The sequence below is a fragment of the Empedobacter sp. UBA6305 genome (assembly GCF_002440405.1).
Taxonomy (GTDB): domain Bacteria; phylum Bacteroidota; class Bacteroidia; order Flavobacteriales; family Weeksellaceae; genus Empedobacter; species Empedobacter falsenii_B.
In genome coordinates this window covers 396-52,874 of record NZ_DJTP01000004.1, presented here as the reverse complement: position 1 = coordinate 52,874, position 52,479 = coordinate 396, and the positions used below count along the sequence as shown (strand labels likewise).

Below are 52,479 nucleotides of genomic sequence, written 5' to 3'. Positions count from 1 at the left end.
CGCTATTTCAGGACGGGACAAAATAATTAAAACAAAAAATCCACTTCTCTCGAAGTGGATTTTTTTATTTCTTGTAAAAATAGTTAGCTTAAAACTCAGCGAAAAAAGCTTCTACTTTTTCTACGCCGTTTGCATCTAAAGCTTCAACCAATTCTTTTTTGATTTCAGTTAATTCTTTCTTTTTCGCTTTTTTCAAAACTGGTTTTGCAGTTTCCAAAAAGTTTTCGATTTGTTCTAAACCACGAGAACTTAAGAATTTTTCGTCTGTTTTTTTCAATTTAGCGTAAACTTGTACCAACATTCTACATTGTTCCAAAGCCAAAACGTATTCTTTTACAGTTTCTAACGTAATCATGTAATGCAACATCAATTGTACTGAAGGCATATTACGTTGATGACCAAATTTCGTGTATTTTTCTAATGCAATTCCAAAAGATTCTTTACTACGTTCGATATTTTTATTTAAAGCTGCAGAAATGACAACATTAAACCAATCGTCTGAATTATCAGAGTTTTGAGCGATATCGAAAAATGCATTATCCGCATTCTCAAAATCTTGTAAACTATAATATGATAAAGCAATTAATTTCTTAGCATCGTACATTTGTTTTGGGTCTTTTGCATCCAATAAACCTTCACAAATTTTGATACACATCTCGAAATTGCTGTTTCCAAATAAATCTCTCGCAGTGTTCAACAACGAATTAGTCGCATTCTGTTCCAACGCTTGCTCGTACATAAATTGACGCGCTCTCAAAACATCCTCGTATGTGATATAATCGTAATTGATTTTCATTTTTTTCGTCTCTTTGTTAATTCGCAACTAAATTAATTAAATCTTTAAGAAAGTACTTAATTATTTATCTTTTTTTAATAAATGTCGAATCACCGTTTCTGCCGCATGCAACCCGAATAAACCAGGCATCCACGAATTAGTTCCGTAAAACGATTTTTTATAATTTTTTCCATCCGTTAATTTAACCGAAGATTCATCAGGAACTTCTGTCGAAAAAACAGCTTTTACACCTTTATTAATTCCTTCTTTTTTTAATCGTTTTCTAACATTTTTTGCCAAAGGACAAACATCTGTTTTGCTAATATCACGCACTTGTACTTTGCTTGCCAAATATTTTCCTCCAGCGCCCATATTGCTGATTACTTTAATTTTTTTGCGTTTTGCAGCTAAAATCAAATTAATTTTTGGTGTAACAGAATCGATGCAATCTAACACATAATCAAAATCTGGTGTGACGATTTCGTGTGTACGTTCTGGACTCAAAAATTCGTTGATACGCGTTAATTCTAATTCAGGATTAATGTCCATTAAACGATCGCCAACGATGTCTACTTTGTTCATTCCAACAGTTGAGTGTAAAGCAGGTAATTGTCGATTAATATTTGTAATATCAACAGTATCACCATCAACAATTGTCATTTTTCCAACTCCTGCGCGTGCGATAAATTCTGCGGCAAAAGAGCCAACTCCACCTAAACCAACAACTAAAATGTTCGAATTTTTTAGGATTTCTAAACCTTCTTCTTTGAATAATAATTCAGCTCTTTCTTGCCAAACTGCCATTGAAATGTATTTTAATTATGATTGAACTTCGTAACCGAAAACTGCTTTCCAATTTTTCGCTTGTTGAAGTTGTAATTCCTCGATTGTAATTTTTCTCAAATCCGCTGCAAAAGTATAAATTTCTTCAATAGAAATTTCGCTTGCATCATTCTCCAAAAAGAATTGATTCGCAGAAAGATTTGCAAATATAATTTGTAAGTTTTTGTTTGATAGAAGATTTTTACCAAAAGATGCAAAACAATTTTGCGCAATAATTTGATTGAGTAACTGTTCATTCTTATTGAAACCATGAAAAATAAACGGAATCGTCAATTTCATTTGTTTTCGAATCTGTAAAATTTCTTGATAAGCACGAACCGAATGTATAATGACTGGAAGTTGATATTGCATCGCAATTTCTAACTGTTTTTTAAAAACGTTGATTTGTAATTCAAAATCTGTTTCGCACAATTTATCTAATCCAATTTCACCGATTGCTAAACAGTTTTTATTCGAAATAGTTTGATTAATAATTTCGATTTCTTCCTTTATTGATGAGGTTTTGATGTAAGCTGGATGAATCCCAATTGAAAATAATTTAGCTTCATTATTCAACTCATTTGGAAACTGATTATACAGTTCCAAAACATCTGTTTGATCGGATAAATGATGTGTATGCGCGTTGAGAAACATAGTTCAAATTTAATCTTTTTCAATGATTTTTCGAAATGTTAAAATAGGAATAGAATTTGCTATAGGAATTTGAATGAATTCAGATCATATTTTAAGTCCAAAAATGTTGAAGTTTTTGCCATGGCTTGGTGCGATGGCAATTTTTATGCAAGCTTTGGACGCTACAATTTTAAATACATCTTTACCTACAATTGCAAAAGAATTAGGAAAATCGCCTTTAGAAATTCAGTCGATTATTGTTGCGTATACGTTAACAATAGCTTTGTTAATTCCTTTGAGTGGTTGGCTTTCGGATAAATACGGAACGAAAAAAGTTTTTCAATCTGCTATACTGATTTTTACACTTGGATCCACACTTTGCGCATTTGCCACAACTTTACCTTTTTTAGTCATTTCACGCGTTATACAAGCGATTGGAGGATCGATGATGGTTCCTGTTGTACGTTTAGCAATTTTATATGCTTATCCAAAAAGTGAATTATTAAAAGTAATTAATTTTATCACCATACCAGGGTTAATAGGACCACTTTTAGGACCAACAATTGGAGGTATTTTGGTTGAAACTTTATCATGGCATTGGATTTTCATCGTGAATATTCCATTCGGAATTATTGCACTTTGGATGACAACTTTTGCGATCCCCGATTTTAAACATCCAGTTTTTAAATTTGATATCAGAGGTTTGATTCTTTTTAGTGGAGGAGTTACTGTCTTAACATTGATTATGGAATTGACATCTTCTCGTGTGATTGGCCTGCAAACTGTATTGGCATTGACTGTAGTTTCTGCCTTTTTGATTGGTTTGTATATTTATCATGCAAAACATAAACAACATCCTTTAATCGATTTGAATTTGTTTAACATTAGAACTTTGCGAATTGGTATTATAGGAAATCTTATTACACGATTAGGAATTGGAGGAATACCTTTTCTTATTCCGCTTTTATTGCAAGTTGGTTATGGATATTCGGCTACTGTAGCGGGATTAATTATGATTCCATCTGCAACAAGTAACATTATTGCAAAATCGTTTGTTGTGCCAATTGTGAATAAATTTGGTTATCGAAATATGTTGATTTCCAATACAATAACTTTAGGATTAATCATTTGTATGTTTTTCTTTTTAGAATCGAAATCACCAATTTATTATATCATTCCGTTAATGGTTTTGAATGGATTTTTTAGTTCAATTCAATTTACGGCGATGAATACCTTGTCTTTAGCAGATTTGGACGAAAATACATCCAGCGAAGGGAATAGTTTATTATCGGTTACACAACAATTATCACTAACATTTGGAATTTCTGTAGCTGCATTAATTTTAGGTGTTTTTAGACAAGCAGGATTTGTAAATGGAGTGGAAGTACAAGCTTTTCGTTATTCATTTTTGACGATGGGCGTGATGACAATTTTATCAACTTACATCTTTTTCAAATTAAGAGAATCTGATGGCGCTTCAATGTCGGGGAAGAAATAAAATTTAGAACATAAAAAAATCTCTACCAAGTAGAGATTTTTTTCGTTTTATATTATTTTGATTTAATCATTGTAAAAATGATGGCGAAGTTCACCTTTCAAGTTTGCTTCGTATTGCGTTTTGAATTCTTCTTTCGAAAGGTTTTGACCTAATAAATAAATGGCTTTGGTAATTGCAGCTTCCATTGTCAAATCATAACTCGAAATTGCGCCCATATTTAGTAACGCATCACTTGTAGCATAACGTCCAAGTTCTACCATTCCGCCAGAACATTGCGTGTTGATGATAAGATGAACTCCTTTATTCGTTACTTCTTCCAGCAATTCAATAAACCAACTATCGGTAAAAATATTTCCTGTTCCGAAAGCCTCAATAATAAAAGCTTTCATGTTCGGAGCGTTTAAAACACTTTCGATAAAAGAACGATTCATTCCAGGGAAAATCTTCAAGACACCAACATCAGCATTTAGATTTTTGTTGATCGAAAGTTTATCCGTAACAACATTTTTTAACAATAAATCTTCTTTCACTTCCAGATGAACACCGGAAACTCCAATTACTGGATAATTCGGCGACTCGAAAGCATCAAAGTTTTCTGCATTAATCTTAGTTGTTCTATTCGCACGAAACAATTTATATTCAAAATACACACAAACTTCCTTGATAATTGGTTTGTCATTTTTACGTAACGAAGCCAATTGAATCGAAGTAATTAAGTTTTCTTTCGCATCTGTGCGCAAATCTCCAATTGGTAATTGCGAACCAGTGAAAATGACAGGTTTCTCGAGGTTATCAATCATAAAACTCATTGCAGAAGCTGTATACGCCATTGTATCTGTTCCGTGCAAAACAACAAAACCATCATAGTTTTCGTAGTTTTGTTGAATGGTTTCGGCAATTTCTATCCAATATTTAGGTTTCATATCAGACGAATCTATAGGCGTATCGAAACTATGATAATCGAAAGAACAATCTAACAGACCCAATTCCGGAATTTGTTTCAACAAATTATCAAAATTGAAAGGTTTCAAGGATTGGTCACCATAATCTTTCGCCATTCCAATTGTTCCTCCTGTGTAAATTAATAAAATTTTTGTTTGCATGCGGTTTGATTAATTTCTGGTTAAAATTAACCATTATAAAAAATCTGTACAACATCTTTTCTTAAACTCCGATATTTTGTAAATTGGATAAATAATTGTGAACATAAATTTAAACTATCAACTTGATGAAACTATTACTTTTAGCCATTACAACTTTGTTAACATCAGCTTATGTTAATGCACAATCTGATGAAGGATTGTTTGAAGTTGAGTACGAAATGAACGGACAAGAACTGAAATCTTTTGCTTTTTCTACGGATAATTGTGCGCAGAATTTGATTGTGAAATCGTGGGAAAATTGGGTAACGAACAAAGAAGGTTCTTCTGCTTTTTTGAAAAGACATGAAGCGAGTAATATCAAGTTCAAAAATTCGCAAGATGTGTATAAATCTGTGATTAGTTTGGTTGATGAAGAAAATGGAAAAACGACTGTGATTAATACATTAACGGATCAAAATGGAATGACATTTAATAGTAATTCGGCAGAGTTTGATAAAATTTATGCTCAATTGCAAGATTTAGCAACAAAAACGAAGCAAGGTTGTGTACGAAATGAGTTGAGGTTAGCGAACGAAAATATGATTCGATTGACAAAAGAAAACGCTGATGCACAATTGAAAAAAGGAAACTCGATCAAATCATATCTAAAAGATAATAACACCTTATTGAAATTAGAAAGTAAAAAGCAAGCTTTGGGCGATAAGTTAGATTTGGTGGTGAATCAATTGGAAAGAGAATCGAATGATAAAGTAACTGATGGTTTGATGAAGAAAAAGATAAAAACAGAAAATTCTTTGCGATCGATAGAAGATCAAGTAGTAACATTGAGCGGAAAAATACAAATTGCCGAAGAGAACGATAAAGTTTTGGATGCAAAAATTAATCAATTAACAAGTCAAATTCAACAACAACTCTCGATTACCGAAAATTTAAAAAAGAAATATTCATCAATTGCACGATAATTGTTAGAGAAATTATATATTTACTAAATATCAACAAATAAATATTATTAAAATCAACTCGTTATGGGATTATTTTCATTTATCAAAAATGCCGGAGAGAAAGTCTTCGGAGGTGCAGAAACACCAGAAGAAAAAGCAGGTAAAGTACAAGAACAAGTTGCAAAGCAAGGATTTGATTTGTCAGGAGTAACTTTTTCTACTGATGGAGATAAAATTGTAGTAGCTGGACAAGCGTTGGACATCAACGAGAAACAAAAAATTTTAGCAACAGCAGGTAACATTGATGGAGTGGAAGGAGTAGAAGATCAATTAACATTGAAAACACCTTTGAGAATTGAGATTCCAGATTTATCTAAGACAATGTATACTGTAAAAAGTGGAGATTCTTTATCTAAAATTGCAAAAGAAGTTTATGGAGATCCAATGCAGTATCCAAAAATTTTCGAAGCAAACAAACCAATGTTAAAACACGAAGATAAGATTTATCCAGGTCAGGTTTTATATATTCCTCAGGATTAATACAATAGAAATAAAATATTAAGGTTAAAACTCCTACAACCAAATGATTGTAGGAGTTTTATATTTTTACAGCATGGTTTTTGCAGAATATATACTCGCAATAAAAAATAATAACATATATTCGTATAACTGAAATAAAAAAAATAATTATGAAAGTTTCAATTTTGCCAGTAGCGGTTATCGCTGCTTCAACTTTATTTAGTTGTGTTAGTCAGAAAAAGTATGATGAATTACAAAATAAATTCAATTCTGCTTATTCTGAGAACCAAGGATGTCAAACAGAATTGGCTGTAGCGAAAGCTAAATTAGCTAATTTTGAATCTAACCAAGGTCAGTATGAAAACACAGTTCAGAGTGAAAGAAATCAAATTAAACAATTACAAGAACAATTGAAAAATTGTATTAATGGTGGTTCTAAAAACGTTTCTGAATTAGTGAACGAAATCAATCAGTCTAACAAATACATCAAACATTTGATCGATGCGAAAAGCAAATCGGATAGTTTGAATATGGTTTTAACAAACAACTTAACGCGTTCTTTATCTAGCAATGAAGCAAAAGATGTTGATGTTAAAGTATTAAAAGGTGTTGTTTACATCTCGTTAGCTGATAACATGTTGTACAAATCTGGTAGCTACGAAATTTCACCTGCTGCAGGAGAAACTTTAAGTAAAATTGCGAAAATCATCAACGATTATAAAGATTACGATGTATTGATTGAAGGTAACACAGATAATGTGCCAATTTCTAAACCAAACATCCGTAACAACTGGGATTTATCTGCTTTACGTGCATCTTCTGTTGTACAAGCATTACAAAACCAATACGGTGTTGATGGTAAACGTTTAACAGCTGGTGGACGTGGAGAATATAACCCATTAACTACAAATGCTACTGCGGAAGGAAAATCTAAAAACCGTCGTACACAAATTATTATCTTACCTAAGTTAGATCAATTTATGGATTTAATTGGGCAAGCTCCAAAAAACTAATTTTGATAAAAAAATCAAATTAATATAGAAAGAGCCACTTTATAGTGGCTCTTTTTTTGTAACTTTTTCCAAATTTTAATCAATCAATACCAATGGAACTATATTATTCTTTTTCGGTTCTAATTGTTCTTGCTGCATTATTTTCTTATGCAAACCTTCGATTCCTAAAATTACCTGGAACAATTGGAATTATGATTATCGCCATGTTAGTATCTATCGCTATCCGTTTATTGGGAGATAGCTATTTTCCTGATGCTACAAAAGACATGTTTCAACTCTTTAATAGTTTAGACTTCAATGAAATATTGATGGGCGCAATGCTTAATTTTCTGCTTTTTGCAGGCGCAATGCACGTTAATATTCTCGATTTGAAAAACTTGAGATGGACAATTGCTACTTATGCTACAATATCAGTAGTATTATCAGCATTTATTATATCAGTAATTTTATATTACATTGCGCCATATTTTGGTATTCAAATTCCGTATATCTATTGTTTATTGTTCGGAACATTAATTTCTCCAACTGATCCAATCGTTGTATTAGGAATTTTGAAACAAGCAAAAGTTCCTAAAATTATTGAGACAAAAATTACAGGAGAGTCACTGTTTAATGATGGTGTGGCCGTTGTAATGTTCGCAGTAGTTTTACAAATAGCAACTAATCCAAGCTTTGATGCTGATTTTGCAAGTGTTTCAAAATTATTCTTGATGGAAGCTGGTGGCGGAATCTTACTTGGATTATTACTTGGATTTACAGCGTCTAATTCGATGAAAAAAATTGATGATTATAAAGTTTCAGCTTTAATTACATTGTCGATTGTAATGGGAGGATTTTTGATTGCAAAAGAACTTCATATTTCTAGTCCTTTAGCTATGGTTATCGCAGGTTTAATAATCGGAAATTATGGAAAGAAATTCGCAATGAGTAAAACAACTCAAGATTATTTAAACAAATTTTGGGAGCTTATTGATGAAATAATGAACGCCATTTTATTCCTTTTTATAGGTTTCGAATTGTTGTTAATAGAAGATTTAATGGATCAAATTCTATTAGGAATTGCCACAATTTTTATAGTCCTATTATCTCGAACATTATCAATTGTTATTCCAGCTCGTACTATTTTAAGAAAAAACACTTTTTCTAAAGGTTCACTTATTGTCTTGGTTTGGGGAGGAATTCGTGGAGGAGTTTCAATTGCATTAGTTCTTTCGATGCCAAATTCGGAATGGAAAGATTTGTTATTAGAGATTACATACATCGTTGTTTTATTTTCAATCGTTATTCAAGGTTTAACTGTAGGTAAAGTGGCTCATCGTGTTCTAAAAGACGAATCTGATGAAGCAAATAAAGAAGAAATGGAAGATTATCTTAATTCATCTAAATTGTAAATAATTTTAAAATATACAATTAAAAGGAGCAAGCGCATCTATAGATGCGCTTGCTCCTTTAACAGAAGTTTAGAACTTAAAATGGTTTAGTTCACGAATTAATCTTTATTTTTAATAGAAATTAGAACAAGCCAACAGAATGAAATTAAAGGATTTATCTAATCAACTCGAAATATCTTTAGGAAGTTTACAGAATTTTATCAATGATTTTAATATTGATTTGAGTTTTTGTATTGACGAAAATTTTAATGTAACACAACAATTTATAACATTTTCGGAAGAGAATAAAGATTTCTTAAAAAGATATGCCGAAGATTATTCCAAAGAAAAAACAATAGAAGAAATCGCTAAAACAATTGGAGCGAAAGAAGAAGAAGTACTTCATTTTTTTGTGACAAATGGAATTCCTGCCGAGGTTGCAAAGCAGATGAAAACGGGAGTGTCAAGTTATTTGATTCATTCTTACATTGGGGGAAAATATCCGTTTATAGAAAAAGCATTTCCGCAATGCGAAGATTTTTCTGGTAAAAGTTTAGTTGGTTATACTGATTTGTATTTTTATATGACTGATATGTTAGATCCATTTATCAGCAAAGATCAAGGAGAAAGTTGGGGAATCTCAAAACCTGCTGGCTTGATTTTGTATGGACCTCCAGGTAGTGGGAAAATATATTGGGCAAAGAAAATAGCGGATATGATTGGTTACGAATTTGTACATATTTTCAATGATTATTTAGTTGGGAATTTTGATAACAAAAAGAATAAATTCTCCGATTTTCTTTCAAAAAAGATGAATCAACCTAAAACATTATTGTTTATTGATTCGTTCGACGAAATATTACATTCTACTTCTGTAAATACCATTTATCCCGAAATGGTCGATTTGTTTTATTCCGTTCTTAGACATATTCAGAAAAATGATACGAAAGAACTTTTGATTGTTGGAGCTGTTGAATCTTTAGCAAATTTGAATGATGAAATCGTTGCACCTGGTCGTTTTGATTTACATATTCCGATTTTTCCTCCAACTTTTGACGAGCGCAAACAATTACTTCTACATCACATGACTACGAATTTGGCGCAAGATTCTCCGTTATTATCAATTTTGAAAAATCAAAATGCGTTGAACAAAGATTTCTGGACGCCTTATGCGGCTGAAATGAAAATTTTCTCAAATACAATGATGATTGATTTTACACAATCGCTTAAAAAACGTTTATATGCATTATACAGAAAAGATGAAACGAAAAATATTGTGATGACAGAAAAGGTATTGTTTTCTGCATTTCAAGAAGCAAAATCGAAATTAACGCCTGATTATTTAAAACATTGCGCAATTTTCTTAACAGAAGCCAAGCAAAATGTTGGTCAAGATTTTCCGCATCGTCTGATCGAATTAAATGCTGATTTAGAGTTTTATTTATCATCAAAAGAAATTCCGATTACTAAAATTGGTTTCAAGCAAAGTGATGATACTGTTGAGATAAAATCGGTAGAAGAAAATAAAGAAACATAAAAAAAGCTCCTTGTAAGGAGCTTTTTTATTATAAAAACTAAATTGTTTTGAATTTTAATAATAAAATATTGCTTTTGTAAAGATGTAATTCTTTTCCTGAAACTTCGTAACGATTTACACTTTTCAACATCGATAAAAATGCTTTTTCTTCTTGCAAATTAGGACAAGCCATTTTAGTTTCAGAAAAATTAACAAAGCTTGTAACGCCGCTAACTTTTGTAAAAGTAGCATTGAAATTGTTGCAACCCGCAAAACCACTTACAGTCGAATTCGCTTCGTCAATAACCAACATTACGTCCTTATCGTACAAACCTTTTACTACATTGTTATCGTTGATCAAATACCAATTTTGATTTGAAATCGAAACTTCCGATTTAGGTTTAATTTTAGCAGTAGTTGCACTTGTAGAACAAGAAGTTGCTATAAAACTCATCAAAATAGTTGCTGAAAATAAAGTTACAATCTTTTTCATTTTTCGGAATATTTTATCTCAACTCAGCGTTGAATTTTTCTTGATACAATTTGATTAATTTATTCATTAAACCATCAATTTCTTGATCACTTAATGTTTTATTTTCGTCTTGAATCATAAAACTTAAAGCATACGATTTTTTACCAGCTGGCAATTTATCTCCTTCGTAAACGTCAAATAAATTCACAGCTTTCAATAAATTCGTTTTCACTTCTTTTGTAGCTTTGTACAACTCTTCATATTTCACAGAAGAGTCAAGCAATAAAGCTAAATCTCTACGAGAACCTGGGAATTTAGAGATTTCTTTGTATTTCAAGTCGTGTTTGTTTGCTAAAGCAACCATTGCATCCCAATTTAATTGAGCAAAGAAAACATCTTGATTAACGCCTAATTTTTTTGCTAATTTTTTGCTGATGATTCCAAGTTTTCCTAATGATTTTTGACCAGAAACAAATTCAATTCCATCTAAGAAATTATCATCTTTTGCAGGTAACTCATCTGTAATTTGAATATCTAATCGAACAAAAATTTGTTTAATCAAACCTTTCAAATCAGCAAATGAAGCTTTACGTAAATTTCCTGTCCACGATTCGCTATTAAAGTTTCCTGAAAGAACGATTCCTAAACATTTATTTTCTTCGTAAATACCATCAATTTTGCGATAAACTTTCCCAAATTCAAATAATTTAACATCCGAATTACGACGGTTGATATTGAACGCAACATTTTCTAATAAACCATTCAATAAAATGCGACGCATTACAGCTAAATCAGCAGAAAGCGGATTTAACATTGCAACACTTTCACCTTCTGGATAAAAGAAAATTTCTTCGTATTCTCTTTTCGTTAACGAGTTATTCATCGCTTCATTGAATCCGAAAGAAATCAATTGACGCGCAATAAAATCTTCGATTTTATCTGGACTAACTTTTTGATTTGGAACATAAGAAAACGAGAATTTTGAAGGAATTTCGATATTATCGTATCCATAAATCCTCAAAATATCTTCAATCAAATCTACATCACGTTGTACATCTACACGATAAGCTGGAACTTCTAAATCTAAAATTCCATCATTTTCTGACAAAATTTTAATTTCTAAATTTTCTAAAATCGATTTGATTTTATGTTCTGGAATTTCAACTCCTAATAATTCAACCACTTTATGTAAACGTAATTTTACATTAAAGTTTTGAATAGGATTTGCATAAATATCATCAATATTAGATGCAATTTCAGCACCAGCAATTTCAACTAACATCATCGCAGCTTTCTTCAACGCGTCGATAGTTATGTTAGGATCAATTCCACGTTCAAAGCGGAAAGAAGCATCCGTATTTAATGCATGTGCTTTCGCTCCTTTACGAATTGTTACTGGCTCGAAATATGCTGATTCTAAGAAAATAGTTGTCGTTGCATCCGAAACTCCAGAATCTTTTCCTCCGAAAACTCCAGCAATACACATTGGATTATTCTCGTTGCAAATCATCAATTCATGTCCTTTTAATGTACGTTCAACGCCATCTAAAGTTGTGAATTTTGTTCCTTCTGCTAATTTCTGAACGATTACTTTATTTCCTTCAATTTTAGCTGCATCAAAAGCATGTAAAGGTTGTCCTAAATCGTGTAAAATGTAATTGGTAATATCAACCACATTATTAATTGGCGATAATCCTATAACTTTTAAACGATTTTTTAACCAATCTGGCGACTCAGCAACTTTTACATTTTTTAAGTAAACACCTGCATAACGAGGCGCTGCTTCTGTATCTTTAACCTCGATAGAAATAGGATTTTTTCCGAAATCTGTCGTAGGATAATTTGATACATCATATGTTTTGAATGTTGACGCGATATCACGAATTTTAAGGGCCGCATGTAAATCACGCGCTACACCAAAATGTGACATTGCATCCGCACGATTTGGCGTTAAACCAATTTCGATTTCGTGGTCAACTTCATCATTTTTTCCGAATAGGTCGAACGTAGAAGTTCCAGGTTTTAAATCTTCTGGTAAAACTAAAATACCAGAATGATCTGTACCAATTCCTAATTCTACTTCAGAACAAATCATTCCGAAAGATTCTTCACCACGAATTTTTGCCTTCTTGATTTTAAATTCACCATCTGGTGAAGGTAAAACCGTTCCGACAGTTGCAACAGGAACATTTTGACCTTCTGCAACATTAGGAGCTCCACAAACAATTTGCGTTTCTTTTCCGTCTCCTAAATCTATTTTAGTAACTCTTAATTTATCTGCGTTTGGATGTGGCACAGCTGATAAAACTTTACCAACTAATACGGTTTCCAAATAATTTTTAGCTCCACCTACTTGTTCTACACCTTCAACTTCTAGACCCGTACTTGTAAGTGTTGAAGACACTTCATCAAGTGTGATATCTGTATCAATGTAGGTTTTTAGCCAATTGTATGAAATTTTCATTGTATTGTATAAATGAATTTTATGTATTCTTTTTGATTATGCGTTTAACATAACTGGCATAACTAGCATTAAGATTTCTTCGCCATCTTCTAGTCCATCAACTGGTTTGATGATTCCTGCACGATTCGGTTCAGACATTTCTAATGTTATTTCTTCTGATTGTAAATTGTTCAACATTTCGATTAAGAAACGAGAATTGAAACCGATTTGTAAATCAGTTCCGTTGTAATCACAAGGAAGTCTTTCTTCTGCTTTGTTTGCAAAATCGATATCTTCAGCAGAAATTGTCAATGAATTTCCAACTAATTTTAATCGAACTTGGTTTGTTGTTTTGTTAGAGAAAATTGCCACACGTTTCAAAGATGTCAAGAATAAGTTTCTGTTAATCGTTAATACATTTGGATTTTCTTTTGGAATTACCGCTTCATAATTAGGATATTTACCATCAATCAAACGACAAGTTAACACGATGTTTTGGAATGAAAAACGTGTATTTGTATTGTTATATTCGATTGTTACATCGTCATTATTTCCTCCTAAAATATTTTTCAATAAGTTAAGTGGTTTTTTCGGCATAATATATTCAGCAGCTTGTAAATTGTCTAAGCCATTGCGAGTATATTTTACCAAACGATGCGCATCTGTAGCAACAAAACGGAAAATATCTGCATTTGCTTGGAAGAAGACTCCTGTCATAATTGGACGTAATTCGTCGTTTCCTGTCGCAAAAATAGTTTTGATAATTGCTTCTGATAAAATGCTTGCACTAAGTGTTGTAGAGCTTGCGTCTTCGATATCTGGCGTTTGAGGATATTCGTTTGCGTCTTCGAATGCTAACTGATAATTTCCTTGTTCTGAAACAATTTCCAACGTATTTCCTTCTTTTTGGATAAAAGTAAGCGGTTGCGCAGGGAAAGTTTTCAACGTGTCAGTTAAGATTTTTGATGGAATTGCAATTTTTCCATTATCATTAGACTCAACTTCTAAAGTTGTTGAAATTGTTGTTTCTAAATCAGAACCAGTGATAGTTAATTGGCTACCATCCAATTCGAATAAAAAATTATCAAGGATTGGTAAAGTATTATTAGAGTTAATAACCCCTCCGATTAAGTTAACATTTTTTAATAACGTGTTGCTCGATACAATAAATTTCATATGAAGAATATTTCCTTAAAATATCTAACAAATGTAATAAATAATCAAGTAAAAAACTCAAACCTATACATTAAATATTATATAGAATGGCTTGTTGTTGATTATCAAATAGAAAGATGATTGTAAATTGATTGTTATTATTTGTTTAAATTTTCTTTGAATTAAAAACTTTTCACCCGTAAATTTGTCTTGTATATCGAGACTTTTAACAAATCTTTTTGACCAAATCTCATCCAAAAAGATTAATTTGAATTTAAAATACTATTCTATGAAAATTGAATTGAATTTAGAAGGAAAAAATGGAGTTTTTATACTTCTTGATGAGAATAATAAAGAAGTTGGTGAATTAACTTTTATGCTGAAAGAAAAACAAATGTTGATTAATCATACAGGTGTTAATCCCGAATTGAGAGGACAAGGTTTGGCCGAAAAATTAGTGTTAGAAGCTGTAGATTACGCAAGAAAAAATCAGTTGAAAATCATTCCATTTTGTAGTTATGTGAGCGTTTATGTTGGTAAACATCCAGAAGTACAAGATGTAATTTAGAAAATTATGAATTTAGAAAAAGTTTTTGAACACAACCAAGAGTGGGTAAATAAACGTTTAGGACAAGACGAGCAATATTTTGATAAGCTTTCGGCTGGTCAAAATCCAGAAGTGCTTTACATTGGTTGTTCGGATAGTCGTGTGACGGCAGAAGAGTTGTTGGGAGCGGAGCCAGGTGAGGTTTTTGTACACCGCAATATTGCTAATATGGTAATTAGTTTGGATATGAATACCACTTCTGTTTTAGACTATGCGGTAGAACACCTAAAAGTGAAACATATTATAGTTTGTGGACATTATAATTGTGGAGGGATTAAATCTGCAATGATTCCGAAAGATTTAGGAATGATGAATCCTTGGTTGCGTAATATTCGAGATGTTTATCGTTTACATTCAGAAGAATTAAATGCAATCGAAAACGAAGGAATGCGCTATAATCGTTTGGTAGAGTTAAATGTACAAGAACAATGTGTAAATGTGGTAAAAAATCCTTTCGTGCAACGTGCTATGGAAAATGGATTGGAAGTACACGGTTGGGTGTTCGATTTGTTTACTGGGAAATTAATTGATTTGAATTTAAACTTCGATAAAATCTTAGAAAATATCAAAGAAATCTACGATATCAACGAATAAATTTAACATTTTGTTATATCTGGTATAATAATTGTTCTTAAGACTGTTAACCAAACTATATCAATGATTAAAAACCGTTGGATAAAAAAAATAGGTATCGCTTTAATTTCTATTATTGCGGTACTTTTTATTTTAAGTTTTTACATCTCCTATTTTCTGAATGATCGACTTCCAAAAATCATTGCAGAAAAAAACGATACGGCTTATAATCTGACTTACGAAGATTTGAGCTTTTCTATTTTTAATTCGTCTTTATCACTAAAAAATGTTGAAGTTTCTCCAAAAGATTCTTTGTTGATAAAGGATTCGATTGATGCAACAGGAAAAGTGAAAGAAATAAATGTTGTCGGTATCAATTTTATAAAATTAATTACCAAAAAAGAAGTTACAGCATATTCAATCAACATCAATAATCCCTCTGTAAATTATTATCTTAAAGAGAAAAAAGATTCGGTCAAAAAAGATACAGCGCAATCCAAAGTTGGTCAAAGTATTGATGTTTCCAATGTAAATATAAACAACGGCGAATTCAATTTGTATTCTCAATCAGGGAAAAAACATATTGCAAATGTTTCTAATTTTTCGATTGATTTTGACGGTGTTCGTTTCAATGAGCGAACAGCGGACAAAAAAATTCCGTTCAGATATTCTGCTTTTGATATTAAATTAGATTCGATGTTTTTTGTGGTTAAAGATCAACAATTGATTAGAGCACGAAAAGTTCGTTTTAATGAAACTGATTTTGAGTTGGATAATTTCTTGATGAAACCACTTAAAATGAACGGAAAAATGTACGTTCAAAACGATTCTGAAAATGATTTATTAGATATTGAATCGCCACTTCTTTCGCTTTCTAAGATGGATTGGGGATTTACTTCAGAAGATAAATTATATTTTAAAACAGATTTAATTAAATTCAAAAAGCCAAAAATTACCATTATTTCTGCTAAACCAGAGAATAAAGTTGAGAAAGAATCAATCAAAAAAGTAAGCATAAAAACGGAAGATGCGGAGTTAATTAATATCAAAAAGTTGCAAATAGAAAACGGTAAAATTCGTTCACTCTACTCGAATGCAAAAACGGTAAAATATGCAATAAATAATGTGGCGTTAAATATCGAAGGAATAAAAATGAATGCGTTGACACGCACAAATGATATTCCGATTGATTATAAAACTTTTCGTATTAAGTTGGATTCGATGTATTATCGATTGAATGAAATGCATACCTTAACAGCATCTAATTTTGATTTAACTGAAAAGAAATTGATTCTGAAAAATTTCAAAATGAAACCATTAATTTCAAAAAATCAATTTAATCAAAATTATACTAAATCAAATACATTATTAGATGTCGAAGCGCCAATTTTGACGTTGAATAATAACAGTTGGGGAATAAAAAATGGTGATTTTTATTTTCATACCAATTCAATCAAATTGGATGAAGTAAATGTAAAAATCATCGATCAAAAGAATGAAAAAGTTATTGCAAAAAAAGCGGAAAAAGCAACGCAAAAATTCTTGATTAATTTTAATCTTGGAATTGATACGATTCAAATCAAGCAATCGCGTTTTATTGCTTCACAAAAATTTGATTTCAATAATGTTAATTTGACGGTTTTAGGATTAAAAAATGATTATGGGAAAGAACTTCATGTTAATCATGTTATTTTCAAAAATCCAAAATTTACGATTTATGGACAGCCAAGACGAGTGGCACAGCGCGAAGGAAAAACGTCGAAAGAGTTTAATGATATTATAAAAGTTGATAAAATTTCGTTGGTAAATGGACATTTAGATGTGATTCCTTATCAACAAAAAACGCCGAATTTAACGCTGAAGCAAATTCAGTTAACGTTTAATCAAATCAATGTTGATCCAAAAACAATTCAAGAAGCGATTCCATTTTCGTATAAATCTGTGTTGTTAAAATCTTCTGGAATTGATTTCGATTTAGGAAAAACGTATAAAATGAATACTAGCGCTTTGCAATTTCAGAACGGAAATTTGATGTTGAATCAATTAAAATTAACGCCAAAACTTTCTCGAAAAGCATATACAGCTTCGTTGAAAAAACAAGCCGATTTATATACAGTTTCTGTCAAGCAATTACAAGGAAATGGAATTCAGTGGGGAATTTCTCCGTCAAAAGATTTCTTTTTAAAAGCGAATCAAATAAAATTGAATCAACTTTATGCAAATATTTATAGAAGTTTGGTTCCACCTGATGACACAAAACGTAAAACAATGTTTTCACAAAAATTACGTGAAATGAAATTCGATTTAGGGGTGAAACAGTTGCAATTGGTCAACTCTAAATTAGAATATGAAGAGGAAACGGCTAAAAGTATTGGAACAGGAAAATTGACGTTTTCGTCGATAAATGCAAGGGTTAAAAATGTCAATTCGGGTTATCGTAAAATATCTTTACCAAACGTTGATGTTGATTGGCATTCAGAATTTATGAATGGAGATTTGCGTGCAAATTGGACATTTAATCCAATGAATCGTTCAGAGAAATTTAATATCAATGGTTCAATTTCAAAACTTCCTGCAAAAAATCTCGATCCTTTTGTGAAACCATATCTTAAGGTTTCTGTTGATGGATTTTTCAATCAAATAAAATTTAATTTTGATGGAAATGATAAAGTTGCTGGAGGAAATTTTGGAATAGATTATCAAAATTTGAAAGTGAATGTTTTGCGTGATGATGGTTCGAAAAGGAAATTATTATCAGCAGTTGGAAATGCAGCGGTAAAGAATGATTCTCGTGGAAAAATGAAAGAAGAAAAAGTAGAAAATATCGAACGAAAACAGGATAAATCATTTTTTAATTTCTTTTTAGCTTGTATCTTAGACGGTCTTAAAAAAGCACTTTTAATTATTTAAGAAAATGAAAAGAACAGTCTTCATAACCGGAGCAACATCTGGCATAGGAATGGCGACAGCAAAGAAATTAGCACCAAATTATCGTTTAATTTTGTGTGGGCGTCGTCAAGAACGATTAGATGAAATTCAGGCAGAATTGAGTCAAATTACGGAAGTAAAAACCATTCAATTTGATGTTCGAGACAAGGAAGCTGTTTTTAATGCAGTAGAAAGTTTAGAAAATGAGTGGAAAAATATTGATGTTTTAATCAATAATGCGGGAAATGCGCACGGATTAGCACCTTTTGATACAGCTGATTTGGAGGATTTGGAAGCAATGATTGATATCAATGTAAAAGGATTAATTTACGTTTCGAAAGCAATTATTCCAATTCTTAAACAATCATCAAATGCGCATATCATCAACCTTTCTTCGATTGCGGGAAAAGAAGTTTATCCAAATGGAGGAACATATTGTGCGTCGAAAGCGGCGGTAGAATCGTTAAGCAAAGGAATGCGTTATGATTTGTTACCTTACGGAATCAAAGTTTCCAATATTGCGCCAGGAGCGGTAGAAACAGAATTTTCTTTGGTTCGTTTCAAAGGAAATCAAGAACTTTCGGATAATGTATACAAAGGTTTTGAACCATTGGCTGGAGAGGATATTGCAAATGCAATAGAGTATTTGTTGCAACAACCAGAACATGTACAAATTGCTGATGTTACAATTTTTCCAAAAGCGCAAGCTGGTGGAACTGTTTTCTTGAAAAAATAATCTATTTCGAAAAATTGATGTCGATAAATAAGGACGGAAGTAAAATTCGCTTTTTAACGGAAAATGCAAATGCGAAAGTTTTTAAAAATGTGTTGATGAGTATTAACAGCGATGATCAACAAATGTACATGATTATGGATGGTGAAATTACGGCATCCGAAATGAACAAAATGGTAAAAGAATCTAATAAATAATAAAAAAGCTGAGCATCGCTCAGCTTTTTTATTTCAATATTTTTTCATAACAAACACTTTCTTCGATGTCTTTGTATTGATCGTAATTTTCGATTCTTGTGTAATCACATCGTTCATACAACGCGATTGCTTCGGGTTGTTTCAATCCGGTTTCCAAAATACATCGTTCATAATTTAATTCGATTGCCCAATTTTCTAACTCATTCAGAACTTTAGCTGCAATTCTATTTCCTCTAAAATCAGGATTTACATACATTCTTTTCACTTCCATCGTTGTATCATAATAATGTTTTATAGCGCCACAACCAACAGGATTTTCGTTTAAATAGGCGATAGCAACGTGATTTATTTTGTCAACTTTATTGTATTGCGAAAAGAAAGAATGAAATTCGCCATTTCTTATCGCTAAATCTTTATCTAATTCTGTTACCAATTCTTGAAAATCTTTGTTAGAAGAATTTGTTCGAATGATTTTTACTGAATTCATTTTATTGCTTTTCCTCAAATTTAATAAAACTTAAGTTTTTTTTGTAACGCTAAATTCTATTTTGTTCTGCAGTTTTTTCCGCTTGTTTCGCTTCTTTTACTTTCTGGTTTCCGAAATTGTATTTCAAATTCAACATAAAATATTGTGTATCGCGATAATCTTTGAAATATTGATTTTGGTTTGCGTATTTCGTAGAAATCGTATTGCGATCAGTTTTAAAAATATCATTGAAAACCAAACCAATTTCAAAACGTTTATCCCATATTTTTTTGTTTAAAATCAAATATGTATTTTGAGAAGAACTAATATCAAACGAACCTTGAATTGCCTTCGAATTATATTGATATCCTGCCGAAATATTAAATGTTTTTGCTTTGTCTAAATCCAATTGCGTGCTCAATGAAAGGTGATAAAAAAAGACATCGTTTTTGTATTGCAGATTATCTGGACCAAAATAATAGTTTTGATTATATTCTCCCATCGCAAATAAATTCAGTTTCCACCACGATTTTAGATTAAAATTTTTCGAAAGATTAGCTCCAAAAGCTTCTCCATTTTTGATGTTAGTAAAATGATAAACCGTTTCAAAAGTTTCAGGATTTTGAATAGAAATTTCCATCGCAGGATTTTTCTCGTATCGATAATAGGCTTCGAAATTCCAATCTTTCAAGGTGTACGATAAACTCAAATTGTGAATAATCGTAGAAATCGCATTGGCATCGCCCTGAAAATAAGAAAATAGATTGTAATATGATTTTGAAGGATTCAAGAAATTATAATTAGGTCGATCAATTCTTTTTCCATAATTCAAACCAATTTGTCCAGCATTTTCAAAATTATACATGACGTATAAAGTTGGAAAAAGATTGGTGTTTGTTCGTTTATTTTGGCTAATTGGATTATCAGAAATCGTATTTATAAGAGCTATTTCAGATCTCAAACCAGCTTTTGCTTCCCATTTTTTCCATTTGTAATTTCCAGAAATATATAAGGCGAAAATCTGTTCTTTGTAATTAAAAATATTACTTTTTTCGGGTTGATATTCGATTTGATTTTGGATCGATTCAAAGAAATCCAAATCATTATCATTCTTTACAAAACTATATTTCGCTCCCGCTTCCAAGCCGAAATTTTCATTAGTGAAACTATAATCAATTTGTGTAGAAAATAGATTCAATTTTTGAAGTGCAGCACTCAAAAAACGATTTTCTTCATAAGGTTTATCTTTGAAATTCAGTTTTGTTAAAACATCTTGATTTTCTTTGTAATAACGATGACTAAAATTGTTACTCCAAGTCAAATTATTTTTCGCAATTTTTTTGTCATAAACCAAATACGTATTAAAATTATTTGAAGCTTCGCGACGATGATTTTGTGTTTTATAAAATGATTCAAGTTGATTATTTGTTGTATTGTAAATATTTGTCGGAACGTTATAATTCCCAATTGAAGCAGGATTTCTAGAACCATTTATTCCAAACTGAAAATTCTGTAAACTATCAATTGAATATTGAGAAGCAAAGTTGTAAATATGTTGTTGTTTCGCAACTGTTCGACGAATCATGTCACTTTCCCAGCGTGTCTGATCTTTTTCATAAGTTGTTACATCAAAATTCTTGCGAACATATTTTCCATTCACAAAATAATAACTTCCTGTCAATTGCCATTTTTCTGTATTGTAAGATTGGGTAGTACCCAGCATTCCTTTGCTATAAATAGATTGATGATAACGTGTCGCAATTTGTCCTTTGTAACCAGAAAGCACATTTTTCTTCATTTTAATATTTATAATCGCGCTTCCAGAAGCTTCATATTTTGCAGGCGGATTGGTAATGACTTCAACCGAAGAAACTGTTGCACCATCAGTATTTTCCAACAATTGTTTCAAATCATCTTGGGACATTAATGTTTTTTTATCATTAATTGTGACTAAAATTTGCGTATTTCCTCTCACACTTAACTGTTCATTTTTTAGAAGAACATTTGGCGTGTTTTTCACGATATCCCAAGCACTTAAATTTTGCAAAGGCGTATTTTCGACATTAAATTCTATTCGATCAATTTTTCGTTTCAACAAAGGTTTTTGACTAGAAAAAACAACGTCTTTTAAGTTAATTGTTTCATCTTTTTGAAGCGTAATAATCAAAGAGTTTTCTGAGTTAGCTTGATATGTCTTTTCAAATTCTTGGTAACCAAATTCTTTAATGTAAATTGTAAATGATTGTGCTTGATGAAGCTCAAAATTAAATTCGCCATTTTCATTCGATTCAGCTACAATTGGATCTTGTGAAGGAATTTCAACTTCAATAGAACTATTTTTGATTGGTTGATTTTGCTCATCGATAATTTTTCCAGAAATAATTTGTGCAAAAATTAAATTTGGAAGTAGCAGAAAAAATGTTATTACTATTTTCATGGTTCAGATTTTTAACAAATCTCTTTCAAGTTTCGATTTTACTTGGTTAATGAACGGTTAACGATGAGTTAATGTGTAATTTATGTGCGAAAACAATGTATTTTTGAATTGATGGAAAGCTTATGAAATTATCTAAAAAACATTATACATTTATTTTCTCTTTTGCATTGATCGTTTTGGTTGCATTGCAAGGGTATTATATCTACAATTTGTATCGATTGATTGAGAAAGATATGAATAAAGAGGCGTGTGAAATTGGAGTTAAAGTGATGAATTTTATGTCAAAATATGAAACAGATTCTAATGATGATAAGATTTTAGATTATTTCAAAAAACTGAATCATGATGAAAAAAAACAGTTTGATGAATTACAAATAATTCGAACGAAAGTAGATTATAATTATGAGATTTATACGCCAATTGTAGATTCTCTATTAGACGTTTATTCTAAGGAAAATAATTTTGAAATAGCGCTTCGTACAGATGTTTATTCGGTTTATGATGAATTGAATCATAAAGAATTATTGCCAAAGAAAAAGTATGTGATTTACGAAACGACAAATAAAATTGCGAAACCAACTAATATTAATCAAAGTGTTTGGTCATCGGATGATATTAGTAATCAAACAGATTCTGATTTAGGAATTAATAAAAATGAACGTCATAAATATAAAATTAGAGGAAAGACAGATTTTGAATTACTGAATTTGAAATTTTTAATTCTCAAGAAAATTATTCCTTTAATCATTGTGAGTTTGTTGATTGTTGGATTAATTGTCTTTTTGTATTGGAAAAGTCTTAAAAATTTATCGAAACAAGAAGAAAAAATCAATCAATTACATTTGACAATAGACTCTATTGCGCATGAATTGAATACGCCAATTACGACGATGAAATTTGCTTTGCATCAAGTTCAACATCCAGAAACGCAACAAATGATGAACAGACAAATTAATCGTTTGGAGCAAACTGTTGATTCTATTTTTGTGAAAAATGACGAAAATTCTGAATTGTTAGATGAGGTTATTTTGAATGAAATTATCCAAAAGATTCAACTTCAATATCCAGAAATTAAACTTATTAATCAAAGTATTTTCGAGAAAAATAATGTACTGAAAACAAACGATTTTAAACAAATTGCTCAGAATTTAATTGAAAATTCAGTCAAATATGGAGCTACTGAAATTGTATTAGATTTTAAATTTCAAAAAAAAATAACATTGAATTTTTCGGATAATGGAATTGGAATTCCAACCAATGATTTGCCTCTTATTTTTGATAAATATTATCGTGTGAATCGTTCTATTAACCAAAATGTAAGCGGTTTGGGTGTTGGATTATTTTTGGTCAAGAATACAATCGAACGATATTTAGGAACAATTAACGTTCAGAATAATAAAGACAAAGGTGTTCAATTTTTAATCATTTTGCCGAATGAAAACTAAATTAATTTTAGTAGAAGATGATCAAGATTTGGGAACTGTTCTCAAACAATATCTAGAATTTTCTGATTTTGAAGTGACTTGGTTTGATCATCCACAAAAACTATTGAAGGAAATAGAATCGTTGGAATCAGCTCAATTAATCATTTTTGATGTCATGTTACCCGAAATTGATGGTTTTTCTTTGGCGAAAAAATTAGCCGAAACCATTACAATTCCATATTTATTTTTGACTGCTAAGGCGCAAAGTTTTGATCGTGTTTTAGGTTTGAAATTAGGTGCAGATGATTATATCACAAAACCTTGCGATCCTGAAGAATTGGTCTTGCGAATAAAAAATATTTTGAAACGAAATCAACCTGTTTTAGAAGAATTGATCAAAATTGGAGCTTATGTTTTTCTTCCAAATCAATTGCAATTATCTTATCAAGAAGAAAAATTTCAGTTAACAGAAAAAGAAGCAGAATTGTTGAGTTTCTTGATTCAGAATAATCAAAAATTAGTGAGTCGTAAAGAGATTTTAGAAAAAATTTGGGGTGAAAACGATTATTTTATGGGTAGAAGTTTGGATGTTTTTATGACACGTTTGCGCAAATATTTTCAGAACGACGAAATGATAAAATTTGAATCTGTTCGAGGTATTGGTTTTAAAATTAATTTTCCACTCTAAAAAAATAAAGCTGAACAGAAGTCCAGCTTTAATAACAAACAATTGAATTCTAAATTCAGTAAAGGGAACCGAATTTTATAAATGGATTTTTATATTCCTTGAGCAATCATAGCATCGGCAACTTTTACGAAACCAGCTATATTAGCGCCTTTGTAATAATTTATATTTTCTTGAAATTCACCTTTTCCATATTTTTTACATTGGTGATGAATTTTTATCATAATTTCTTTTAATCGATAATCTACTTTTTCTCTGTTCCAATTTTGACGGATCGAATTTTGAGACATTTCCAATCCAGAAGTTGCAACACCACCAGCATTCGCAGCTTTTCCAGGACCGTATAAAATTTGATGATCCAAAAAATAATGAACCGCTTCGGGAGTTGTTGGCATATTAGCACCTTCGGCAACCAATTTGCAACCATTGAGATGTAAAGTTTGCGCATCTTGTAAATCCAATTCGTTTTGTGTTGCACATGGCAAAGCTATATCACAAGGAACTTTCCAAGGATTTTGGTCGGAGAAAAATTTAGCGTTTGGATAATAATCAACATACTTTGAAATTCTATCGTAATCATCATTCTTAATTTTGAAAATGACATTTAGTTTTTCTGTATCAAAACCGTCTTCATCATAAATATATCCAGAAGAATCAGAAAGTGTAACCACTTTTGCGCCTAATTCCAGAGACTTTTCAGCAGCATATTGTGCAACATTTCCAGAGCCAGAAATAGAAACTGTTTTTCCTTTTAAGGTTTCTTTTTTTTCGGCTAACATACATTCTACAAAATATAATAAGCCGTAACCAGTAGCTTCAGGACGAATCAAAGAACCGCCATATTCTAATCCTTTTCCAGTTAAAACACCTGTAAATTCGTTTCGCATTCGTTTGTATTGACCAAATAAATAACCAATTTCTCGTCCTCCAACGCCAATATCACCAGCAGGAACATCGACATCTGCACCAATATGACGAGATAATTCGCTCATAAAAGATTGGCAGAAGCGCATAATTTCCATGTCCGATTTTCCTTTTGGATCAAAATCAGAACCACCTTTTCCGCCACCCATAGGTAAAGTTGTCAAGCTGTTTTTGAAAACTTGTTCAAAAGCTAAGAATTTAAGAATAGAAAGATTAACAGATGGATGAAAGCGCAAACCACCTTTATAAGGACCAATCGCAGAATTCATTTGTACACGATAACCTTTGTTGATTTGGATTTCGCCTTTATCATCAACCCAAGTTACTCTAAATTGAATAATACGTTCTGGTTCTGCAATTCTTTCAAGAATTTTGAACTTTTTGTATTTAGGGTTTTCTTCTACAAATGGTAAAATGGTTTCGGAAACTTCTTCAACTGCTTGTAAAAATTCTTTTTCGTTAGGGTTTTTTGATTTAATTCTTTGAATGAATTTTTCTGAGTAAAATAAAGTATCCATGCTATTTGTGTTTTATTGTTGATAAAATTATATTAAATAACAAATAAAATAATATATTTTTTAAATCAAACTTTTAATATTTATGAATTTGATAATTTCGAATACTTAGAATATATAGGTTGATAATTTTTGAAACAAAAAAAGCAGGAAAATTTCCTGCTTAATAAATTTTGTATTTTTATTCAGTTTAAGACAAGACTTATTTTTTGAAAAATCCACCCAATAAACTCATGGCATCTCCAATTCCTAATTGTCCATCACCATCCTGATCTAACAATTTTTCGAAACCTCCTAAATTTACTCCGCTTTGGTTTGTTTGAGTTGTAGAACCACCAACTAAACCGCCTAATAAACCAGCAATCCCATTTGAATCTAATCCAGCAGATTGTTTTTGTTTACCCAAGTAGCCCATTACAATTGGCGCAACTAACGCTAAAATTTGAGTAACTTGTGCTGTATTCAATCCAGATTGTTGAGAAATTGCAGATTCTACATTTTGTTGTTTATTTCCTAAAACGTGACCTAAAATTCCTAATCCATCTTGTTGGTTTCCTCCTTGACCTAAAAATCCAGAAAGATTATCCAAAATACTCCCGTCATGTTGATTCAAAGCATTCGAAATTCCTTCAGCACCTCCGCCTTGTGCATTTTTATTTAAAGCAGACAATAAAAAAGGTACAGCTGCTGCAACAGCAGTTTGAGCTTGAGATTCATTAATCCCTAATTGTTTTGCAGCAGAACCAACAATTTGTTGTCCCATTGCTCCTTGAATTAAATTAGTAAAGTCCATAAGTTTATATTATTTACTCAAATATACTATTTTTAAAAGATTAATTCAGATTAATATTAAGAGTCCTACAAAGTATTTCTATTTTTGTACAATCAATTTTGTAAATGAAACAAATAAATCTTTTTTTAGTAATCATTATTGCGGTTTTGGCTTTATTACCAATCGTTTTACCGAATCGTTTCGACGAAGAAATGCAATATGAATTTGATGCACCTGTTGGTTTGGTGTACGACGAATTTTATAATCTTCGTCAATTCTCGAAATGGCAACAATTTACAGCTTCGGATTCTTTGACAATCAAGAAATTTTCGAATACAAAAGAAGAGGACGAAAATTATATGATATGGGATTCAGAAGATGCTTCAATTGCTTCAGGAAAAGTAACGATTGAAAATTTTTCGATTAATCGTTTCGTTAATTATACGATAAAATATGATGGTTGGGAAAAATTAGATAGTTTGAATGTCAAATTTGAACAACAAGAAAATGGGAAAACAACTGCAAAATTGAATTATTTAAGTCAAGAAATTCCTTATTTCTACCGCTATTTTGCTTTTTTCAAAAATCCTGAATCTAAATTTGAAAAATCTTTGGATAACCTAAATCAAAAAGTGAAAGTTAGATTAGATAAGGATCAAAAAGAAGGACGATTGAATTATGGTGAATATCGAATTGTAGAATTAGGTCGAACAAATTTATTAGCGATTCGTAAACAATCAAGTTTAGCGGAAAAAGATATAATGGATAAAGTAGATGGTGCTTTTGAGGTGATTTATAAATCGTTAATGAATAAAGATGAAGGTGGTTTTGATTTCGATTTAGGTTTTCCATATGTCTACTTTACTGATTTTGATAAAGAAAAAGATAAGACAACATTTTTTGCTGGAATACAATTAATAGAAGATTTGCCTTTGCAAAAAGAGATGAAAAAAGTGGTTGTTCATGGTGGAGATTATTTGTTGACATTGCATTTAGGACCTCGTTCTAAGCGTGCGCAAACAATCGAGAAAATGAAGAATTATGCAAAATCTAAAAAATTACAACTGGATACAAAACAATTAGAAATTATGTTAAACGATCCGAAGGAAACAGATAGTTTAAAACTAATTTCTCGAATTTATATTCCAATTAAAAAACAATAAATACTTAAGAATTAACAATTTTTAAAGTACACTTAGCCACAGTAATGTGGCTTTTTTTGTATTTTTGCAACTTCTTACAAACGAACATGGAAAAAGATTTTATTGAAGTTTACGGTGCACGTGAACATAATCTAAAAAATATTGATGTAAAGATTCCTCGAAACGAGCTTGTGGTAATCACGGGTTTAAGTGGAAGTGGGAAATCTTCGTTGGCTTTTGATACGATTTATGCAGAAGGACAACGTCGTTATATCGAAACTTTTTCGGCTTATGCACGTCAATTTTTGGGAGGTTTAGAACGTCCAGATGTTGATAAAATTGATGGTTTGTCGCCTGTTATTGCAATTGAGCAAAAAACGACCAATAAAAATCCGCGTTCCACTGTTGGTACAATTACAGAAATTTATGATTTTCTTCGTTTGTTGTATGCGCGTGCTTCTACGGCTTTTTCAGTCGAAACAAACGAACAAATGGTTGCTTACACAGAAGAGCAAATTATTGAGTTGATTCGAACACAATACAGCGAGAAGAAAATTGCGATTTTAGCGCCAATTGTACGTTCAAGAAAAGGTCATTATCGAGAAGTTTTTGTAACATATTCTAAAAAAGGTTTTCTTGAAATGCGCATTGATGGCAAGTTGCAAGATATTACGCCTGGAATGATGTTAGATCGTTACAAAACGCATGATATCGAATTGATGGTGGACAAAATGTTGTTGAATGATAAGGTGAATGATCAACGTTTGCGTTCAAGTATCGATCATGCAATGCAACAAGGTAATGGGATTACGATGATTTTGGATTACGAAACCAATGAAACCAAATTCTTTTCTCGTTCGTTAATGTGTCCGTCGACAGGAATGTCATATGCGTTGCCAGAACCGAATACATTTTCGTTCAATTCGCCAAAAGGAGCTTGTCCAACTTGTACAGGTCTAGGTGAGTTGAAAGTGGTAAATCACGAAAAATTATTTCAAGATCAAGATAAATCGTTGTTTGATAATTTGGAAGAATTATTTGAGACGTTAAAATCATCTTCTCGAATAGAAAAACAATTGGAAGCGATTTTTGTCAAACATAATGAAGACCAGAAAGTTGCTTTCAAAAAACTTCCTCAAGCATTGATTGATGATGTAATGAATGGTTTGAAAGAAACATTGAATCTTGATCTTAAATTTGCATCAGTTAAAAAAACATATAAAATCGATTTTGAAGGATTGAATGAATTTCTTTCTGAAATAATGGAAGATAAAAATAATCCGTCTTCAAGTTCGATTAGCAAAAAGTTTGGAAAGAAAGTTATTTGTCCAACTTGCGAAGGGAAACGTCTTAAAAAAGAATCACTTTTCTTTCGTATCGATGATAAAAATATTGGTGAAGTTGCGGAAATGGATCTTCAATCGTTGCAAAAATGGATTGAAAATGCACCAGTTTCGATGACGTCGAATCAACAACAAATTGCGCACGAGATTCTGAAAGAAATTTATACGCGTTTATCTTTTTTATTAGATGTCGGATTAGATTATTTAAGTCTTAATCGCTCTTCTAGAACACTTTCTGGAGGCGAGGCGCAACGAATTCGTTTGGCAACGCAAATTGGTTCTCAATTGGTGAATGTGTTGTATATTTTAGATGAGCCAAGTATTGGTTTGCATCAACGCGATAATGTCAGATTGATAGATTCGTTAAAGAAATTACGCGATATCGGAAATTCAGTTTTGGTTGTAGAACATGATAAAGACATGATTTTGGAATCAGATTATGTGGTTGATGTTGGACCAAAAGCAGGAAAAAATGGTGGTCAAATTGTTTGGGAAGGTGAACCAGAACAAATGTTAAAATCAAATACATTAACATCAAAATACTTAAACAATCAGTTACAAATCGAAGTTCCAAAAGAACGAAGAAAAGGTAATGGGAATGAATTAAAACTTTTTGGAGCATCTGGAAATAATTTAAAAAATGTCAATCTTACCATTCCTTTAGGAGAATTGGTTGTAGTTTCAGGAGTTTCAGGTTCTGGAAAATCAACGTTGATTAATGAAACATTGTACAGAATTCTGAATCAACATTTCTTTAGAGCAGAAAAAGATCCAATGCCTTACAAAAAAATTGAAGGTTTAGAGCATTTGGATAAAGTAATCGAAGTGGATCAATCCCCAATTGGTCGTACGCCTCGTTCTAATCCTGCGACTTATACAGGAATTTTCTCTGATATTCGTACGTTGTTTACAAATTTACCTGAAGCCAAAATTAGAGGTTACAAACCTGGACGTTTTTCGTTTAATGTAAAAGGTGGACGTTGCGAAACTTGTCAAGGAGCTGGTTTACGTGTGATTGAAATGAATTTTTTACCTGATATTCATGTCGAATGCGAAACATGTAATGGTAAACGTTTTAATCGTGAGACGTTGGAGGTTCGTTACAAAGGAAAATCGATTTCGGATGTGTTAGAAATGACGGTTAATGAAGCGGTAGAATTCTTTGAAGCGATTCCGAAAATATATCGTTATGTCAAAATGTTGCAAGATGTAGGTTTGGGGTACATCACGCTTGGTCAGCAGTCGACAACATTGAGTGGAGGAGAGGCGCAACGTGTGAAATTAGCAACAGAATTGGCAAAAAAACAGACAGGAAAAACAATTTATATTTTAGATGAACCGACAACAGGTTTGCATTTTGAAGATGTAAATGTGTTGATGAAAGTGATTAATAAAATTGTGGAATTTGGAAATACGGTTATCATCATCGAGCATAACTTAGATGTGATAAAGTTGGCTGATTATGTGATTGATATTGGTCCTGATGGTGGAGGTAAAGGAGGTAAAATTGTCGCCGAAGGAACACCAGAAGAAATTGCTAAAAATTCTAAAAGTGTGACAGGAAAATTTTTAAAAGACGAATTGAAATAAATAAAAAAAATCCATCTAAAAACTTTAGATGGATTTTTTATGACTTATAATCCGATTGAAACGCCCATAAAAGGTTGTAATCCTGAAGAAAATATACTTTCGTTTTCTTTGTATAAAACATTGTACATCACACCAGCTTGAAATCTTACAGGCCCGCTCGATTGATATCCAGCTCCCAACTATAAAGCAGATTCGTCCATGTTAGCTTCATAAATACTGTTGTAATATGGCGTACGATCGTTGTACTTTTGTTTTCCTGTGTAGTATATATAATTGGCTCTCAAGAAAATATTTTCGATTGGAAAAAAGTTAATGTAAGGACCAACATTAAACAAATTTTGCTTTAAATAGTCATCTTTCGCATACTGATAACCTGCTGTCGCACCCAATTCTAAATTGTTTGCAACCATCTATCCAACACTTGGAGAAATATTAAACCCTAAAATAGCTATTATTCCCAAAAGATAGTCACAAACCACCTCCAAAACGCCAATTATTATTAAGCGTTTAATTTTGATTAATTTGAGAAAAAGCAGTATTGCTTAGGGTTAAAGAAATGATAAATAAAAGTAACTTTTTCATAGAAATTTAATTAATTTTTAACTTTTAAAAATGGCTCTAATTGAAAAAACCACTATAAATTTGTCTCATCAAAAATAGTAATTCTGTTTTTAAGTAAACATCATTATTTATTTTAAGTTAATTCGCGTCGTTCATAGTTTTTAATTATAAAAGAATAGAAATAAGATTTAATAAATCTATAATTCATTCGTTTTCTGGTTCTATATTTGCATTAGTAAAGTTAATCAAATAGACAATATAAAATTTAATCATATGAAATTATTATCGTCAGAAAAAAAACAAAAAATCGCTGATATTTTAATTAAATTATTAGCTGATGAACATATTTTATACTTAAAAACAAGAAATGCACATTGGAATGTTGAAGGTCCTGATTTTCAGACAATACATGTGTATTTTGAATCGTTATATAACGAGTTACAAATTGTTATAGATGATGTTGCAGAAAAAATTCGTCAAAAAGATGTTTATGCACCAGCAACTATGGCAGAGTATTTGCAGTTAGCTCACTTATCAGAAACAAGAAAAACTAAAAACAAAGATAGTTTAAGTTTTATTGCTGATTTACTACACGATCACGAAGTTATTATTGACTTTTTGGCGCAGGCTGTAGTAGAAATTGATGAGTTTCATGATATCTCAACTTCGGATTTCTTAGTTGGTTTATTAGAACAACATCAAAAAACTGCTTGGATGCTTAGATCGCATCTAAAATAAAGTTGAACATTATTTTACTTCATAAGTTTTTAGTGTTAATTCATATTAGTGTTAATTAGGTTGAGCCTTGGATTTATCCAAGGCTTCAGCTTTTTATAATGGTTTGTAATTAACCTTCTACTTCTTTTACTTCTGCATCAGCAGCGTTTGTTTTTACAGAAGCAATTCCATTTTTAGCACCAGATTCAGTTTCGTACGATTGGCTTGTTCCAATTACTTGCCCATTTGTTGCCTTTAAATTGAAATGCCATTTACCCGAAGAACCTTCTTTTAATTCGTATTTAGAATCATCTTGAGAATTTTTGCGAACAGATTCAATTCCATTTTCGCAACTTGCTTTTTGTTTATAACCTTCGCTCGCCAAAATAATTTGTCCATTTTTAGCTTTCAAACGAAAACGATATTCTCCTGCTTTGTCTTGATAAATTTCGAACATAATTTAATTTTTTATAAATATTTTATCTTGTTGATTTTTATAAATTTATAAAAATTATTTGATAATTATCAATCTATAAAATATTTCCAAAAAAAATCCTGAAAATAATTTTTCAGGATTTCTATTCTTTTATTGAATTCTTTTTAAATCGTCAATATTATGTTTGTGCATATAAAGAGGAATGTGTTCTACAACAACGTCGTTCTTCTCTAGACCAAAAGATTTCGGAATGTTGAATTCTATTTTCTTTAAAAGATAATAAATTTTCAGTGTGAAAAATTCTTTCATACTTAATTTGGTTTCAATTGAAGGGAATTTTTCAATCAAAATAAATTTCATATCAGGATCTTGATTGTATTTTTTCAAACATGTACTCAAATATTTTAACTCTAATTCTCCATTTGCATACATATCGTTAATTACTTTTTTGATATATTGTTCTGTTTTTGGCTGAACTCTAAATCCTACATTAAATGTAATTCGATATATTTTTTGATCGACAATTGGCAATATTTTATAACTCAACGTATAGGGTTCACTATCTCGGTTAATGTTTACAAACCAATAGACATCTGCACGTTTTGGGCGTTTTGATAAAATAGATTGAATGCTATATTTTTCGATATTTTTTGGATTCGTAGATTTCGTTAAGTAAAATAAGAAAGTAGAGTATTTATTGATTGTTTTATCTTCGCTCAATTCTGTTAATACATTTGCGTAGCGCTTTATTTTAACGAATTCTAAGTTTCGTGAATTAAGGATTTTTCCGTAAAAACTACAATACATTATTACAAAGAACAACCATCCCATTAATAATGCTAAATAGCCACCATCAACAAATTTGACAACATTTGCTACGAAGAAAGAAGATTCTATCGCTACGAATATCGACAAAATTGCCACAATAAATACTTTGTTGAATTTTGTATAATAATTAAGGTAATAGGATAACAAGAAAGTCGTCATTAACATGGTAACCGTTATGGCAAGACCGTAGGCGGCTTCCATATGGGACGAATCTCGGAAATATAGAACGATAAAGACACAGCCAGCCCATAACATAAAATTGATTGTAGGAATATAAACTTGGCTTTTGTGTTCGTTTGGTTGAATAATTAATGTTCTTGGCCAGAAACCTAAGTTGATCGCTTCATTGATTAATGTAAAAGATCCTGTAATCAAAGCTTGTGATGCAATAATAGCTGCACCTGTGGCAATACAAATTCCAGGGATCAAGAACCAATCTGGCATCATTTCGTAGAAAGGATTTCTACCGTCTAACATAGGGTTGTCTTGGTGCATTAACCAAGCTGCTTGCCCTAAATAGTTTGTTACTAAACAAATTTTAACGTACAACCAACTAATTCTAATGTTTTTTCGACCACAATGTCCTAAATCGGAGTATAATGCCTCAGCACCTGTTGTACACAAGAATACAGCGCCAAGAATCCAGAATCCGTGAGGATAATTCATTAACAAGTTATACGCGTAATAAGGGTTTAATGCTTTGATGATACTTGGATGATGTACGATATGTAAAACTCCTAAGCCTAGAAGCATTGTAAACCAAAGAACCATAAATGGTCCAAATATTTTTCCTACTTTATTTGTTCCAAATCGTTGGAAGAAAAATAACACCGAAAGGATAAAGATTACAATAGGTATGGTAGGTAGATTTTCGAGTCCGTTTAGCATTCGTAGTCCTTCAACAGCAGAAGAGACGGAAACGGGAGGAGTGATAATTCCATCGGCGAGCAAAGCAGAAGCTCCAATGATGGTTGGAATAATTAGGTTTTTACCTTTTTTCTTGATTAATGAATACAAAGAAAAAATTCCTCCTTCGCCATCATTATCCGCTTTTAGTGTCAACCATACATATTTGATAGAAGTCTGAAAACACAAAGTCCAAAAAACACATGATACGCCTCCGTAGACAATGCTCTCTTCAATCACGCGATTCTCGCCAATTATCGCTTTCATTACATATAAAGGACTTGTTCCAATATCACCGTAAATGATTCCAAATGCGATTAATAGCGTTGCCGCTGTTACTTTGTTCATCGTATGGTTTGATTCCATAAGCAGTATTTTAAAATTTCTACGAATGTATGTCGTTGAAAAGAGATTAAACAATCTTATTTATTTATAATATAAAACCAACATTATATCTATTTTCGATATTAATTATAGCGTATTTTTACACCACTACAATCGCTTTTTTAGCGATGGAATAAATTTAAGTATTATTTAATCATACTATTTATTTTATTAATCATAATTTAAAGTTACATTTCATTGAGAAATAGTAAATTGAATCATTATTTGTTAAACAAAATTAAATTTTAAAACTTTGTTATGCTTGCATAATAAAAAAAGATTATATTTGTTAGACATACACTAAAATATGTTAAGAGAAGATTTAACGATAGATTATTTATTGCGTTCAACATGGTTGTCAGTTCAGAAAATGTATAATGAGCAAGCTGGTGCTTACGATTCCACAATGGTGTATGCCTTTACATTATTATCAATAGATCCGAAAGGAGGTACGCCAAGTACGTCGCTAGGACCAAAGATGGGAATAGAGCCAACAAGCTTGTCGAGAACATTAAAAAACTTAGAAGCAAGAAATTTTATCGTTCGAAAACCAAATCCAGAAGATGGGAGAAGTGTGTTGATCACTTTGACTGAAGAAGGATTAAGAATGAGAGATATTTCAAAACATTTTGTTTTGCAATTTAATGAATCAATTAATAATCATATCGATCCAGAGAAAATGCAAATTTTCTTGGAAGTGATTTATAAGATTAACCAATTAATATCGGACAAAAAAATATTTAAAAACAATTATGAGAAGACACGTTAAACACGTAACTGTATTAGGATCAGGAGTAATGGGTTCTGGTATTGCATGTCATTTTGCAAATATCGGAGTCGAAGTCTTGATGTTAGATATGGTTCCTCGCGAGCTTACACCACAAGAGCAAGCGAAAGGACTTACTTTAGAGAGTAAAGTAGTTCGTAACAGAACTGCTCAAACTCACTTAGATGCTGCTTTAAAAAGCAATCCTTCACCAATTTATGACAAAGCATTTGCTTCTCGTATAACTGTGGGGAATTTTGATGATGATTTCGAGAAGATTAAAAACTCGGATTGGGTAATAGAGGTTGTGATCGAAAGATTGGATATTAAACAATCAATTTTCGAGCGTGTAGATAACTTCCGAAAACCAGGAACTTTAGTCACATCTAATACTTCTGGTATTCCAATTCATTTGATGGCTGAAGGTCGTTCAGAAGATTTTCAGAAACATTTCTGCGGAACGCATTTCTTCAATCCGCCACGTTACTTAAAATTATTCGAAATTATTCCAACTCCTCAAACTGACCAATCTGTTGTTGAGTTTTTACAAAATTATGCCTCATTATTCTTAGGTAAAACTCCAGTTTTATGTAAAGATACTCCAGGTTTTATCGGAAATAGAGTAGGAGTTTACTCGATGGCGAAAGTGATGGAATTGGCGCAAGAAATTGGATTAACGATCGAAGAAGTTGATACCTTAACAGGTTCTATTTTAGGTCGTCCAAAAACGGGAACATTCAAATTGGGTGATTTGGTTGGTTTGGATACAGCATATAATGTAACAAAAGGTTTACAGCAAAATGCGCCAAATGACGAAATGATTCAAGGTTTGAAAGATTCTAAATTCTTGGATTTCTTAATCGAGAATAAATTCTTAGGAGATAAAACAAAAAAAGGTTTCTATTACAAAGAAATTGACAAAGACGGAAATACAAACCGTTTTGCCTTAAATCTTGATACATTAGAGTATCGTCCAATGGAACGCGCAAAAGTTGCCGCTGTAGAAACTGCTAAAAATGCAGGATCTATGCGTAATAAATTAGGTGTTTTATTGAAAGATTCTGGTAAAGCTGGAGAATTAATCCGCAAACATTTTGCTTCATTATTCGCTTATGTTTCTCAACGTGTTCCAGAAATTACAGATGTACTTTATCCAATTGATGATGCTTTAAAAACAGGTTACGCTTGGAAATATGGTCCATTTGAAACATGGGATTTAGTTGGATTACAAAACGGAATACAATTAGTAGAGTCAGAAGGTTTCAAGGTTTCGGATTGGGTAAAAGAATTAGCAGCAACTGGTGCAGATTCTTTTTATAAAATCGAAAATGGTAAGAAATTATTCTATAATCAATCATCAAAACAATTCGAATTAATTCCTGGTCAAGATGCATTCATTATTTTAGATAACATTAGAAAAACGAATGAAATCTGGTCAAACCAAGAAACATCTATTCAAGATTTAGGTGATGGAATCATCAATATTGAGTTCCGTTCTAAAATGAATTCTCTTGGAGGAGGAGTTTTACAAGGAATCAATAAAGGAATTGAGTTAGCAGAAAAAGATTATCGTGGAGTTGTAATTGGGAACCAAGGAGACAATTTCTCTGTTGGAGCTAATTTGGCAATGATTATGATGATGGCTGCTGAGCAAGATTGGTGGGAATTGAACATGGCAATCAAAATGTTCCAAGATACAATGATGCGTGTTCGTTATTCATCTATTCCAGTTGTTGTTGCTCCTCATGGAATGACGCTTGGTGGAGGTTGCGAAATGTCAATGCATGCGGATAAGATTGTAGCTGCTGCCGAAACTTACATTGGTTTGGTTGAGGTTGGAGTTGGATTAATCCCAGGTGGTGGAGGTTCGAAAGAATTTGCGCGCCGTGCAACTGAATTTGCTTTAAAAGATGATGTAAAAGTAAATCATTTACGTGATAATTTCATGAATATCGCAACTGCGAAAGTGGCGACTTCAGCTTATGAAGCGAAGAATATGGGAATTATTCGTGAGCAAGATATTGTGGTAGTAAATGCAGAACGTCAAATTGCAGAAGCGAAGAAACATGCAATTATTTTGGCAGAAGCAGGTTACACACAACCAATTCAACGTAAAGTAGAAGTATTAGGAAAAGAAGCGATGGGAATGTTCTATGTCGGAACAGATTCTATGGTTACTGGACGTTTTGCTTCGGATCATGATCGTTTAATTGCGAATAAATTAGGATATGTAATGACAGGTGGTAATTTATCTGAATCAACTTATGTTTCAGAACAATACTTGTTAGACTTAGAGCGCGAAACATTCTTATCTCTTTGTGGAGAAAGAAAAACATTAGAGCGTATTCAACATATGTTAAAAACAGGTAAACCGTTGCGTAATTAATCTTTGTATTAAGTAAAAAGTAACATGTAAAAAGTATTTATGCATGATTTTAAAGAGTTAATCGTTTGGCAAAAAACAATGAGTTTTACGAAAAGGTTTTATGAAATTACTTCAAATTATCCTAAGAGTGAGATTTATAGTTTGACTTCTCAGTCGAGAAGAGCTTGCGTATCGATAGCTTCAAATATTGCAGAAGGTGCTGGTAGAAATTCGAATGCTCAATTTATTAATTTTCTCAACATCGCTTTAGGTTCGTCTTTCGAATTGGAATGTCAAATTATTTTAGCAAGAGATTTAGAATTTATTCAAGTAGAGATTTCGGATGATTTATTAAAAGACTTAAAACATATACAAAATATGTTGGTTAAATTAATTCAGAACTATAATTAAATACTTTGTACATAATACATTTTACATTGTACAATCTAATAATACTTAAAAAAATGAAACAAGCATATATAGTTACAGGATATAGAACAGCTGTAGGAAAAGCGCCAAAAGGAACATTGCGTTTTACGCGTCCAGATGAAATGGCAGCTACAGTAATCAAGCGTTTAATGCAAGATTATCCAACTTTAGATCCAGCACGTATCGACGATTTAATCGTAGGATGTGCAATGCCAGAGGCAGAACAAGGATTGAATATGGCACGTCTTATCTCATTAATGGGATTAGATACAGACAAAGTTCCAGGTGTTACAGTAAACCGTTACTGTGCATCAGGATCAGAAGCAATTGCGTTAGCAGCTGCTAAAATTAGAACAGGAATGGCAGAATGTATCATCGCTGGTGGTGCAGAATCGATGTCGTATATTCCAATGGGAGGTTACAAACCAATTCCAGAAACAGATTTAGCAAAAGATCATCCAGATTATTACTGGGGAATGGGATTAACGGCTGAAGAAGTTGCAAAAGAATTTAAAGTTTCTCGTGAAGACCAAGATTTATTTGCATTCAATTCGCATCAAAAAGCATTAAAAGCAAATGCTGAAGGAAAATTTGCTTCTCAAATTGTTCCAGTTGATGTTGAATATAGTTTCTTAGATGATAAAGAAAAAGTTCAAACAAAGAAAATTGATTTTAAAGTGGATGAAGGTCCACGTGCGGATACATCAATCGAAGGTTTAGCAAAATTACGTCCTGTTTTTGCACAAGGAGGATCGGTTACAGCAGGTAACTCTTCTCAAATGTCGGACGGAGCAGCTTTCGTAATGGTGATGTCAGAAGATATGGTTAAAGAGTTAGGTCTTGAGCCAGTTGCTCGTTTGGTTGCATATTCTACGGTAGGTTTAGCACCTCGTATTATGGGAATGGGACCTTTGTTTGCAATTCCAAAAGCATTAGAGCAAGCGGGGATGAAATTAGAAGATATTCAGTTAATCGAATTGAATGAAGCCTTCGCTTCTCAATCAGTTGCAATTATGCGCGAATTGAATCTTAATCCAGATATTGTAAATGTAAATGGAGGTGCAATTGCTTTAGGACATCCACTTGGGTGTTCGGGTACGAAATTAACAGTGCAGTTGTTACATGAAATGGAAGCGCGTAAAGCGAAATATGGAATGGTAACAATGTGTGTTGGTACAGGACAAGGAGCAGCTTCAATTTTCGAATATCTAAAATAAAAATTGTAAAAAGTAAAATGTATTAAGTATGGTACATTTTACTTAATACATGATACAATAATACATCAAAACATAAAAATATGTCTACAAATCCAAATAGATTAATCGGAGGTCAATACTTAATCAAAGATGCCTCTTACAATGATATTTTCACTTACGAAGATTTATCAGAAGAACAACAAATGATTTTGCAATCTGCAAAAGAGTTTATTGATAAAGAAGTAGTGCCTAAAAAACACCAAATTGAGAAAAAAGATTATGCGTTGATTGAAGAATTAATGCGTAAAATTGGTGAATTAGGTTTATTAGGGATTTCTGTTCCAGAAGAATATGGCGGAATGGGAATGGGATTCGTTACAACAATGTTAGTGTGTGACTATATTTCAGGAGCAACAGGTTCGTTAGCGACAGCTTTTGGAGCACATACTGGAATTGGAACAATGCCAATTTTATTGTACGGAACAGAAGAGCAAAAACAAAAATATTTACCAAAATTAGCAACAGGAGAGTGGTTTGCATCTTACTGTTTAACAGAGCCGGAAGCAGGTTCTGATGCAAATTCAGGAAAAACAAAAGCTGTTTTATCAGAAGATGGTAAAGAATATATCATCACAGGTCAAAAAATGTGGATTACAAATGCAGGTTTTGCTGATTTATTCATTGTTTTTGCACGTATTGATGATGATAAAAATATCACAGGTTTCATTGTAGAAAAAGATAAAGCTGGTGCTGGATTCTCATTAGGAGAAGAAGAAGATAAATTAGGAATTGTTTCTTCATCAACACGTCAAGTTTTCTTTAATGAAGTTCGTGTTCCAGTAGAAAATCTATTAGGAGAAAGAGACGGAGGATTTAAAATTGCAATGAATGCATTGAATGTTGGTCGTATTAAATTAGGAGCAGCATGTTTAGATGCGCAACGTCGTATTTTAGATTATTCGTTACAATATTCTTCAGAGCGTAAACAATTCAATACGTCAATCAATTCGTTTGGTGCAATCAAAGAGAAATTAGCTGATATGGCTGTTTCTGCATTTACTTCAGAAGCTGGTGCGTATCGAGCAGCGAAAGATGTGCAAGATGCAATCGAAGATAATATGGCAAAAGGAATGCCTCATAACGAAGCGGAATTAAAAGGTATTGAAGAATATGCAATTGAAGCTTCTATCTTAAAAGTTTGGATTTCTGATGCAACTCAAATTTCTGCCGATCAAGGAATTCAGATTTATGGAGGAATGGGATATTCGAAAGAAATGCCAATGGAAGCAGCTTGGAGAGATGCGCGTATTTCGAGAATTTACGAAGGAACTAACGAAATCAATACCTTATTATGTGTATCGATGTTAGTAAAACGAGCATTCAAAGGAAAATTAGATTTAATGTCTCCTGCAATGAATGTGGCGAACGAATTAATGTCTATTCCATCGTTTGATGTTCCAGATTATTCAGAATTATTTGCGCAAGAAAAAGAAATCATTGCAAATCTTAAGAAATCGTTCTTTATGGTTGCGGGTTCTGCTTTGCAAAAGTTTGGTGCAGAATTAGAGCAACACCAACAGTTGATTATTGCTGCTTCTCGTATTATGCAAGAAATTTATATGGTTGAATCGGCGATGTTACGTGCAGAAAAAATTGCAAATGTAAAAGGTGCTGATGCGGCGAAGAATGCAGAAAAATTAGTTCAATTACAATTATTCAAATCGGTAGAAATTATTAAAACAGAAGCTACTCGCGGTATCGTTTCTTTCACAGAAGGAGATGAGCAACGCATGATGTTATCTGGTTTAAGAAGATTTACACGTTACAACGAATATCCAAACGTAGTTAACTTAAAAACTGAAATTGCAGATTTGTTAATCAAAGAAAATAAATACACTTTCTAAGTATATTTTAAATACAAATTATTTAAAGCAGTCAATTTATTGACTGCTTTTTTATTTTTAATATGTTGAAATATAATTTGGTATATCATTTGATGATTCTAGAGTAAGTACTAGTCTTTATATAAGTTAGTTGAGTTTTCATGGTACTTAAGTTTTAGTAGAGAAAGGCCTCAGTTGTTCCCAATTGAGGTTTTTTTATGCCTTGAGGTTAAAGTTTATTCATTAAAAATAAGAGAGTTAAGTCGATATTTCTTAATGAAATACTTTTCGAAAGAAATGATTTGAAGTAACTTTAATTCAAATTAATAACCCAAAAACAAAGCTTATGATAATTAATGCAGCAATTCTTACGTTGACCATGTTTGCAACATTTAGTATTATGTGTCTAGTCAAATTAGATGAATTAAAAAAAATAAAATAAAACAACAAAACTCCATTNNAATGGAGTTTTGTTGTTTTATAAAGTTATATTTACTTCAATTAATACATTCGAAATGAAAAAGAAGCTAATTGTTTTAACGGGAGCTGGAATTAGTGCTGAAAGTGGAATTTCTACTTTTCGAGATGCCAATGGTTTGTGGGAAAATCATGATATTATGGAAGTCGCTTCGATTGATGGTTATCAAAGAAACCCAAAATTGGTTCAAGAATTCTATAATCAACGTCGAAAACAATTATTCGATGTTGAACCCAATACTGCGCATCATTTCTTGAAAGAGTTAGAAAATGATTTTGAAGTTGTAATTATCACTCAAAATGTAGACGATTTGCATGAAAGAGCAGGTTCTTCAAAAATAATTCATTTGCATGGCGAATTGAGAAAAGCGCGAAGCGAAAAAGATGAGAATCAAATTATTGATTGGAATAAAGATATCAAACTTGGAGATTTGGCTGAAGATGGAAATCAACTTCGTCCGCATATTGTGTGGTTTGGCGAAATGGTTCCGGAAATAGAAAATGCGATTGATGAGGTTTTAAAGGCAGATATTTTGGTAATTATTGGAACATCGATGCAAGTGTATCCAGCTGCTTCGCTCAAAGATTATGCAAAAACAAATGTCCCAATTATCTATATCGATCCATCAGATACCTATACCAATTCATCTATTACGCATATCAAGAAAAATGCAACAGAAAGTATCGAAGAATTAAAAACTATTTTGAATAATTTTTAATCTTTTACGTTTTACTGTTGATTAATTAATTTAGAGAATATGAAGTATATATTTCTACCATTATTTGTTTTTTCTATTAATGCGGCTGCACAAGAGTTAAATCCGTTTTATCAATCGATAGTAGATCAAGTTAAATATGATTCTGTTCATCAAAAGCTACAAAAATTTCAAGATTTCGGAATCAAAACTGTCGGTTCTTCTGCGCATAATAATGCTTTTGATTGGTTGAAATCTTATTATATTGCATATGGCTATTCAAACATAGAGCAGCAATCTGTAAATGTTTTTGGAAATGTTGGAAATAATTTAATCATAACTAAAATTGGAAAAAAATATCCTGATAAATTTATTATCATCGATGGTCATTATGATACATTAAATGGACCTGGAGCGAATGATAATGGATCGGGAACGGTTACTTTATTAGAAATTGCTCGATTAATTAAAGATATCGATACTGATTATTCGATCAAGTTTATTCATTTTACAGGAGAAGAACGCGGTTTAATAGGAAGTCAGACATATGTCAATCAAATTGCAGTTCCTCAGAATTTAAACATTAAAGCTGTTCTGAATATTGATGAGGTAGGAGGAGTGGCGAATAAAGTAAATTCAACAATTGTTTGTGAGCAAGATGAAAGTAATCCAACATCAAATAATGCAGCTTCTTCTGATTTGACTAATCAAATGTCGAATATTTTTCCCTTGTATACAACTCTAAAAACTGAAATTTCGAATGCTTATAGTTCCGATTATATGCCTTTTCAGGCAGTTGGTTATCCAATAACTGGACTTTTCGAAAAGAATGAAACGCCCTATGCACATACTGCTCAAGATATAATAGCTAATTTAGATTTGAATTATTTGACAGAAGTAGCGAAAGGAGCTTTGGCGACTTTATTACATTTTTCTCAAGCACAAGAGAAGTTGACTACAACAGATCATACTATTTCAACTTTGCAAGTGTACCCAAATCCAGTAAAGAGAAACCTTCATTTTTCGCAGATTTTAAAACAACCTACAATTTCTATATATAACGAAACAGGAATACAGGTCTATGAAAAGAAGTTTCGAACAGCTGTTTCGCAGATAAATTTAGAACATCTTACTTCTGGCGTTTATTTCGTTAAAATAAATTCGAATCAACATAGTTTTAAGATTTTGAAGAAATAAATTGTTACTCCTTATTTATGTAATAAATTGACTTTTTTAGTTGAATAGTTACTTTTTTTGTCTAAATGGTAATCAACCTTTCGATACACGAGCACCGAACAAACCATACGCAATGGATATACAATGGATACGGAATCGATACAGCGTGGATACACAACCGATACAGAAAAAATGCATTTTAGTGCATACAACCTCCATTTAGGTTAATGGATAACCAATTAGGTTCATTATTCGTCACTTCTAGTTAATTTGTTTATCTAAGGGTTAATTTTACATCGTTGTTGTGCCCCATCAAGAAGAATACCGAATAAAAAATGAATATTCTAACCACAATAGAAACATAGGTTTTATTAAGTTTTACGTTCTACGCTTAACGTTTTACGGATTTTATCATTCTGAGTTTATTTCAGAATAGCATCAAATGATACTTATTTTAGAGGTTTGAATCGTCTTGGTCATTGTGCTGAATATCAAGTGGAAATACTGTTTTTGGTCATGTGTTCTTACGATTTAAATGATTCTCAAAGGTTATTTTGGTAATCTACTTCATTTTATATTTGTATTCAAAAAGTGATTTTGTGTTATTTCGAAGCCTTGAAAATTCCAGCCTCTCACAAATACATAATGGATTTTACTTAATACATTATAAATATTACATAGTACAACACTAAAATCTACTTTTTTAAATGAAATTTAAAGATTATCATTGCTCAAAAGACGAGTTTAAATTCATTGAAACTTTAAAAATGATATCCTTTTGTATTCCACTAAACATTTTTTTGTATAAAAAACAACTTGGCAATTATTACAACCCCTGAACTACAAAAATCTTTTACATACATTCTACTGCCACTATGTTGCCTTTATCCTGCCTTTATGTTGGGAGTATCTAGCAAGTATCTGTAGATGAAAAAAAATTGGCCCTTGCGTTATATATGTTGTTTATATTTAGTGAGTGTTTATTATCAACCTCACCTTACGGGTGTACAATCACCCTCAAAAATTATATTTTTAAGCTGTTATAAGCTCAATTCCTGCTTTATCTGCCTTATATTTTATTTTGGTCATCAGTTTATAATAACTCCAATTTCTCAGTACAAAATCTTCTTCTTTGGCCAGCTCTATCTTTTCTTCTTGATCCATTAAAATAAGTGTTCCTGCTTTATTATTTACACAAAAATCAATTAACTTTCTGCTGTAAACATGTAGTCGATGATGCACATAATTTTTTTCTACTTGACTCATTTTATCTAGCGCTTTTAGTTTCCTCGTTTTTCCTTTGCCCGATTTTGCATAAGTTGCCCCAATTTGTATTCGTTTACGGGACGCTTGTATCGCTAACCTTCGGTATAGAAACTCTTCTTTGGTTCCTATAGTAAGCCGAGATTTTCCTATTTTTACAACCAACGGATATTCTAAAGAGAGGGAAGCTTCTGCAATAATTTCGGGTTGTAATTGATGATTTTCTTTTTCGATCTCAACAACAGCTAACCAAAATATTTTACTTTTTTCTAACTTTATTTGTGATGTACAAAGTTTAATTTCTCCGCTTACCACTTGTTCCAATAACCTTTTATTACTTGTAAAATCTTTTCCCAAATAGGTTTTGAATGGAAGTTGAAACAACCGAAAACAAAAACATTTTTTCTCAGGATTGTAAGAGAAGCTACGTATACTTTCTGCTCCAAAAGGAAATGCCATATCTCGTTTGAAGTTTTTTAACGAAGCTTCTCCTTTCCAATATCTTTGAGAATCTTTGTTGTATGAACTGTGGATTCTATTATTTAAACAAGATAATATATTGGTTGGAATTTCACCTTTAAAACGGTCTGATAGCACACGATAAGTGGTACTCATTTGCGAATTTTTTAATATACCCTCTGCATCTTTCTTCTCGTCCATTAATTTATATTTAACACCTTCAGAGAGGTACAAAAAATCTTTCATCATTTCTTGTAAATACAAATGAGAAACAATCAAATTAGCGGCTTTAAAACATCTGTTTTGCCATCTATAAAGCTTGTCTAATGCCTCTTTGCGTTCTTCTTGAGTTGGTAAATCGATAAGTATTTGTATTTTTCGAGTGAGTATTAAAGTAGATTTTTCCATGATCAATAGTTTAGGGATTGAACTTTGTTTTGTTGAGTGAATTTATAAGCGACTATAAATTCATTGTGTACCTCTTTTTGAGACAATTGTAATGCTGAAGCTATTGTTGAAAAAGATTGTTTATGCTTACATCGAAGTTTTAAAATCAACGATTGTGTTTCAGATATTTGATTTTCCTTCTCTGCTGTAGAGACTGTTTTGGTTTTAATAATTAATTTATCTTGGTGACTTAAAATCTTCTTAAGATCATCAATAGCATGTTTAATTTCGTTACTCGTTTCAGTGATTCCTCTTCCCATTGCTTTAGCAATCGCTTTGTATTGAAATCCATGTTTTAAACAGAGTTCAATCAAATGCTTTCTTTCAGCACTTAATAAGGGTAATACTTTTATAATTTGATCAAAATAGTGCTGTTGTGTTTCTTGTTCGTTTAGGTTTTGAATGTTATCTGCGGGATCATATCCAGCCAAATAACTTTGATAATTCTCATAACTTTCTAGTGAACTTACAGTTCTAAAAAACTTATTCTTCGGTTTAGCATAATGCGAATAGCAACTGTATTTCATTACAAACCTTAAAAAGAAAAAGATATGATCAGGAGATTCCATCTTTTCGCGATATTCCCATAATTTTAGAAATGCATCTTGTACCAAGCATTCTACTACAAATTCATCCTCAATTATTTGTTTACCAAACCAAAAGATTCGTTTATTGTACCTGCCATAAATACGTTCGAAGGCAGTAGAATTACCTTTTTTTAATAATTCAAATTCTTTTTCTAGCATAATAAAGGTGGTTTTATTTATGTTTTACGTGATACGTATGACGTTCTACGTTTTTACATAGTTTTTAAATTCAACATTAGTTTTAAAAGTCACTCTTTTTCCTGTACATCGCGCCAACTTTGTTTTTGGGAAAGGGTTTTTTGTTTTTTATTTCAAATTTGTTCTTTACTTTCATTTTTTTGCTCATCCAAAAAACGAAACAAAAAAAGATGCCGACAGTAGTCTCTCAATGATTCAACTAAATAAATTATTTCCATAAAGTTGATAACTCACTTCGTTCAAACACCTCAACTTTTTTATTCCAATAATTTAGAGTTGAATTGCATTTCGATTCTAAATCGTCGGATTTTTAACTCTTTTTTCAATACTCAAATCCTTTTTTAAAACGGGCACTGAGGCATTCGAAGTGCAGAACCGTATCCAATATGTCATTTCGGGGTATTGAGAAATCTTTCTATCACTTTTTTATTCATAGCATATCTATTTTAATTATCGGTATTCACATGCCCTTCGGGGAAGAGAGCAAAAAAGTAATCAAAAAACTCTTGGCCGTAAACCTCTCTACTCAAAATGTTTTCACTCCACTAAAGATTTAAAAAAAACTATGGGCTAATATCTTTTTAACGTTGTACTCAAACATTTTCTTAACGTGAGAGTTTTAATGCCAGTTTCTTAATCCTTTTTTAATATTCAAATTCGTTATCACTTTTAACAACGGATTTTAGAGTCGACATACGATTTGCAGACGAGCTTCAATCCATTGAAACAAGCGTAAAAAAGATTAGTGAGCGTATGCGAAACATTTAATCTTTTTAGTGCGTGAAATGGTAATTGAACGTCGAAAATCGCGGTCTTGATTTTTTTTGTTCGTTTTTTCATCAAGGAAAAAACGAATGTAAAATACTTTCTATCACTTTTTTATTCATAGCATATCTATTTTAATTATAGGTATTCACATGCCCTTCGGGGAAGAGAGCAAAAAAGTAATCAAAAAACTCTTGTCTTTGATTTTCGACGGTCAAAATAAGTTTCAGCCATTGAATGTTTTAAATCATTTGCTACGCAAATAGTAAAACATTTTAACCATTTTCTTCAACTTTTTGACACTCGCCTCCAAATCATATGACATTTTTTTAATCCTTTTTCAAATACATAATACATTCTACTTTTTACATAGTACAACTCTAAAATCTCAATTCTCATATCTAACATCTAATCTGTACATCATACATTTAACTCATTACTTATAACTCATTACTTACAACTTAAATCAGGTAGTAGCCCCAATAAATTTGGAAAATGGCAATAAAGGGTTTACTTTTAATGTGCGAAAAATAAAAGTATAACCTAGCTGTCAAAGTCTCATTACCGAGGCTCTGATAGAGAGCGAGTAAAGAAAGGGGAACCTTTTCTTTACGTTCCGTTAAATGTTATAAAACGGAGAATTGTTCTTTAAAAGAATGGAAAAAACGAACAGACTTTGTCTGGAGGTTTTTTACGGATGAATTGAAATTGTTTCGTTCTCATTTTGTGTTGGGTTTTATGGAACGATGTTTCTCGTGTATGAAGAAATACTTGCAAAAAAAGCAAGGCGGCTTCACACTTTAGTACCGTGGGCGACCAAACCCAGCTTATAAACTCGAAAGTTTAAAAGTTACCCCTAAAGCATATGTGAAAACCGCCCATGCCGTATTACGAAAGTACAAAACTTTTGAGACATGGAGCGATTTCACGAAACTCTCGAGGTAAAATTGGTCGTTTCGATTCGAGATTCATCGTTTTAATTATGACTATTAAAAGTCTAATTATCAATTCGCTTATACAAATATAAACAATTTTAATTAAAACCCAATATGTTGGGTGATTATTTTTAGTTAAATGAATAAAATATTCGAATTTGAAACTACACAATTTGATTTTGATTTAATTAATCATGTGAAAAATCTCAGAAAAGTTAATAGGATAACTAAAGATGAACTAAGCCTAAAAATGGGGGTTGCTAGAAGCTTTGTTAGTAATGTTGAATCTTATACACAGCGACATAAATATAGCACCCGTCACATAACTCTTTTGGCAAAAGCATTTGGATATAAAAACATTGGAGAATTGTTAGATTTTCCAACTCCTAAATATGATAAAATTAAAGTGACTGTAGAGCAAACTTATAATGAGGCAGGCACTAAAGTATTGAAAAGTGAGGTGGTGAAGATTGTTGAGATAAAATAATGTGTTAGATTTTACAAATTATCACAAAAAATCTAAAGGACTTGGTGTCGATTTTTTATCAATATCTGTAATGTGCGTATAAATCATGGTAGTTCTAATGTCGTTATGACCTAATAATTCTTGAACTACACGTACATCAATTCCACTTTTTATAAGATGAGTAGCATATGAATGTCTTAATGTATGTACGCTGCCTTTTGATAAAACACCAGCTTTACTCATAGCATTTTTTAAAATTAATTGGACGCTTCTTTCGCTGTATTGATGCCCTTTAGCCCCTTCAAACAAAAAGTCTTTAGGTTGATAAACCTTATAGTATTCTCTCAATAATAGCAAAAGTTTATCTGGCAAAGCAACTATACGATCTTTGTTACCTTTACTTTGACGAATAAGAAGTAAATTACTTTCTGATTTTATATCTGCAATTTTTAAATTTATCAATTCGCTTAGTCGCAATCCACAGCTATAGATTATGGTAAGAATAGCTTTATGTTTTAAATTTTCTGTTGCATTTAATAAATTTCGTACTTCTTCTTGAGAAAAGAAAGTTGGTAATTTATTAACTTTTCGTTTCGGATAAAGATAATTTAATTCAATTTTCTGATTTTCAACTAATTCAAATACTTTTTTAATTGCTCCAACCAAAGAACGTTGATAGGAAACACTGATATTTTCTTGAATTACTTTTGTATTGATAAACAATTCGATTTCTGAAATAGGAATTTCATCTAATCTATTGTATTTTTCCATCTGTTCTAAGAAAACTTGGGTGTAACCACAATACGATTTTATGGTATTGTTTGCATATCGTTGTAATTTTAATCGATTTTGCAACGTTTTTAGAATCGTTTCGCTATCCATACATTCATTATTACATTTTACATCAAATTACTTCGTGATACATGAATATTATTTTAGTAAGTGTCTAATTTACAAAAAAATAATTATATTTGTTTTTAATTTTACGAAATGCGGATATAGTTGATTTTTTACGAAACAAAAGCTAGATCAGTTTCGTGAAAAAACAATGTTGTCCGCAATTTTGAAAAAAACCGTTCTAAAAAGAATTTTAGTGAAAATATTCAACACCTTTTTTTATATTTTAGTATTTTTAGCTTTGAGTTTTGTTCTTTACAACTCATTAACAACAAGTAATATAAAATTAGATAAAACTGAAATAATAACAGGTTCTTACAAATCGATTCATAGAAACAAACCTAAAAGAAAAGTAAGTGTTTCTTATAATTTGGAAATTGAAAACAACCCAAAAATTCTAAAAATAATTCCTGAATACACCAAATGTTTTAATTATCAACAGTTTATTTCAGACGTAAAACCTAACCAAAATATCGAAATTAGAATTGATAAAAATGCAAAATTTCTTTTTAACAATATTAAAAGTGTCGTTTCAATTCGAGTAAATTCAAAAGAATATATAAATCTAAATTGTGTAAATAACCAAATTAAAGAGAATAAAACTAAAATTCCTTTAATACTAATTGGTGGAATAATTTTGATTTTTTTAATAATTCTGATTCAGAAACGACTTGGAATAAAAATAAACTAAAAAAACTGCGTACAATAACTAAGCTTTCGTCTTGCCCGGAGGGCTAGAGATGAAAGCCCGTTGAACGGAACCGGAGTAGCTTTATGTATTATGGGGTTTTCGAAATGTGGCTTTAAGATATACAAGCAGTAATTTTAGGATTACTGTTTTTTTTGTGGTTGAAGTTGTATTTCTTCATGCGTTTTGGCTGTTTTTTTGTGCTTTAAACACAAATTCCCTTACCCGTAAAAGTTAATTCACAGAAGCAAGTTTGTTTCCGATAAGATACTTTTCTGGCGGACCTCTTTGTCCAAAAACGTGCAACGTAACCAGATTCCCCACTTTACAACAATAACATTTTCGATGTTGTGTTTTAGGCTCTACTAATGCTCGCGCAACGTGTAATTCTTCTTGTAACTGCTGTAGTTTGCCACGTTTCCAACTGCTGCTTAAAATTCCGTAGTGCCGTATGCGAACAAATCGTTTCGGTAAAACATGCAAGCTAAAACGGCGGGCGAATTCTTCGTTTTTTAATGTGAGTTGCTTGGTTTCACTTCCGTCTCTATAATCTTTATAATTGATAGTAACTTCTTGATGGGTTACATTTGTAATGCGATGGTTGCTAATGGCTACCTTGTGGGTATATCTACCCAGATACTCAATCACTTGTTTTGGGCCGCCAAATGACCGTTTGGCATAAACAACCCAATGCTTTTCAAACAAACTTTCTAAGATGTGCCCCTCGGCAAGCTTTTCTTTGCGTAACAACGCTACATATTTGGCTCGAAAAACCTTACTTAATGCTTTTACTGCAAACAAGTATTTATCGGTTTTTATTTTTCGTCTCCACTTGCCATTATTATCAATTCCGCCGCCTGGAACAATGCAATGCAGATGCGGATGCAAACTTAAATTTTGGCCCCAGGTATGTAAAATAGCAATCATGCCCAATTGCAAACCTTCGGTTTTGCCAAATTGAGATAAACTAGCCCACACAGATTCAAACAACAAGCGATAAATAATTTGCGGATGTGAGATCGTTAAACCGTTAAGCGTATCGGGCAAAGTAAAAACCAAATGATAATACGAACAAGGCAACAAATCTTGCGCGCGTGCCTGTATCCATTCTTCGCGTTTGTGTCCCTGACATTTTGGACAATGCCGATTGCGGCAGCTGTTGTAACTAATACTGATGTTTCCGCAAGCATCGCAAGCATCTACATGACCGCCCAACGCTGAAGTTCTGCACAACGTTAATGCCCTTAACGTTTTCTCTTGATGAACGGTAAAGTTTTGGTTGGATAAATCTACTTTTTGCAATACATGGGCTACTTCCCACTGCGGCTGCATAAAGCAAAAACGGTATCAAGTGGACTGTGTACTTTTTGTTGCTCCAATTGGCAAACATGTAAATATTCCATAGTGGTCTCCACCCGTTCATGCCCCATCAATTTCTGAACTTGAAGGATATTTACGCCATCTTCTAATAAATGCGTGGCATAGCTATGGCGCAAAGTATGCGTGTGCACATCTTTTAAAATACCTGCTTTTTTACTGATAGATTGAACTGCCCATTGAACACCGCGTTGACTGTAACGAGAATCAAAACCCTTGGCATCTTTCGTGTTTCCTGTAAATAAAAAAGTAGTGGGATGTTCGGCTGAAATATATCTTTTTATTCCCCGTATCAAATGATCAGATAAAGGAACATATCGATCTTTTTTTCCTTTACTTTGAACGATATGAAGTTGTTTTCGATCGAAATCTAAATGCTTTAATTCTATGTTCCGAACTTCCATACAGCGTAAACCACAGCCGTAAATCAAGCCAATTAAAACACGATGTTTTAGCAGTTCTGCACTTTGAAGCATCTTCCAAATCTCTTCTCGACTTAAAACAACAGGAAGCTTTTTCTCTTTTGGAATCGATGGTAAATGAAGATAATCGTAAGGAAGATTCTCTGTTTTTAAAAGAAATCGAAGTCCGTAAACCGTATGTTTAAAGTATGATTGCGAAGAACTTAAAGAACGTTGCTGCAGTTCAAATAAGTAATCTTTAACCTGCTCGGGATGTAATTCCGTAGGAAGAATTCCAAAATGCAACGCCATTGCCGCCACATGCCGAGAATAATTCTCGAAAGTACGCTGGCTTCTGCCTAAAATGGAAATATTTCGCTGAAAACGTTGCAGAAGTTCAGAAAAACCCGTAATTTCACTACAAGCGCGATTAATGTATTTGTTCGCTCTTAATTCCTCCGGAGATTTTTTTTAGTTACCATAGTATCAATTGTTTAATATTAATATACTAAGGTACGAAATCATCGCAGCGAAAGCTACTGGAGGTTTAGTTCAACAAGGGTAACTGTTGCACAACTCCA

At 31.9% G+C, this 52,479-nt stretch carries 45 protein-coding genes; 25 read left to right on the top strand and 20 right to left on the bottom strand.

Features of this window, described 5'->3' with window-relative positions; translation table 11 throughout:
- Window positions 1-88: 88 nt before the first annotated feature.
- Genes B3M86_RS01385 through B3M86_RS01375 form a run of 3 tightly spaced genes read right to left on the bottom strand, consistent with a single transcriptional unit; the run spans window position 89 to window position 2,251 of the window.
- Window positions 89-796 (bottom strand): hypothetical protein, encoded by a 708-nt coding sequence (locus B3M86_RS01385; RefSeq protein ID WP_038336844.1) that lies wholly within the window; start codon window positions 794-796, stop codon window positions 89-91.
- A 60-nt stretch (window positions 797-856) separates the two neighbouring features.
- Window positions 857-1,579, bottom strand: a complete 723-nt coding sequence (locus tag B3M86_RS01380; RefSeq protein ID WP_038336843.1) for a tRNA threonylcarbamoyladenosine dehydratase — start codon at window positions 1,577-1,579, stop codon at window positions 857-859.
- Between the two features lie 15 nt (window positions 1,580-1,594).
- Complete coding sequence (locus B3M86_RS01375) at window positions 1,595-2,251, bottom strand: TatD family hydrolase (RefSeq protein WP_221854622.1); 657 nt, start codon at window positions 2,249-2,251, stop codon at window positions 1,595-1,597.
- A 73-nt stretch (window positions 2,252-2,324) separates the two neighbouring features.
- Between B3M86_RS01375 and mdtD the strand changes: the two genes are divergently transcribed.
- On the top strand, window positions 2,325-3,728 hold the full coding sequence (mdtD, locus tag B3M86_RS01370) for a multidrug transporter subunit MdtD (RefSeq protein WP_219034956.1): 1,404 nt from the start codon (window positions 2,325-2,327) through the stop codon (window positions 3,726-3,728).
- A 62-nt stretch (window positions 3,729-3,790) separates the two neighbouring features.
- Here mdtD and B3M86_RS01365 read toward each other — a convergent pair whose 3' ends face one another.
- A complete protein-coding gene (locus B3M86_RS01365; protein ID WP_291067769.1) occupies window positions 3,791-4,831 on the bottom strand; it encodes an asparaginase in 1,041 nt (346 codons plus the stop codon).
- A gap of 125 nt (window positions 4,832-4,956) precedes the next feature.
- Between B3M86_RS01365 and B3M86_RS01360 the strand changes: the two genes are divergently transcribed.
- From B3M86_RS01360 to B3M86_RS01340, 5 genes are all read left to right on the top strand, one after another.
- Window positions 4,957-5,793 carry a hypothetical protein gene (locus tag B3M86_RS01360; RefSeq protein ID WP_219034955.1) on the top strand — a complete coding sequence of 279 codons (837 nt, stop codon included), beginning with the start codon at window positions 4,957-4,959 and terminating at the stop codon, window positions 5,791-5,793.
- Window positions 5,794-5,856: 63 nt separating this feature from the next.
- Window positions 5,857-6,312, top strand: a complete 456-nt coding sequence (gene lysM, locus B3M86_RS01355) for a peptidoglycan-binding protein LysM (RefSeq protein ID WP_219034954.1) — start codon at window positions 5,857-5,859, stop codon at window positions 6,310-6,312.
- A gap of 149 nt (window positions 6,313-6,461) precedes the next feature.
- Complete coding sequence (locus B3M86_RS01350; protein ID WP_181816279.1) at window positions 6,462-7,304, top strand: OmpA/MotB family protein; 843 nt, start codon at window positions 6,462-6,464, stop codon at window positions 7,302-7,304.
- A gap of 92 nt (window positions 7,305-7,396) precedes the next feature.
- Window positions 7,397-8,695: a cation:proton antiporter gene (locus B3M86_RS01345; protein WP_291067770.1), complete on the top strand. Its 1,299-nt coding sequence runs from the start codon at window positions 7,397-7,399 to the stop codon at window positions 8,693-8,695.
- Between the two features lie 139 nt (window positions 8,696-8,834).
- The gene (locus tag B3M86_RS01340; RefSeq protein ID WP_219034953.1) at window positions 8,835-10,211 is read left to right on the top strand and encodes an AAA family ATPase; all 1,377 of its coding nucleotides are present in this window, start codon (window positions 8,835-8,837) and stop codon (window positions 10,209-10,211) included.
- A 37-nt stretch (window positions 10,212-10,248) separates the two neighbouring features.
- On the opposite strand, the gene B3M86_RS01335 is transcribed toward B3M86_RS01340, so the two are convergent.
- The 3 genes from B3M86_RS01335 to dnaN are packed head-to-tail and all read right to left on the bottom strand — an operon-like array spanning window position 10,249 to window position 14,281.
- The gene (locus tag B3M86_RS01335; RefSeq protein WP_291067771.1) at window positions 10,249-10,683 is read right to left on the bottom strand and encodes an META domain-containing protein; all 435 of its coding nucleotides are present in this window, start codon (window positions 10,681-10,683) and stop codon (window positions 10,249-10,251) included.
- Window positions 10,684-10,696: 13 nt separating this feature from the next.
- Window positions 10,697-13,126, bottom strand: coding sequence for a phenylalanine--tRNA ligase subunit beta (pheT, locus tag B3M86_RS01330; RefSeq protein ID WP_291046834.1), 2,430 nt, complete (start codon window positions 13,124-13,126; stop codon window positions 10,697-10,699).
- Window positions 13,127-13,162: 36 nt separating this feature from the next.
- On the bottom strand, window positions 13,163-14,281 hold the full coding sequence (gene dnaN, locus B3M86_RS01325) for a DNA polymerase III subunit beta (RefSeq protein WP_038337242.1): 1,119 nt from the start codon (window positions 14,279-14,281) through the stop codon (window positions 13,163-13,165).
- Window positions 14,282-14,549: 268 nt separating this feature from the next.
- On the opposite strand from dnaN, the gene B3M86_RS01320 reads away from it, so the two are divergent.
- From B3M86_RS01320 to B3M86_RS01300, 5 genes are all read left to right on the top strand, one after another.
- Window positions 14,550-14,828, top strand: a complete 279-nt coding sequence (locus B3M86_RS01320; RefSeq protein ID WP_125350239.1) for a GNAT family N-acetyltransferase — start codon at window positions 14,550-14,552, stop codon at window positions 14,826-14,828.
- Window positions 14,829-14,834: 6 nt separating this feature from the next.
- The gene (locus B3M86_RS01315; protein ID WP_219034949.1) at window positions 14,835-15,461 is read left to right on the top strand and encodes a carbonic anhydrase; all 627 of its coding nucleotides are present in this window, start codon (window positions 14,835-14,837) and stop codon (window positions 15,459-15,461) included.
- Between the two features lie 63 nt (window positions 15,462-15,524).
- Window positions 15,525-18,350: a hypothetical protein gene (locus B3M86_RS01310; protein ID WP_291075657.1), complete on the top strand. Its 2,826-nt coding sequence runs from the start codon at window positions 15,525-15,527 to the stop codon at window positions 18,348-18,350.
- 4 nt (window positions 18,351-18,354) lie between these two features.
- A complete protein-coding gene (locus tag B3M86_RS01305; RefSeq protein WP_219034947.1) occupies window positions 18,355-19,104 on the top strand; it encodes an SDR family NAD(P)-dependent oxidoreductase in 750 nt (249 codons plus the stop codon).
- A 17-nt stretch (window positions 19,105-19,121) separates the two neighbouring features.
- Window positions 19,122-19,298 carry a hypothetical protein gene (locus B3M86_RS01300; protein ID WP_286496092.1) on the top strand — a complete coding sequence of 59 codons (177 nt, stop codon included), beginning with the start codon at window positions 19,122-19,124 and terminating at the stop codon, window positions 19,296-19,298.
- Between the two features lie 28 nt (window positions 19,299-19,326).
- On the opposite strand, the gene B3M86_RS01295 is transcribed toward B3M86_RS01300, so the two are convergent.
- Together B3M86_RS01295 and B3M86_RS01290 are read right to left on the bottom strand one after the other, a co-directional pair.
- On the bottom strand, window positions 19,327-19,785 hold the full coding sequence (locus tag B3M86_RS01295) for a GNAT family N-acetyltransferase (RefSeq protein ID WP_286496093.1): 459 nt from the start codon (window positions 19,783-19,785) through the stop codon (window positions 19,327-19,329).
- Between the two features lie 49 nt (window positions 19,786-19,834).
- A complete protein-coding gene (locus B3M86_RS01290; RefSeq protein ID WP_291075655.1) occupies window positions 19,835-22,201 on the bottom strand; it encodes an outer membrane beta-barrel family protein in 2,367 nt (788 codons plus the stop codon).
- A 122-nt stretch (window positions 22,202-22,323) separates the two neighbouring features.
- On the opposite strand from B3M86_RS01290, the gene B3M86_RS01285 reads away from it, so the two are divergent.
- Window positions 22,324-23,646 carry a sensor histidine kinase gene (locus B3M86_RS01285; protein WP_125350246.1) on the top strand — a complete coding sequence of 441 codons (1,323 nt, stop codon included), beginning with the start codon at window positions 22,324-22,326 and terminating at the stop codon, window positions 23,644-23,646.
- On the top strand, window positions 23,636-24,313 hold the full coding sequence (locus B3M86_RS01280) for a response regulator transcription factor (protein WP_125350247.1): 678 nt from the start codon (window positions 23,636-23,638) through the stop codon (window positions 24,311-24,313). The genes B3M86_RS01285 and B3M86_RS01280 overlap by 11 nt, the downstream gene beginning before the upstream one ends.
- An 89-nt stretch (window positions 24,314-24,402) precedes the next feature.
- On the opposite strand, the gene gdhA is transcribed toward B3M86_RS01280, so the two are convergent.
- Both gdhA and B3M86_RS01270 read right to left on the bottom strand, forming a co-directional pair.
- Complete coding sequence (gene gdhA, locus B3M86_RS01275; RefSeq protein WP_221854634.1) at window positions 24,403-25,752, bottom strand: NADP-specific glutamate dehydrogenase; 1,350 nt, start codon at window positions 25,750-25,752, stop codon at window positions 24,403-24,405.
- Between the two features lie 199 nt (window positions 25,753-25,951).
- The gene (locus tag B3M86_RS01270; RefSeq protein WP_180905983.1) at window positions 25,952-26,542 is read right to left on the bottom strand and encodes a DUF937 domain-containing protein; all 591 of its coding nucleotides are present in this window, start codon (window positions 26,540-26,542) and stop codon (window positions 25,952-25,954) included.
- A 104-nt stretch (window positions 26,543-26,646) separates the two neighbouring features.
- On the opposite strand from B3M86_RS01270, the gene B3M86_RS01265 reads away from it, so the two are divergent.
- Both B3M86_RS01265 and uvrA read left to right on the top strand, forming a co-directional pair.
- Window positions 26,647-27,684 (top strand): GyrI-like domain-containing protein, encoded by a 1,038-nt coding sequence (locus B3M86_RS01265; RefSeq protein ID WP_291075653.1) that lies wholly within the window; start codon window positions 26,647-26,649, stop codon window positions 27,682-27,684.
- A gap of 86 nt (window positions 27,685-27,770) precedes the next feature.
- Window positions 27,771-30,596, top strand: a complete 2,826-nt coding sequence (uvrA, locus tag B3M86_RS01260) for an excinuclease ABC subunit UvrA (RefSeq protein WP_291075651.1) — start codon at window positions 27,771-27,773, stop codon at window positions 30,594-30,596.
- Between the two features lie 44 nt (window positions 30,597-30,640).
- On the opposite strand, the gene B3M86_RS01255 is transcribed toward uvrA, so the two are convergent.
- Complete coding sequence (locus B3M86_RS01255; RefSeq protein ID WP_291061227.1) at window positions 30,641-30,775, bottom strand: hypothetical protein; 135 nt, start codon at window positions 30,773-30,775, stop codon at window positions 30,641-30,643.
- Window positions 30,776-31,006, bottom strand: a complete 231-nt coding sequence (locus tag B3M86_RS01250) for a hypothetical protein (protein ID WP_291075649.1) — start codon at window positions 31,004-31,006, stop codon at window positions 30,776-30,778.
- Between the two features lie 424 nt (window positions 31,007-31,430).
- Here B3M86_RS01250 and B3M86_RS01245 point away from each other — a divergent pair, with 424 nt between their 5' ends.
- On the top strand, window positions 31,431-31,895 hold the full coding sequence (locus tag B3M86_RS01245) for a Dps family protein (protein WP_291061223.1): 465 nt from the start codon (window positions 31,431-31,433) through the stop codon (window positions 31,893-31,895).
- A gap of 109 nt (window positions 31,896-32,004) precedes the next feature.
- Here B3M86_RS01245 and B3M86_RS01240 read toward each other — a convergent pair whose 3' ends face one another.
- Window positions 32,005-32,331, bottom strand: coding sequence for a YegP family protein (locus B3M86_RS01240; RefSeq protein ID WP_291061221.1), 327 nt, complete (start codon window positions 32,329-32,331; stop codon window positions 32,005-32,007).
- Between the two features lie 129 nt (window positions 32,332-32,460).
- A complete protein-coding gene (locus B3M86_RS01235) occupies window positions 32,461-34,410 on the bottom strand; it encodes a KUP/HAK/KT family potassium transporter (protein ID WP_291075647.1) in 1,950 nt (649 codons plus the stop codon).
- 325 nt (window positions 34,411-34,735) lie between these two features.
- On the opposite strand from B3M86_RS01235, the gene B3M86_RS01230 reads away from it, so the two are divergent.
- From B3M86_RS01230 to B3M86_RS01200, 7 genes are all read left to right on the top strand, one after another.
- Window positions 34,736-35,197 carry a MarR family winged helix-turn-helix transcriptional regulator gene (locus B3M86_RS01230; RefSeq protein WP_038336958.1) on the top strand — a complete coding sequence of 154 codons (462 nt, stop codon included), beginning with the start codon at window positions 34,736-34,738 and terminating at the stop codon, window positions 35,195-35,197.
- Window positions 35,181-37,580, top strand: coding sequence for a 3-hydroxyacyl-CoA dehydrogenase/enoyl-CoA hydratase family protein (locus tag B3M86_RS01225; protein WP_291075645.1), 2,400 nt, complete (start codon window positions 35,181-35,183; stop codon window positions 37,578-37,580). The genes B3M86_RS01230 and B3M86_RS01225 overlap by 17 nt, the downstream gene beginning before the upstream one ends.
- A gap of 39 nt (window positions 37,581-37,619) precedes the next feature.
- Window positions 37,620-37,970, top strand: coding sequence for a four helix bundle protein (locus tag B3M86_RS01220; protein WP_291075643.1), 351 nt, complete (start codon window positions 37,620-37,622; stop codon window positions 37,968-37,970).
- Window positions 37,971-38,023: 53 nt separating this feature from the next.
- Window positions 38,024-39,205, top strand: coding sequence for a thiolase family protein (locus tag B3M86_RS01215; protein WP_291075641.1), 1,182 nt, complete (start codon window positions 38,024-38,026; stop codon window positions 39,203-39,205).
- 80 nt (window positions 39,206-39,285) lie between these two features.
- Entirely contained in the window at window positions 39,286-41,088 is a 1,803-nt protein-coding gene (locus B3M86_RS01210; protein ID WP_291051831.1) for an acyl-CoA dehydrogenase family protein, read from the top strand.
- Between the two features lie 494 nt (window positions 41,089-41,582).
- Window positions 41,583-42,263 (top strand): SIR2 family NAD-dependent protein deacylase, encoded by a 681-nt coding sequence (locus B3M86_RS01205; RefSeq protein WP_291075639.1) that lies wholly within the window; start codon window positions 41,583-41,585, stop codon window positions 42,261-42,263.
- 39 nt (window positions 42,264-42,302) lie between these two features.
- A complete protein-coding gene (locus B3M86_RS01200; RefSeq protein ID WP_291074918.1) occupies window positions 42,303-43,436 on the top strand; it encodes a M28 family peptidase in 1,134 nt (377 codons plus the stop codon).
- A 1,011-nt stretch (window positions 43,437-44,447) separates the two neighbouring features.
- Here B3M86_RS01200 and B3M86_RS01195 read toward each other — a convergent pair.
- Window positions 44,448-45,545, bottom strand: a complete 1,098-nt coding sequence (locus B3M86_RS01195) for a hypothetical protein (RefSeq protein WP_291075637.1) — start codon at window positions 45,543-45,545, stop codon at window positions 44,448-44,450.
- 2 nt (window positions 45,546-45,547) lie between these two features.
- Complete coding sequence (locus tag B3M86_RS01190) at window positions 45,548-46,330, bottom strand: RNA polymerase sigma factor (RefSeq protein WP_291075635.1); 783 nt, start codon at window positions 46,328-46,330, stop codon at window positions 45,548-45,550.
- A 1,878-nt stretch (window positions 46,331-48,208) separates the two neighbouring features.
- On the opposite strand from B3M86_RS01190, the gene B3M86_RS01185 reads away from it, so the two are divergent.
- Complete coding sequence (locus tag B3M86_RS01185) at window positions 48,209-48,556, top strand: helix-turn-helix domain-containing protein (RefSeq protein ID WP_291046845.1); 348 nt, start codon at window positions 48,209-48,211, stop codon at window positions 48,554-48,556.
- 21 nt (window positions 48,557-48,577) lie between these two features.
- Here the strand turns inward: B3M86_RS01185 and B3M86_RS01180 are convergent, their stop codons facing one another.
- On the bottom strand, window positions 48,578-49,417 hold the full coding sequence (locus B3M86_RS01180) for a tyrosine-type recombinase/integrase (protein WP_291069030.1): 840 nt from the start codon (window positions 49,415-49,417) through the stop codon (window positions 48,578-48,580).
- Window positions 49,418-49,598: 181 nt separating this feature from the next.
- Here B3M86_RS01180 and B3M86_RS01175 point away from each other — a divergent pair, with 181 nt between their 5' ends.
- Complete coding sequence (locus B3M86_RS01175; protein WP_291069028.1) at window positions 49,599-50,123, top strand: hypothetical protein; 525 nt, start codon at window positions 49,599-49,601, stop codon at window positions 50,121-50,123.
- Window positions 50,124-50,354: 231 nt separating this feature from the next.
- Here B3M86_RS01175 and B3M86_RS01170 read toward each other — a convergent pair whose 3' ends face one another.
- Complete coding sequence (locus B3M86_RS01170) at window positions 50,355-51,452, bottom strand: IS91 family transposase (RefSeq protein ID WP_038335828.1); 1,098 nt, start codon at window positions 51,450-51,452, stop codon at window positions 50,355-50,357.
- A complete protein-coding gene (locus B3M86_RS01165) occupies window positions 51,431-52,219 on the bottom strand; it encodes a tyrosine-type recombinase/integrase (protein WP_414646986.1) in 789 nt (262 codons plus the stop codon). Before B3M86_RS01165 ends, B3M86_RS01170 begins: the two co-directional genes overlap by 22 nt.
- Window positions 52,220-52,479 lie beyond the last annotated feature (260 nt).

Excerpts from the sequence above, each read along its gene's own strand:
- B3M86_RS01185 (WP_291046845.1), top strand. The coding sequence starts at position 48,209 with ATGAATAAAATATTCGAATTTGAAACTACACAATTTGATTTTGATTTA.
- B3M86_RS01250 (WP_291075649.1), bottom strand. The coding sequence starts at position 31,006 with ATGGTTGCAAACAATTTAGAATTGGGTGCGACAGCAGGTTATCAGTAT.
- B3M86_RS01335 (WP_291067771.1), bottom strand. The coding sequence starts at position 10,683 with ATGAAAAAGATTGTAACTTTATTTTCAGCAACTATTTTGATGAGTTTT.
- B3M86_RS01240 (WP_291061221.1), bottom strand. The coding sequence starts at position 32,331 with ATGTTCGAAATTTATCAAGACAAAGCAGGAGAATATCGTTTTCGTTTG.
- pheT (WP_291046834.1), bottom strand. The coding sequence starts at position 13,126 with ATGAAAATTTCATACAATTGGCTAAAAACCTACATTGATACAGATATC.
- uvrA (WP_291075651.1), top strand. The coding sequence starts at position 27,771 with ATGGAAAAAGATTTTATTGAAGTTTACGGTGCACGTGAACATAATCTA.
- B3M86_RS01170 (WP_038335828.1), bottom strand. The coding sequence starts at position 51,452 with ATGCAGCCGCAGTGGGAAGTAGCCCATGTATTGCAAAAAGTAGATTTA.
- B3M86_RS01360 (WP_219034955.1), top strand. The coding sequence starts at position 4,957 with ATGAAACTATTACTTTTAGCCATTACAACTTTGTTAACATCAGCTTAT.
- B3M86_RS01305 (WP_219034947.1), top strand. The coding sequence starts at position 18,355 with ATGAAAAGAACAGTCTTCATAACCGGAGCAACATCTGGCATAGGAATG.
- B3M86_RS01315 (WP_219034949.1), top strand. The coding sequence starts at position 14,835 with ATGAATTTAGAAAAAGTTTTTGAACACAACCAAGAGTGGGTAAATAAA.
- B3M86_RS01215 (WP_291075641.1), top strand. The coding sequence starts at position 38,024 with ATGAAACAAGCATATATAGTTACAGGATATAGAACAGCTGTAGGAAAA.
- B3M86_RS01230 (WP_038336958.1), top strand. The coding sequence starts at position 34,736 with ATGTTAAGAGAAGATTTAACGATAGATTATTTATTGCGTTCAACATGG.
- lysM (WP_219034954.1), top strand. The coding sequence starts at position 5,857 with ATGGGATTATTTTCATTTATCAAAAATGCCGGAGAGAAAGTCTTCGGA.
- B3M86_RS01220 (WP_291075643.1), top strand. The coding sequence starts at position 37,620 with ATGCATGATTTTAAAGAGTTAATCGTTTGGCAAAAAACAATGAGTTTT.
- B3M86_RS01320 (WP_125350239.1), top strand. The coding sequence starts at position 14,550 with ATGAAAATTGAATTGAATTTAGAAGGAAAAAATGGAGTTTTTATACTT.
- B3M86_RS01350 (WP_181816279.1), top strand. The coding sequence starts at position 6,462 with ATGAAAGTTTCAATTTTGCCAGTAGCGGTTATCGCTGCTTCAACTTTA.
- B3M86_RS01300 (WP_286496092.1), top strand. The coding sequence starts at position 19,122 with ATGTCGATAAATAAGGACGGAAGTAAAATTCGCTTTTTAACGGAAAAT.
- B3M86_RS01265 (WP_291075653.1), top strand. The coding sequence starts at position 26,647 with ATGAAACAAATAAATCTTTTTTTAGTAATCATTATTGCGGTTTTGGCT.
- B3M86_RS01180 (WP_291069030.1), bottom strand. The coding sequence starts at position 49,417 with ATGGATAGCGAAACGATTCTAAAAACGTTGCAAAATCGATTAAAATTA.
- B3M86_RS01235 (WP_291075647.1), bottom strand. The coding sequence starts at position 34,410 with ATGGAATCAAACCATACGATGAACAAAGTAACAGCGGCAACGCTATTA.
- mdtD (WP_219034956.1), top strand. The coding sequence starts at position 2,325 with ATGAATTCAGATCATATTTTAAGTCCAAAAATGTTGAAGTTTTTGCCA.
- B3M86_RS01310 (WP_291075657.1), top strand. The coding sequence starts at position 15,525 with ATGATTAAAAACCGTTGGATAAAAAAAATAGGTATCGCTTTAATTTCT.
- B3M86_RS01270 (WP_180905983.1), bottom strand. The coding sequence starts at position 26,542 with ATGGACTTTACTAATTTAATTCAAGGAGCAATGGGACAACAAATTGTT.
- B3M86_RS01380 (WP_038336843.1), bottom strand. The coding sequence starts at position 1,579 with ATGGCAGTTTGGCAAGAAAGAGCTGAATTATTATTCAAAGAAGAAGGT.
- B3M86_RS01345 (WP_291067770.1), top strand. The coding sequence starts at position 7,397 with ATGGAACTATATTATTCTTTTTCGGTTCTAATTGTTCTTGCTGCATTA.
- B3M86_RS01205 (WP_291075639.1), top strand. The coding sequence starts at position 41,583 with ATGAAAAAGAAGCTAATTGTTTTAACGGGAGCTGGAATTAGTGCTGAA.
- B3M86_RS01290 (WP_291075655.1), bottom strand. The coding sequence starts at position 22,201 with ATGAAAATAGTAATAACATTTTTTCTGCTACTTCCAAATTTAATTTTT.
- B3M86_RS01365 (WP_291067769.1), bottom strand. The coding sequence starts at position 4,831 with ATGCAAACAAAAATTTTATTAATTTACACAGGAGGAACAATTGGAATG.
- B3M86_RS01195 (WP_291075637.1), bottom strand. The coding sequence starts at position 45,545 with ATGGAAAAATCTACTTTAATACTCACTCGAAAAATACAAATACTTATC.
- B3M86_RS01245 (WP_291061223.1), top strand. The coding sequence starts at position 31,431 with ATGAAATTATTATCGTCAGAAAAAAAACAAAAAATCGCTGATATTTTA.
- B3M86_RS01210 (WP_291051831.1), top strand. The coding sequence starts at position 39,286 with ATGTCTACAAATCCAAATAGATTAATCGGAGGTCAATACTTAATCAAA.
- B3M86_RS01340 (WP_219034953.1), top strand. The coding sequence starts at position 8,835 with ATGAAATTAAAGGATTTATCTAATCAACTCGAAATATCTTTAGGAAGT.
- B3M86_RS01280 (WP_125350247.1), top strand. The coding sequence starts at position 23,636 with ATGAAAACTAAATTAATTTTAGTAGAAGATGATCAAGATTTGGGAACT.
- B3M86_RS01190 (WP_291075635.1), bottom strand. The coding sequence starts at position 46,330 with ATGCTAGAAAAAGAATTTGAATTATTAAAAAAAGGTAATTCTACTGCC.
- B3M86_RS01385 (WP_038336844.1), bottom strand. The coding sequence starts at position 796 with ATGAAAATCAATTACGATTATATCACATACGAGGATGTTTTGAGAGCG.
- B3M86_RS01225 (WP_291075645.1), top strand. The coding sequence starts at position 35,181 with ATGAGAAGACACGTTAAACACGTAACTGTATTAGGATCAGGAGTAATG.
- gdhA (WP_221854634.1), bottom strand. The coding sequence starts at position 25,752 with ATGGATACTTTATTTTACTCAGAAAAATTCATTCAAAGAATTAAATCA.
- B3M86_RS01200 (WP_291074918.1), top strand. The coding sequence starts at position 42,303 with ATGAAGTATATATTTCTACCATTATTTGTTTTTTCTATTAATGCGGCT.
- B3M86_RS01375 (WP_221854622.1), bottom strand. The coding sequence starts at position 2,251 with ATGTTTCTCAACGCGCATACACATCATTTATCCGATCAAACAGATGTT.
- B3M86_RS01295 (WP_286496093.1), bottom strand. The coding sequence starts at position 19,785 with ATGAATTCAGTAAAAATCATTCGAACAAATTCTTCTAACAAAGATTTT.
- B3M86_RS01285 (WP_125350246.1), top strand. The coding sequence starts at position 22,324 with ATGAAATTATCTAAAAAACATTATACATTTATTTTCTCTTTTGCATTG.
- dnaN (WP_038337242.1), bottom strand. The coding sequence starts at position 14,281 with ATGAAATTTATTGTATCGAGCAACACGTTATTAAAAAATGTTAACTTA.